The 45,187-nt window shown below is 75.6% G+C and carries 42 protein-coding genes, 1 other RNA gene and 2 pseudogenes; 24 read left to right on the forward strand and 21 right to left on the reverse strand.

Annotation, left to right across the window (positions count from 1 at the left end; all coding sequences use genetic code 11):
- Positions 1-315: 315 nt before the first annotated feature.
- From ACFWEG_RS11665 to rnpB, 4 genes are all read right to left on the reverse strand, one after another.
- A complete protein-coding gene (locus ACFWEG_RS11665) occupies positions 316-1,278 on the reverse strand; it encodes a DMT family transporter (protein ID WP_387212465.1) in 963 nt (320 codons plus the stop codon).
- A 19-nt stretch (positions 1,279-1,297) separates the two neighbouring features.
- Positions 1,298-2,128 carry an AraC family transcriptional regulator gene (locus ACFWEG_RS11670; RefSeq protein ID WP_387212468.1) on the reverse strand — a complete coding sequence of 277 codons (831 nt, stop codon included), beginning with the start codon at positions 2,126-2,128 and terminating at the stop codon, positions 1,298-1,300.
- A gap of 49 nt (positions 2,129-2,177) precedes the next feature.
- Positions 2,178-2,705: a DUF1990 family protein gene (locus ACFWEG_RS11675; protein ID WP_387212471.1), complete on the reverse strand. Its 528-nt coding sequence runs from the start codon at positions 2,703-2,705 to the stop codon at positions 2,178-2,180.
- A 37-nt stretch (positions 2,706-2,742) separates the two neighbouring features.
- Positions 2,743-3,145: RNase P RNA component class A (gene rnpB / locus ACFWEG_RS11680), an RNA gene on the reverse strand.
- A gap of 175 nt (positions 3,146-3,320) precedes the next feature.
- On the opposite strand from rnpB, the gene ACFWEG_RS11685 reads away from it, so the two are divergent.
- The 3 genes from ACFWEG_RS11685 to ACFWEG_RS11695 are packed head-to-tail and all read left to right on the forward strand — an operon-like array spanning position 3,321 to position 6,443.
- Positions 3,321-5,054 carry an FUSC family protein gene (locus ACFWEG_RS11685; protein WP_387212474.1) on the forward strand — a complete coding sequence of 578 codons (1,734 nt, stop codon included), beginning with the start codon at positions 3,321-3,323 and terminating at the stop codon, positions 5,052-5,054.
- 22 nt (positions 5,055-5,076) lie between these two features.
- Entirely contained in the window at positions 5,077-5,805 is a 729-nt protein-coding gene (locus tag ACFWEG_RS11690) for a MerR family transcriptional regulator (RefSeq protein WP_387212476.1), read from the forward strand.
- Positions 5,802-6,443, forward strand: a complete 642-nt coding sequence (locus ACFWEG_RS11695) for a hypothetical protein (protein WP_387212479.1) — start codon at positions 5,802-5,804, stop codon at positions 6,441-6,443. The genes ACFWEG_RS11690 and ACFWEG_RS11695 overlap by 4 nt, the downstream gene beginning before the upstream one ends.
- On the opposite strand, the gene ACFWEG_RS11700 is transcribed toward ACFWEG_RS11695, so the two are convergent.
- Complete coding sequence (locus tag ACFWEG_RS11700) at positions 6,403-7,836, reverse strand: RNB domain-containing ribonuclease (RefSeq protein ID WP_387212482.1); 1,434 nt, start codon at positions 7,834-7,836, stop codon at positions 6,403-6,405. The genes ACFWEG_RS11695 and ACFWEG_RS11700 overlap by 41 nt on opposite strands.
- 88 nt (positions 7,837-7,924) lie before the next feature.
- On the opposite strand from ACFWEG_RS11700, the gene yaaA reads away from it, so the two are divergent.
- Entirely contained in the window at positions 7,925-8,692 is a 768-nt protein-coding gene (yaaA, locus tag ACFWEG_RS11705; protein ID WP_387212485.1) for a peroxide stress protein YaaA, read from the forward strand.
- Positions 8,693-8,850: 158 nt separating this feature from the next.
- Positions 8,851-9,492, forward strand: a complete 642-nt coding sequence (gene eda / locus ACFWEG_RS11710; RefSeq protein WP_387212488.1) for a bifunctional 4-hydroxy-2-oxoglutarate aldolase/2-dehydro-3-deoxy-phosphogluconate aldolase — start codon at positions 8,851-8,853, stop codon at positions 9,490-9,492.
- A 57-nt stretch (positions 9,493-9,549) separates the two neighbouring features.
- Here the strand turns inward: eda and ACFWEG_RS11715 are convergent, their stop codons facing one another.
- The 4 genes from ACFWEG_RS11715 to ACFWEG_RS11730 form a co-directional block, all read right to left on the reverse strand.
- Positions 9,550-10,158 (reverse strand): hypothetical protein, encoded by a 609-nt coding sequence (locus tag ACFWEG_RS11715; protein WP_387212491.1) that lies wholly within the window; start codon positions 10,156-10,158, stop codon positions 9,550-9,552.
- Positions 10,159-10,232: 74 nt separating this feature from the next.
- Positions 10,233-11,534: a bifunctional RNase H/acid phosphatase gene (locus tag ACFWEG_RS11720; protein WP_387212494.1), complete on the reverse strand. Its 1,302-nt coding sequence runs from the start codon at positions 11,532-11,534 to the stop codon at positions 10,233-10,235.
- 34 nt (positions 11,535-11,568) lie between these two features.
- Entirely contained in the window at positions 11,569-12,312 is a 744-nt protein-coding gene (locus tag ACFWEG_RS11725) for a zinc ribbon domain-containing protein (RefSeq protein ID WP_387212572.1), read from the reverse strand.
- Positions 12,309-13,139, reverse strand: coding sequence for a Nif3-like dinuclear metal center hexameric protein (locus tag ACFWEG_RS11730; RefSeq protein WP_387212575.1), 831 nt, complete (start codon positions 13,137-13,139; stop codon positions 12,309-12,311). Before ACFWEG_RS11730 ends, ACFWEG_RS11725 begins: the two co-directional genes overlap by 4 nt.
- Positions 13,140-13,443: 304 nt before the next feature.
- On the opposite strand from ACFWEG_RS11730, the gene ACFWEG_RS11735 reads away from it, so the two are divergent.
- From ACFWEG_RS11735 to ACFWEG_RS11755, 5 genes are all read left to right on the forward strand, one after another.
- Positions 13,444-15,042 carry a hypothetical protein gene (locus ACFWEG_RS11735; RefSeq protein WP_387212497.1) on the forward strand — a complete coding sequence of 533 codons (1,599 nt, stop codon included), beginning with the start codon at positions 13,444-13,446 and terminating at the stop codon, positions 15,040-15,042.
- A gap of 134 nt (positions 15,043-15,176) precedes the next feature.
- Positions 15,177-16,172, forward strand: a complete 996-nt coding sequence (locus ACFWEG_RS11740) for an ABC transporter ATP-binding protein (protein ID WP_387212500.1) — start codon at positions 15,177-15,179, stop codon at positions 16,170-16,172.
- Positions 16,169-16,897 (forward strand): ABC transporter permease, encoded by a 729-nt coding sequence (locus ACFWEG_RS11745; protein ID WP_387212503.1) that lies wholly within the window; start codon positions 16,169-16,171, stop codon positions 16,895-16,897. The genes ACFWEG_RS11740 and ACFWEG_RS11745 overlap by 4 nt, the downstream gene beginning before the upstream one ends.
- An 8-nt stretch (positions 16,898-16,905) precedes the next feature.
- Positions 16,906-18,198, forward strand: a complete 1,293-nt coding sequence (locus ACFWEG_RS11750) for a sensor histidine kinase (protein ID WP_387212506.1) — start codon at positions 16,906-16,908, stop codon at positions 18,196-18,198.
- Positions 18,195-18,800 (forward strand): response regulator transcription factor, encoded by a 606-nt coding sequence (locus ACFWEG_RS11755; protein ID WP_387212509.1) that lies wholly within the window; start codon positions 18,195-18,197, stop codon positions 18,798-18,800. The genes ACFWEG_RS11750 and ACFWEG_RS11755 overlap by 4 nt, the downstream gene beginning before the upstream one ends.
- A gap of 15 nt (positions 18,801-18,815) precedes the next feature.
- Here ACFWEG_RS11755 and ACFWEG_RS11760 read toward each other — a convergent pair whose 3' ends face one another.
- A complete protein-coding gene (locus ACFWEG_RS11760) occupies positions 18,816-20,285 on the reverse strand; it encodes an MFS transporter (protein ID WP_387212512.1) in 1,470 nt (489 codons plus the stop codon).
- 246 nt (positions 20,286-20,531) lie between these two features.
- Here ACFWEG_RS11760 and ACFWEG_RS11765 point away from each other — a divergent pair, with 246 nt between their 5' ends.
- The 3 genes from ACFWEG_RS11765 to ACFWEG_RS11775 all read left to right on the forward strand — a co-directional run bounded on the left by ACFWEG_RS11765 (position 20,532) and on the right by ACFWEG_RS11775 (position 23,333).
- A complete protein-coding gene (locus tag ACFWEG_RS11765; RefSeq protein WP_387212578.1) occupies positions 20,532-21,173 on the forward strand; it encodes a class I SAM-dependent methyltransferase in 642 nt (213 codons plus the stop codon).
- A gap of 88 nt (positions 21,174-21,261) precedes the next feature.
- Positions 21,262-22,290 (forward strand): N-acetylmuramoyl-L-alanine amidase, encoded by a 1,029-nt coding sequence (locus ACFWEG_RS11770; RefSeq protein ID WP_387212515.1) that lies wholly within the window; start codon positions 21,262-21,264, stop codon positions 22,288-22,290.
- Positions 22,291-22,397: 107 nt separating this feature from the next.
- Complete coding sequence (locus ACFWEG_RS11775; protein WP_387212517.1) at positions 22,398-23,333, forward strand: hypothetical protein; 936 nt, start codon at positions 22,398-22,400, stop codon at positions 23,331-23,333.
- An 89-nt stretch (positions 23,334-23,422) separates the two neighbouring features.
- Here ACFWEG_RS11775 and ACFWEG_RS11780 read toward each other — a convergent pair whose 3' ends face one another.
- Both ACFWEG_RS11780 and ACFWEG_RS11785 read right to left on the reverse strand, forming a co-directional pair.
- Complete coding sequence (locus tag ACFWEG_RS11780) at positions 23,423-24,220, reverse strand: maleylpyruvate isomerase family mycothiol-dependent enzyme (RefSeq protein WP_387212519.1); 798 nt, start codon at positions 24,218-24,220, stop codon at positions 23,423-23,425.
- Between the two features lie 45 nt (positions 24,221-24,265).
- A complete protein-coding gene (locus ACFWEG_RS11785) occupies positions 24,266-24,787 on the reverse strand; it encodes a hypothetical protein (RefSeq protein ID WP_387212581.1) in 522 nt (173 codons plus the stop codon).
- Between the two features lie 262 nt (positions 24,788-25,049).
- Here ACFWEG_RS11785 and ACFWEG_RS11790 point away from each other — a divergent pair, with 262 nt between their 5' ends.
- Positions 25,050-25,340: a hypothetical protein gene (locus ACFWEG_RS11790; protein ID WP_387212522.1), complete on the forward strand. Its 291-nt coding sequence runs from the start codon at positions 25,050-25,052 to the stop codon at positions 25,338-25,340.
- Between the two features lie 48 nt (positions 25,341-25,388).
- On the opposite strand, the gene ACFWEG_RS11795 is transcribed toward ACFWEG_RS11790, so the two are convergent.
- The 3 genes from ACFWEG_RS11795 to ACFWEG_RS11805 are packed head-to-tail and all read right to left on the reverse strand — an operon-like array spanning position 25,389 to position 28,662.
- Complete coding sequence (locus ACFWEG_RS11795; protein ID WP_387212524.1) at positions 25,389-26,459, reverse strand: prenyltransferase; 1,071 nt, start codon at positions 26,457-26,459, stop codon at positions 25,389-25,391.
- Positions 26,456-27,244, reverse strand: coding sequence for a class I SAM-dependent methyltransferase (locus ACFWEG_RS11800; RefSeq protein ID WP_387212527.1), 789 nt, complete (start codon positions 27,242-27,244; stop codon positions 26,456-26,458). The genes ACFWEG_RS11795 and ACFWEG_RS11800 overlap by 4 nt, the downstream gene beginning before the upstream one ends.
- The gene (locus tag ACFWEG_RS11805; RefSeq protein ID WP_387212584.1) at positions 27,244-28,662 is read right to left on the reverse strand and encodes a glycosyltransferase family 4 protein; all 1,419 of its coding nucleotides are present in this window, start codon (positions 28,660-28,662) and stop codon (positions 27,244-27,246) included. Before ACFWEG_RS11805 ends, ACFWEG_RS11800 begins: the two co-directional genes overlap by 1 nt.
- A gap of 585 nt (positions 28,663-29,247) precedes the next feature.
- Between ACFWEG_RS11805 and ACFWEG_RS11810 the strand changes: the two genes are divergently transcribed.
- The 5 genes from ACFWEG_RS11810 (at position 29,248) to ACFWEG_RS11830 (ending at position 35,191) form a co-directional block, all read left to right on the forward strand.
- Entirely contained in the window at positions 29,248-30,522 is a 1,275-nt protein-coding gene (locus ACFWEG_RS11810; RefSeq protein WP_387212530.1) for a prenyltransferase/squalene oxidase repeat-containing protein, read from the forward strand.
- On the forward strand, positions 30,522-31,208 hold the full coding sequence (locus tag ACFWEG_RS11815; protein WP_387212533.1) for an SCO2322 family protein: 687 nt from the start codon (positions 30,522-30,524) through the stop codon (positions 31,206-31,208). Before ACFWEG_RS11810 ends, ACFWEG_RS11815 begins: the two co-directional genes overlap by 1 nt.
- Before the next feature lie 64 nt (positions 31,209-31,272).
- On the forward strand, positions 31,273-32,646 hold the full coding sequence (locus ACFWEG_RS11820; RefSeq protein WP_387212536.1) for an energy-coupling factor transporter transmembrane component T: 1,374 nt from the start codon (positions 31,273-31,275) through the stop codon (positions 32,644-32,646).
- Positions 32,643-34,391: an ABC transporter ATP-binding protein gene (locus tag ACFWEG_RS11825; RefSeq protein ID WP_387212539.1), complete on the forward strand. Its 1,749-nt coding sequence runs from the start codon at positions 32,643-32,645 to the stop codon at positions 34,389-34,391. Before ACFWEG_RS11820 ends, ACFWEG_RS11825 begins: the two co-directional genes overlap by 4 nt.
- On the forward strand, positions 34,388-35,191 hold the full coding sequence (locus ACFWEG_RS11830) for an ECF transporter S component (RefSeq protein WP_387212542.1): 804 nt from the start codon (positions 34,388-34,390) through the stop codon (positions 35,189-35,191). Before ACFWEG_RS11825 ends, ACFWEG_RS11830 begins: the two co-directional genes overlap by 4 nt.
- On the opposite strand, the gene ACFWEG_RS11835 is transcribed toward ACFWEG_RS11830, so the two are convergent.
- Entirely contained in the window at positions 35,188-37,317 is a 2,130-nt protein-coding gene (locus ACFWEG_RS11835; RefSeq protein ID WP_387212545.1) for a bifunctional glycosyltransferase 87/phosphatase PAP2 family protein, read from the reverse strand. The two genes, ACFWEG_RS11830 and ACFWEG_RS11835, sit on opposite strands and share 4 nt — an antisense overlap.
- 212 nt (positions 37,318-37,529) lie before the next feature.
- On the opposite strand from ACFWEG_RS11835, the gene ACFWEG_RS11840 reads away from it, so the two are divergent.
- The gene (locus tag ACFWEG_RS11840) at positions 37,530-38,192 is read left to right on the forward strand and encodes an O-methyltransferase (RefSeq protein ID WP_387212548.1); all 663 of its coding nucleotides are present in this window, start codon (positions 37,530-37,532) and stop codon (positions 38,190-38,192) included.
- Between the two features lie 13 nt (positions 38,193-38,205).
- Here the strand turns inward: ACFWEG_RS11840 and ACFWEG_RS11845 are convergent, their stop codons facing one another.
- Positions 38,206-38,598 carry a hypothetical protein gene (locus ACFWEG_RS11845; protein WP_387212551.1) on the reverse strand — a complete coding sequence of 131 codons (393 nt, stop codon included), beginning with the start codon at positions 38,596-38,598 and terminating at the stop codon, positions 38,206-38,208.
- A gap of 108 nt (positions 38,599-38,706) precedes the next feature.
- On the opposite strand from ACFWEG_RS11845, the gene ACFWEG_RS11850 reads away from it, so the two are divergent.
- Both ACFWEG_RS11850 and ACFWEG_RS11855 read left to right on the forward strand, forming a co-directional pair.
- Positions 38,707-39,120 carry a DUF1992 domain-containing protein gene (locus ACFWEG_RS11850; RefSeq protein ID WP_387212554.1) on the forward strand — a complete coding sequence of 138 codons (414 nt, stop codon included), beginning with the start codon at positions 38,707-38,709 and terminating at the stop codon, positions 39,118-39,120.
- A gap of 5 nt (positions 39,121-39,125) precedes the next feature.
- Positions 39,126-39,455: pseudogene (locus ACFWEG_RS11855) on the forward strand (antibiotic biosynthesis monooxygenase family protein).
- Between the two features lie 61 nt (positions 39,456-39,516).
- Here the strand turns inward: ACFWEG_RS11855 and ACFWEG_RS11860 are convergent.
- The 3 genes from ACFWEG_RS11860 to ACFWEG_RS11870 form a co-directional block, all read right to left on the reverse strand.
- Positions 39,517-40,035: a tetratricopeptide repeat protein gene (locus ACFWEG_RS11860; protein WP_387212557.1), complete on the reverse strand. Its 519-nt coding sequence runs from the start codon at positions 40,033-40,035 to the stop codon at positions 39,517-39,519.
- 151 nt (positions 40,036-40,186) lie between these two features.
- Positions 40,187-41,059: a hypothetical protein gene (locus ACFWEG_RS11865; RefSeq protein WP_387212560.1), complete on the reverse strand. Its 873-nt coding sequence runs from the start codon at positions 41,057-41,059 to the stop codon at positions 40,187-40,189.
- Positions 41,056-41,724, reverse strand: coding sequence for a hypothetical protein (locus ACFWEG_RS11870; protein ID WP_387212563.1), 669 nt, complete (start codon positions 41,722-41,724; stop codon positions 41,056-41,058). The genes ACFWEG_RS11865 and ACFWEG_RS11870 overlap by 4 nt, the downstream gene beginning before the upstream one ends.
- An 88-nt stretch (positions 41,725-41,812) precedes the next feature.
- Here ACFWEG_RS11870 and ACFWEG_RS11875 point away from each other — a divergent pair, with 88 nt between their 5' ends.
- Positions 41,813-42,307 carry a GNAT family N-acetyltransferase gene (locus ACFWEG_RS11875; protein WP_387212566.1) on the forward strand — a complete coding sequence of 165 codons (495 nt, stop codon included), beginning with the start codon at positions 41,813-41,815 and terminating at the stop codon, positions 42,305-42,307.
- Between the two features lie 21 nt (positions 42,308-42,328).
- Here the strand turns inward: ACFWEG_RS11875 and ACFWEG_RS11880 are convergent, their stop codons facing one another.
- A complete protein-coding gene (locus ACFWEG_RS11880) occupies positions 42,329-44,353 on the reverse strand; it encodes a DHA2 family efflux MFS transporter permease subunit (RefSeq protein WP_387212569.1) in 2,025 nt (674 codons plus the stop codon).
- 270 nt (positions 44,354-44,623) lie between these two features.
- On the opposite strand from ACFWEG_RS11880, the pseudogene ACFWEG_RS11885 reads away from it, so the two are divergent.
- Positions 44,624-45,187, forward strand: a pseudogene (locus tag ACFWEG_RS11885) (hypothetical protein); the annotation flags it as partial.

Genomic DNA, 45,187 nt, shown 5'->3' on the forward strand with positions numbered 1-45,187 from the left:
GAACGGACGCTTCCTTCGTACTCACCCTCTCGGGCTTTCCTCCGGGCTTTTCCCTTCGGTCTTGCGTCTCCGACTCTACCAGACTCTTTCGGGCCTGATTCCCAGTCAGCGGGAGTTGTCTTTGCGGCTGTTGAGCCGTTCCGACGTCTCAAACTCTAGCGCTTCATTCCCGCGACTCATAATCGAGCCGTGTGGAATTGAATTCGGGCACGCCGAATTCGATCCCGGAGGGAGATCGTGCTGGAGGTGAGGTGCCGCCTCAGCGGCGAGTGGCCGTCACAGAACCGTACCGGCCCCGTGACAACTCGCAGGAACTTACGCCCCTCGCGCCGCGTCGTCAACTCGAACCTCCGAGGGTGCCCCGACCGCCTCGATCGAAACCGGAGCGGCGTCTCCGCCGGCGCGGTCCGCATGCGCCCCGCCGAGCGTGGCGAGGACCGATCCGCCGAGGATCAGCGCGAAGGCGAGGCCGATGGTGGCGGTGAGCGGCTCGTCGAGGAAGGTGACGCCCGCGGCGACGGCGACGGCGGGGTTGACGTAGGTGATGACCGAGGCGCGGGAGGGGCCGACCTCGCGGATGAGCTCCAGGAACCCGACGAAGGCCAGGGCGGTGCAGAGGATGCCGAGGCCGGCCAGGGCGAGGAGGACCTCACCGCCGGGCAGCTCTCCGGGGAGCCCGGCGATACCGGCCGGCGCGTGCACCAGGGCGGCGAGGAGGAGGCAGGGGGTGACGAGCTGGAGCGTGGGAACGGCGGCCTTGAGGTGCCGGGCCGCGATGAGCGGGGCGAGCGCGTATCCGAACGCGGAGAGGAGCAGCTCGGTGATCGACCAGGCGTCGCCGCCGGAGAGGTGGGGGACGGTGAGGACGGCGACCCCGCCGAGGGCGAGCGCGAGTCCGAGGGCACGGCGCGGGGTGACGCGTTCGCTGTCGCCGAGGGCGAGGAGCCGGGCCAGGATGACGCCGAAGATCGGGACGGCGGCGATGAGGAACCCGGCCATCGAGCTGGAGAGGTGCTGCTCGGCGTCCGTGAGCGTCCACCAGGGGCCGATGATCTCGATCGCGGCGAAGGCCGGCATCGGCTTCCAGTGGCTCCGTACGGTCCTGGCGAGCCGTCCGCCGCGCAGGGCGAACGGCAGCAGGAGTGCCGCGCCGAGGGCGCAGCGGACGAAGACGACGGTGGAGGGCGGGAGGTCGCCGACCGCGACCTTGATCATCAGGTAGGGGATGCCCCAGAGGACGCCCATCAGGGAGAAGAGGAACCAGCCGCGTGCGCTCATGCGCCCACCCTGGCCGTCGTCACCTGCTCCGGTCTTGAACGCTGTTGCGGTACGCGGCCGGGGTGGAGCCGGTGACCCGCCGGAACCAGCGGGTGAGGTGGGCCTGGTCCGCGAAGCCGGCGAGTGCGGCGGCCTCGGCGGGCCGGTGGCCCGTGTCGAGGAGCGCGCGGGCGCGCAGGACGCGGTACTGGGCGAGCCAGGCGTAGGGCGGCATGCCGTAGGTGTCGCGGAAGGCGCGCAGCAGCTGGTAGCGCGACAGGCCCAGTTCGGCGGCCAGGGCGGCGAGGGACGGCGGCGCGGTCAGCTCGTCGGCGAGCCGGTCCCGTACGGCCTCGGCGACGGTGCGGGCGCCGGGGACGCGGTCACGGGTCGTGCGGACACCGGTGCCGTGGCGGCGGGCGAGGGCGGTGAGCAGCCAGGGGAGGCGGGACTCGGCCTCCAGGCGGTCGGGGCGGATGCTGAGCGCGGTGTGGGCGCGGGTGAGGGCGGCGGCGAGTCCGGGGTCGTGGACCACCGGGTCGCGGAAGAACGGCAGGGCGGTGGTGCCCTCGGTGAGCAGCGCGGACCGGGGGTACATCGAGCGGTAGGCGTATCCCTCGCAGCCGGTGGCCGGGCGGCCGGTGTGGGCCTCCTGCGGCATGAGTACGACGATCGACCCGGGGTCCGAGCGCACCCGGTCGCCCCGGTAGTCGATGATCTCGGAGCCGCCGAGGGTGACGCCGCCGGTCAGCTCCTCGTGGGCGTGCGGGGCCAGGTGGTGGGTGTCGAAGCAGGCGTCGAGCAGGTGCAGGGAGTCGCCTGCCCCCATGTCGACGCGCGCCCAGTCGGCGCGCTCGCGGCTGCCGGTCACTTCAGCCTCCCCCCGTCGGCCCGGCGCCCATTCTGCGCTCCCGGTGGTGCTACCCGCGAGCGATCCGGCGCAGGACCCGGGCGCACCGCCGGGCGTAGGCGTGCTGGAGGAGGGGGACGAGCGGGCCGGCGAGGCGAACGTATCGGGCGGCGGGGAGGCTGAAGGCGGTGACAGTGCACCAGACGGTCCCGTCGTGGTCGAGTTCGACGAGGAACGCCTCCTCGCCGTGCTCGGGGTGGCCCGGCAACGTGCCGTAGGCGAACCCGAGCCGGTCGGGCTCGTCGGAGGTCCAGACGACGACGCACGGCGCGCTGATCAGGCGGGTGATGGTGACCAGTACCTCCGCTCCGACCTCGGCCCGCGGCACGGGTGCGGTGAGTCGCAGGATGCCCGGCACGAGCGCGTTGTGCATCCGCCACTCGTTCACCGCCGCCCCGGCCGCCTCGAACGCGGCCCGCCCGTGTCCGATCCGGGCGCGGTGGCGCAGGTGCCGGTAGCCGGCGGGCAGCGGTGTGCGGGCGGTGGCGCCGGCCTCCGGGTAGGTGAGGCCTTGCGGGACGGGTCGGACGTGCTCCATGGCGGGGCCTCCGGGCCGAAGTCGCCGGGGGGGGCGACGGACGAGTCGGGCTGTACGCCGGGTTCTGTGCCTCGGGACCTCGCGGTCGTCGAGGTGACGGCCATCCATCTAGGACCGGCATTGCTGCCGGCCTCGTGCGGTCTACCCGCGGACTCGGGCGGGCAGCCCTCGATCGTCCGCGCAAGGCGCTCTTGCGAGTGCCTCTCTTGACCTTGCTCCTGGTGGGGTTTACCTAGCCGCCTGAGTCACCTCAGGCGCTGGTGGTCTCTTACACCACCGTTTCACCCTTACCCGGTGCCGGAGCGCCGGGCGGTCTGTTTTCTGTGGCACTGTCCCGCGGGTCACCCCGGGTGGCCGTTAGCCACCACCTTGCCCTGTGGAGCCCGGACGTTCCTCGGGGAGCCCCCGAAGGGTCTCCACGCGGCCGCCCGCCCGGCTCGTCCGCCGTGCGGAACAGTCTACGGGCCGGTCCGGGCAGGTCGACACCGCACGCGACCCCGCGCCCCCGCGCCCCCGCGCCCCCGCGAAAGATCACCGCGTGGAAACACGGACGTCACGGAATGTCCGGTCCGGCCCCGTACGTTCCGGGGCAGGACGATCGATTGGCGGTGCCCGATGGCGACCGACGCCCCCTGGCTGACCCACCCCGTGCGCGGGCTGCGCGGGCCCGTGCCGTGGGCGGCGGTGCTGCGCGCGGGGTGCGGGGTGGGGCCTGTGGTGGCCGGCGCGGTGGCGGCGGACGTGGTCGCGGTGGGGGTGATGGCGGGGCTCGGCGCGATGTTCGCGACGATCAACGACCGGCCGGGGAGGCAGGGGGCGCGCGGGGTGCGGGTGGGGGTGCCGGCGCTCGGCGGGGCCCTCGGGGCGGTGGCGGGCGCGCTGGTCGCGGCGTATCTGCCGGGGTGGTGGGCGGTCCCCGCGCTGGCCGCGACGGGGGTGGTCGCGGGGGCGGTGAGCGCGGTCGGCCCGGTGGCGTCGGCGACGGGGATGCAGCTGATGGTGCTGGCGGTGGTCGGCGCGGGGATGCACCTGGAGCTGCCGCCGCTCGCGCGCGGGGCGGCGCTGCTCGGCGGGGCGGGCTGGGTGGTCGCCGTCGGCGCGCTGCTGCCCCGGCCGCTGCGGTCCGCGGCGGACGGCCGGGAGGTGGTCGCGGCGGTGTACGACGCGCTCGGCGCGCTGCTCGCCGCGGTCGGGCGGGGCCCGGAGGCGGCGGAGGCGGCGCGCCGTCGGCTGACCGCCGCGTACGACGGCGCGTACCAGGCGCTCTACGCCCACCGCGGGACGCGGCCGCCGGCCGCGCTGCGGGCGCGGCTGGATGTGGCGGGGGCGCTGAGCGAGGCGGCGGTGACGCTGATGTGGGAGGCGCGGCACGGGGCGCCCGGCCCCGCTCTGGACGCGCGGGTCGTCGGGATGCCGGGGCGGCTGGCGTCGGCGGTTCGCCGCGGCGGGCCGGCGGGGCCGCTGGCGGCGCCCGCCCCGGACACCGCGGGCCGGGCCGCGCTGCACCGTGCGGCGCTGCTGGCCGCGGGGGTGTTCGACGGGGACGCGGCGCCGCCGGTCGGCGCGGTCGGGCCGGGGGCCGGTGACTACCTGCGGCGGGCGGCCGGGCCGGCGGGCCGGGAGTACGGGGCGCGGGTCGCGGTGACCGTCGCGGCGGCGTCGGCGGTGGCGCTGTGGATCGGCGCGGACCACTGGTACTGGCTGCCGGCGACCGCGGCGTTCCTGGTGAAGCCGGACATGGGGCCGCTGTTCTCGCGGGCGGTGACCCGGGCGTTCGGGACGCTGGCCGGGGTGCTGGTGTTCGCCGCGCTCTCCGCGGTGGCGGTGGGCGACCGCGCGGTGCTCGTGGCCGCCGGCGCGGCCGCGCTGATCCCGGTGGCGCAGCGGAACTTCGCGCTGCAGACCGCCGCGGTCACCCCGCTGCTGCTGGCCCTCCTCCAGCTCGGCGGGCAGCCGTCGGCCACCTGGGCCCGGCTCACCGACACCCTGCTGGCCTGCGCGGTCGTCCTCGCCGTCGGCCTCGTGCCCGGTCTCGGCGGGCCGCGGGCGCAGGTCTCCGTACGGATGGCGCTCGCGGAGCGGTCCGTCCGCGCGTACGGGGCGCGGACGCGGGCGGGCGAGGCGGAGTTCGCCGTCCGGCTGCGGCTGCGGCGCGAGGCGTACCGCGCGTTGGCCGACGCGCGGCGGACGGTGGAGACGGCGAGCGCGGAGCATCCGCCGTTCGGGCGGGACAGCGCCGGTCTGCTGCCGGTGGTGACGGAGCTGGAGCGGGCCGTCGACGCGGCGACGGCGGCGGTGGTGCGCCGCGAGCAGGGCACGACGGGCCGGAGGAGCTTGACCCTGACGTAGCGGCAACGTTTCTACTGGCCCCATGCGTATCGGAGAGATCGCCGCGCTCGCCGGGGTCACCTCGCGGGCGGTGCGGCACTACCACCACCTCGGGCTGCTCCCGGAGCCCGCCCGGCGGAGCAACGGCTACCGGCAGTACGCGCTGCGGGACGCCGTGCTGCTCAGCCGGATCAGGCGGCTGACGGAGCTGGGGCTCGCCCTGGACGAGGTGCGCGACGTGCTCGCGGACGACGCCGGGCGCGACCTCGAGGAGATCCTGCGCGAGCTCGACGCGGACCTCGCGCGCCAGGAGGCGGCGATCCGCGCCCGCCGCGAACGGCTCGCGGTCCTCCTCGCGGAGGGCGTCGGGGAGGAGGGCCCGGTCTCCCCCGCGCTGGCGGAGCTGCTGCGGAGGGTGCCGCCGGGCGACTCGCCGATGGCCGCGCGGGACCGGGAGATCCTCCCGCTGCTCGACCATCACGAGGGCGCGCCGGAGCTGTACGCGGCGCTCGGCGCGATGGAGCCGATGGACGAGCTCTACGCCCGTCTCGACGCGCTCGCCGACGCGGACGCCGACGACCCGCGCGTCGGACCGCTGGCGGCGGAGCTGGCGGCCGGGATCCCCGAGGAGCTGGTGCGCGGCGGCACGGGCGGTTCCGAGGCGTCCCACTTCGCCGACGCGCTGCTGGCCGGGCTGTCCCCCGCCCAGGCGGAGGTCGTGCGCCAGGTCATCGCCCGGCTGGGCGAGCGCGCGGCGGAGGGGGCGTCGTGAGCGGGGTGGCGGCGGGCGCGCCGCGACCGGCCCTCCTGCCGCTCGTGCGGCGGGTGGTCGCGCACGAGGCGCGCGTCTTGGCCGGGCTCGCCCGGTGGGTGCTGCGGCGGCGGGACGACGGGGGCGGGTCCGCTGAGGCCTTCGGGCACGCCCGGGACCAGGCCGCGATGATGTACGGGATGGCGTTCGTCTGCGTGGTCGAGACCGTCGCGCTGTCGTTCCTGCTGGCACCGTGGCCCGTGGTGCACGCCTTCGTGCTGTACCTGGACGTCTACACCGTGCTGATGGTCCTCGGGCTGCACGCGTGCTCCGTCACCCGCCCGCACCTGCTGACCGGTGGGCCGGACGGGGTGCTGCGGCTGCGGCAGAGCGCCTGGTTCGACCTGGCGGTGCCGCTCGCGGCGATCGACACGGTCGGCTGTGAACTGCGGGCCCCCGACCGGTCGACGAGGGTGGACGGCGTGCTCGACCTGCCGGTCGGCGGGCAGACGTCGGTGACGCTGAGGCTCACCGAGCCCGTCGAGGTGACGGGGTTCCTGGGGCGGACGCGGCGGGTGGAGGTGGTCCGGTTCCATGCGGACGCGCCGCGGGAGCTGGTCACGCGGGTGCGAAGAGCACGGTCGGGTCGGTGCGGGTGAGGCGGACGCGGAGTGGTTCGCCGAGGGGCAGGTCGGTGGTGTCGGACTCGACGCGGGCGACGATCGCGGGGTCGGTGAGGTGGACGGTCCCGACGCGCGGCCTGCCCTCCTTGACGTCGACGACCGCCGCGTCGAACGTCTCGCCGAGCCGGTCCCGTAGGAGCAGCGACTCGACGAGGTCGACGCTCGCGCGCTCGACGGCGTTGGCGCGGCGGCTGCCGTCGGCCATCTCCTGCGGGAGGGCGGGGAGGGCGTCCAGGACCCAGGAGGGCGGCTGTGCTCCCCCGGCCGCGGCGAGGCATATCTCGCCGGCGTAGCGGTCGACGAGGCGCCGCAGTGGGGCGGTGACGTGCGCGTAGGGCGCGGCGACGGCGGCGTGGGTCGCGGGTTCGGGCAGCTCGCCGCCGGTGAAGGGGGTGTAGCCGGCGCCGCGCAGGAGCGAGGTGCACTCCTGGAGGAACGCCGCGACGTGCGGGTCGCCGGTCGGGTCGAGCGAGCGGACCAGGGCCGCGTACGAGGTGTGGTGCGGCCAGTCGACGCCGAGCGCCTTCGCGACGCGGTGCAGCCGCCCGACGGCGCCGTCGGGGGCGGTGGGCAGGGTGCGCAGGATGCCCGTCCCCGAGGCGAGCATGAGGTCGGCGGCCGCCATGCCGGTGAGCAGGGAGACCTGCGCGTTCCATCCTTCGGCCGGCAGCGGGGCGCGGAAGCCGAGCGCGTAGCCGCCGCCGTCCTGCTCGACGACCTCCTGCTCGGGGACGTTCAGGGAGATGCCGCCGCGGGCCGCCTCTTGGGCCTCGCGCAGCTCGCCGATGGTCTTCAGAAGGGCCAGCGGGGCGTCGGCGGTGCCTGCGTCGATCTGCTGCTGGACGCCCGCGTAGTCCAGCTTCGCGCGGCTGCGGACGAGGGCGCGGCGGACGTCGGCCGCCGTGACGGCGCCGTCGGCGTCGAGGTCGATCCGCCAGAGCAGGGCGAGCGCCGTCTGCCCGGGGAGCAGGCTGGCGACGCCCTCGGAGAGGACCGGTGGGTGCAGCGGCACCTTCGCGCCCGGCAGGTAGTAGGTGTTCACCCGGCGGTGCGCCTCGGCGTCCAGGACGCCGCCCGGGGTGACGTAGGCGGTGACGTCGGCGATCGCGTAGGTGACCCGGTAGCCGCCGCGGGTGCGTTCGAGGTGCATCGCCTGGTCGAGGTCGGTCGACGTGGGCGGGTCGATCGTGAACAGCGGGACGCCGGTGGCGTCGTAGGGCGACGGAGGGAGCCGCGGGTCCTTGGCCGCGCGTTCGGCCTCGGCGAGGACGTCGGGCGGGAAGTCGCCGGGGACGTCGAGCTCGTGGCGCAGCGCGGCGAGGGCGGCGGGCAGGTCGGCACCGGAGACGTGGAGCTGGCGGCGGGGCATGGCACGAGCGTAGGGGGCGGGGGGTGGGGAGGCACCCCGTACGCTGGATCGGGGCTTTTTCGCCCCGGTCGAGCGTGAGGAGATCGCTGTGCAGGTGCTGCTGCCGCCGTCCGAGGGGAAGGCCGCGTCCGGTCGGGGGGCCGCCCTGGACCTCGGTTCGCTGTCCCTGCCGGGGCTGACGGAGGCGCGGGCGGCCGTGCTCGCGGAGCTGGTCGAGCTGTGCGCGGCCGACGAGGAGAAGGCCCGGGAGGTCCTCGGCCTGAGCGAGGGCCTGCGTGGGGAGGTCGCGAAGAACGCGGGCCTCCTGGAAGCCGGGACCCGGCGGGCCGGCGAGATCTACACGGGGGTCCTGTACGACGCCCTGGGGCTCGCGACGCTCGACACCGCGGCCCGGCGGCGGGCGGGGCGCTCGCTGCTCGTGTTCTCCGGGCTGTGGGGCGCGGTGCGGATCGGCGACCGCATCCCCTCCTACCGCTGCTCCATGGGCGTCAAGCTGCCCGGGACGGGGCCGCTGGGCGCGTACTGGCGGACGGCCATGGCGCCGGTGCTGCCGGAGGTCGTGGGCGAAGGACTCGTGCTCGACCTGCGGTCGGCGGCGTACGCGGCGGCCTGGAAGCCCAAGGGCGCGACCGCCGAGCGGACCGCGACGGTCCGGGTGCTGCACGCGCCGACGCGGAAGGTGGTCAGCCACTTCAACAAGGCGACCAAGGGGCGGATCGTGCGGAGTCTGCTGACGGCCGGGGCGGACCCGAGGTCCGTCGGCGAGCTGGCGAAGACGCTCCGGGAGCTGGGGTACGTGGTCGAGGAGGGGCGCGGGCACGGTGCGCTGGACGTCCTCGTCGACGAGGTGCACTGAGCGGTCGTCGTCCCGGGGGATATCGCGTCCCTTAGGAGGCGCGGTGGAAATCGCGTCCCTTAGGGGACGGTGAGTTATCGCGCGCCTATGGACGGGCCGTGTTGCGCATCGTGCAACGTTCGTTGCGTCGGGCGCTGCGATTGCGGAGGATGCGGGGCATGACCTCCTCCGTGCCCGGCACCCCTGCCGCCTCCGTGCTCGATCTCGCCCCCGTCGTCCCCGTCGTCGTCCTGGAGGACGCCGCCGACGCCGTTCCGCTCGCCCGGGCGCTGGTCGCGGGCGGGCTGCCGGCGATCGAGGTGACGTTGCGGACGCCGGCCGCGATGGACGCGATCCGGGCGATCGCGGCGGAGGTGCCTAACGCGGTCGTCGGCGCGGGCACGGTCATCACGCCGGGCGGGGTCGCGGACGCGGTCGCGGCGGGGGCCCGTTTCCTGGTCAGCCCGGGGTGGACGGACGCGCTCCTGGACGCGATGGCGGCGTCCGGGGTGCCGTTCCTGCCGGGCGTCTCGACGACCTCCGAGGTCGTCGCGCTCCTGGAGCGGGGGGTGCGCGAGATGAAGTTCTTCCCCGCGGAGGCGGCGGGCGGTGTGCCCTACCTGAAGTCCCTCGCCGGCCCGCTCCCCCAGGCCCGCTTCTGCCCGACGGGCGGGGTCGGTCCGGCGAACGCCCCGGCCTACCTCGCGCTGCCGAACGTCGGCTGTGTCGGCGGGACGTGGATGCTGCCGGGGGACGCGGTGGCGACGAAGGACTGGACGCGGGTGGAGAAGCTGGCGCGGGAGGCGGCGGGGCTGCGCTGAGTCGGCGAAGGGGCCGCCCGGGTGTCCGGGGCGGCCCCTTCGGGCGTGGCAGAGGGCTCAGTCGCCGAAGTGCCCGGAGGCGGCACGGGACGGTTCGGTAGATGCCGGGGCGGCTCCACTAGTCGCCGTGGCCTCCGTGTGCGCCCCGCGCAGCTGCTGCCTGACGCCCTCGAACCGCTTGATGTTGCGGCGCCGCAACAGGAACAGCACGCCGCAGAAGGCCGTTCCACCGACGATGAAGAGCAGTCCGGTCAGAGCTTCGCCGTTGACGATCGCCAGGATGCCGACGGCGACGTCCATGGCGATGAGCACGCCGAACGCCCAGTAGAACCTCCGCGCGGACATCTGTTCCAGCCTCCGCGTGACGAGCCGGTCCATGGCCTCGCGCTCGCGCGGGTCGTCGGGGATGTCTCCGCGCCTGATCCGTCGGTCGAGTGCGGGAACGTCGTCGGTCTCCGTTCCGGAGATCGTGCCGTCCTTGCGCTGCCGCATGCGGAAGAACGCCGCGTAGGCCCCCCCGACCAACCCGCCTCCGATCACGGCCGACAACCACTCGTCCATACCGCCGAACAGCAGCCGTACGGCGACGGACGCCACGACGAACCACAGGGCCATCGCCCACCAGCTCTCGTACCACCGCCGCTGCGCCCGCATCGACTCGGCCATCCCGGCCCACCTCCCCGCCCCGGGACGCGCCTCCCGCGTCCCCTTGGGCCGCGTGTGCCCCGTGCGGGGGCCTCTCAGGCCAGGTGGGACGTGTCGTTCAGGCGGCGGACGCTCGCGTTGCCGTCGGCGTAGTACGCGACCTCGGAGAACGACGCCGCGGACAGCTCCATGCGGAAGAGGGACTCCGGCGGGGCCCCGAGGGCCAGCCGCACCAGGGTCTTGATCGGCGTCACGTGGGTGACGAGCAGGACCGTGCGGCCCGCGTACCGCGCCGCAAGCTCCGTACGCGCCGCCGCCACCCGCTCGGCGACGTGCGCGAAGCTCTCGCCGCCGCCGGTGGGCGTCGCGTCGGGGGACGCGAGCCAGGCGGTGAGGTCGTCGGGGTACCGCTCGCGGACCTCGCCGAAGGTGAGGCCCTCCCACGCGCCGAAGTCGGTCTCGCGCAGGCCGTCCTCGACGGCGACGTCGAGACCGAGCCGCGCGGAGACCGCCGCGGCCGTCTCGCGGCAGCGCAGGAGGGGGGAGCTGACGATCGCCTGGACCGTGCCCCGCGCGGCCAGCGCCTCTCCGGCGCGCTCGGCCTGGGCGCGGCCCACCGCGGAGAGCATGGGATCGCCGCCGCCGCTGCCGGAGAAACGCTTCTCAGGGGTGAGTGCGGTCTCGCCGTGGCGGAGCAGGAGGAAGGTGGCGGGCGCGCCGAGGTCGGCGGGGGCCCACCCGGGGGCCGCGGCGGGAGTCGTCCCTGCGGAGCCGGGTGGTCCGGCGATGTCGAACAGCGTCGCACCGCCGGCCCGCGCGGACCCCGCCTCCGGGCCCGTAGGACCGCCGGCACCCGTCGGCCGCGCGCGGCCCGCGAGCGCGGCGCGGGCCTTCGCCAGGCCCGCCGCCTGGTCGCCGACGGGGCTGTCCGCCTCGCGCGCGGGCGCGTCCAGGGCCGCCGTCGACCGGGACGGCGACCACTGCTCGCCGCGCCTGCCCGCGTCCATCGCCTCGTTCGCGAGCCGGTCCGCGTGCTTGTTCTGCGCGCGCGGGATCCACTCGTAGGTGACCCGGTCGCGGGGGAAGACGGCCGCGGCCTCGGCGGCGAGCGGCTTCATGGCGGGGTGCTTGATCTGCCAGCGGCCCGACATCTGCTCGACGACGAGCTTGGAGTCCATCCGGACGTGGACCGTGGACTCGGGGTCCAGGGCATGCGCGGCCCTGAGCCCGGCGACCAGCCCGCGGTACTCGGCGACGTTGTTCGTCGCGACCCCGATGTACTCCGCGGCCTCGGCGACGACCTCGCCGGAGGCGGAGTCGACGACGACCGCGCCGTAGCCGGCGGGCCCCGGGTTGCCCCGGGAGCCGCCGTCGGCCTCGACCACGAAGGTGTTCACGCTGCGCTGCTCCGACGCGTATCGGGAGGGGTGCCTACAGGCCGGACTCGGAGGTGCGGACGAGGATGCGGCGGCAGTTCTCGCAGCGCAGGACCTCGTCGGCGGGGGCGGCCTTCACCTCGTTGACCTCGGTGATGTTGAGCTCCAGGCGGCAGCCCTCGCAGCGGCGCTGGTACAGGCGCGCCGCGCCGACGCCGCCCTCCCGGGCGCGGATCTTCTCGTACAGCGCGACCAGCGTCTCGGGCACGGAGCCGACGACGACCTCGCGCTCCTTGGTGAGCTTGCCGGCCTCGGCGTCGATCTCGGCGAGCGCGGCGTCCCGGCGGGCGGTGGCGTCGCCGACCTTGGCCTCGACGGCGGTGACCCGCTCGGACAGCTCGCCGATCCGCTCCTGGGCGGCCTCGCGGCGCTCCATGATCTCCAGGACGATGTCCTCCAGGTCGCCCTGGCGCTTGGCGAGCGAGACGATCTCGTGCTGGAGGTTCTCCAGGTCGCGCGGCGAGTTGACGCTGCCGGAGTCGAGCCGCTGCTGGTTGCGGACGGTCCGCTGGCGGACCTGGTAGACGTCCTGCTCGGCGCGGTTCTGCTCGCGGGTGGTGTCGCCCTCCTCGGTCTGAGCGGCGACGAGCAGGTCGCGGAGCTGGGCCAGGTCGCTGGTCAGCGTGTCGAGCTCGGCGTGCTCGGGCAGGTTGGCGCGCCGGTGGGCGAGCTGCGAGAGCTTGACGTCGAGGGCCTGGACGTCGAGGAGGCGGATCTGGTCGGCGGGCGCGGCGTTCAGTTGGGGGCTCCAGGGGAAGAGGTGTGGACGGTCCAGGGGTCGGTGGCCGTCTTCGAGACGTGGACCCGCAGGTTCCAGCCGTGACGGTCGGAGATCTCGTCGAGCTGGGCGGCCGCCTGCTCGCACCAGGGCCACTCGGTGGCCCAGTGCGCGGCGTCCAGGAGGGCGAGATCGGAGGTGTACGAGGCCTCGGACACGGGGTGGTGGCGCAGGTCCGCGGTGAGGAAGGCGTCGGCGCCCGAGGCGCGGACGGCGTCGAAGAGGCTGTCGCCGGAGCCGCCGCTGACCGCGACGGTGCGGATCGGGCGGGCCGGGTCGCCGGCCGCGCGGATGCCCTGCGCGGTGGCGGGGAGCCGGGCGGCGGCCAGCTCGGTGAGCTCGGCCAGGGTGAGCGGGGCGTCGAGCTCGCAGAGCCGTCCGAGGCCGCGGCGGCCCGCGGGGTCGGTGGCGTCGGGCACCAGGGGGCCGAGGACCCGCAGGCCGAGCGCGCCGGCGAGCGCGTCGGAGACGCCGGGGTCGGCGGTGTCGGCGTTGGTGTGCGCGACGTGGAGCGCGATGTCGTGCTTGATCAGGGTGTGCACCGCGCGGCCCTTGAAGGTGTCGGCGGCGACGGTCGTGGTGCCGCGCAGGTACAGCGGGTGGTGCGTGACCAGCAGGTCCGCGCCCAGCGCGACGGCCTCCTCGACGATCTCGCGGACCGGGTCGACCGCGAACAGCACCCGGTTCACGGGTGCGTCGGGGTCGCCGCAGACGGTGCCGACCGCGTCCCAGGACTCCGCCCGCTCGGCGGGCCACAGGGCGTCGAGCGCGGCGACGACGTCCCGCAGCCGGGCCGGGCGTGCGGTCTTCTCTGCGCGGCGGGCGGCCGGCTCCGCGTCGGGGACGTCGGAGGAGGTGCGGGCCGCGGGGGCGTCGGTGGAGGGCTGACGGGACACGCTGCAAGGCTACCTGCCCCGCCTCCGTGCCCGGGCGGTCGTCCGGGGAGACCGGGGGCCGCCCAGCACACCCGTCCTCTCGCGCTCAGTGGAACCCCGCCCGCCTCACACGTTCGTGTGATGCCCGGGCCGCTCCCCGGCTGCGCGCGGAGGCGCGAAAACTAGCTTCGGGCGGGACAGGAGGTGACGGCTCGCCATGACGGTCTTGGCCATCGAGTCCGCCGGGGACGGCGGGGACACAGTGGACGTGCGGGACGAACTGGAGGGAGGCCGACTGCCGGAGACGGAGGGGTGGCCGGAGCTGTCGGAGCCGGCGAGCAGCGCGGCGGACGGGGGCGCGGGGCGTGCGGAGGGGTTCGCCGACGGTCCGCCCGCGGCGACGCCGGAGGCGGCCCCGAGGTCGGAGGCGGCCTCGATGCCCGGGCTCGCCCCTATGCCCGGGCTCGCCCCGATGCCCGAGGCGGCGTCGACCTGGGAGAGCGCCCTGACGCCGGACGCGGCACCGGCGCCGGACGCCGTCCCGGCGTACCACCCGTTCCCCGGCCCGGTCCCGCCGATGCCGAGCACGGCCCCGCCGCGCCCCCCGGCAACCGTTCGCGGCCCCGACCCCGTCGCGTCCGCGGCGCTGACCGTCGCCGCCGACGGCTCGTACGCCGCGCGGCTGGTGCAGCGCGCGGAGGGCGCCTGGTGCCCCGAGCGGTGGACGCTCGCCGGTCCCGAGGCGTACGCGGTGGCGCTGCCGCTCGACCAGCCCGAGGAGCCGGACTCCGGGGTGCTCCCGCTCGTCGACGGCCGGGTGCTCATCCACCGCCGGATCGACGGCCGGCACCACTTCTCGCTGCTCTATCCGACGGGGCCGAGCCCGAGCACCGGCCAACTCCCGCTCGGCGCGGTCGAGGCGGACCACTTGGAGCTGCTGCCGCCGTGCCCGCGCGGGGACGGCGCGTACGCCCTGTCCGTCGGCGAGACGTCCACGACGCTCTGGCAGGTGGCCGGCGGGGCCTTCGGGCCCGAGCGGATCGCCGAGGTGCCGGGGCGGTGCGCGAGCGGGGTCTGGCTGGACGGCGAGGGCCGGATGCTCGCGCTCAACCGGTCCCTGGAGGACGGCGGGCCGGTCAAGGCGGTGGCGCTCGACCTGGCCGGGGGCGGCGCGGTCACCCCGCTGCTGCAGATCGCCGACGGCAGCGACGACCGGGTGCTGCTGGCCGATCCGGACAGCGGTCTGCTGCTCATCGGTTCCGACGCGCCGGGGCGGCCGCTGCTTGGCTGGGGGGTGTTGGGCAGTACCCGGCCGGTGCGCTTCCCGGAGTGCCTGCGCCCGCCGGGGGTGACGCTGACCCCCTTCGCGGTGCAGCCGGGGCAGGTGCTGACGCCGGAGAGCTGCGCGGTGGCGTTCCGGGTGGAGGACGACGGCGGCGCGCAGGGAGGTTCGGGCGGAGGCGCGGAGCGCTCGGGTGGGGAAGGGAGCTGGGTGGCGCTGTGGCGGCCGGCCCAGCGCACGGTCCGGCAGATCCCGGCGCCGCGCGGGTGGTTGGCGGGGGCGGGGCGCTGGTCGCGGGAGGGGTCCCTGCACCTGCCGTACGCGACGGCGGAGACGCCGTGCGGGATCGCGACGCTGCGGGCGAGCGATCCGAACGGGCTCGACCCGGTCGGGGCCGAGCCGCAGCCGGGCGGGGATCGCAACGAGGGGCGGCCCGCGGAGGCGCCCGGCGGCGCGGACGCCGACGAGGCGGCCGTCCCACGACCGGTGCCGCTGCACCAGGCCGCCCGGAGCGGGCGGATCGCCGCGCAGTGACTCCGGGTGGAGGCTGCCCGCCCGCTCGGTGGCGGACGCATGACGGGTGTCAGCAGCGCTGATGACATTTGTACCGCTCGATTGATGACATCCGTGTCTGTCGCGGTTCGTTCACGCTCCGTAACGTCGTAGGCATGGAGAAGACGACAGCGACGGACACCCTCGCGGTGCGGTTCAGCGGGGTGGAGAAGAACTTCGGGGCCGTACGGGCCGTGGCCGGCGTCGAGCTGGCCCTCGGCCGCGGCGAGACGGTCGCCCTGCTGGGGCGGAACGGGGCGGGCAAGTCCACCACGATCTCGCTGCTGCTCGGGCTCGACGCCCCGGACCGCGGCGAGGTAAGGCTCTTCGGCCGCACCGCGGAGCAGGCCGTGCGGGCCGGGCTGGTCGGGGCGATGCTCCAGGAGGGCAGCCCGATACCGAAGGTGACGGTGCGTGAGCTGGTCGCGTTCGTCGGCAGCACGTACCCGGACCCGCTCCCGGTCGCCGAGGCGCTGGCGCTCGCCGGGTTGAGCGAGCAGGCGCACCGCCGGATCGACAAGCTCTCGGGCGGCCAGGTCCAGCGGGCCAGGTTCGCCGTCGCGCTGGCCGGCCGCCCCATGCTGCTCGTCCTGGACGAACCGACGGCCGCGCTGGACGTGGAGGCCCGGCGGGCGTTCTGGGCCTCGATGCGGGCGTACGCGGACCGCGGCAACACCGTCCTGTTCTCCACCCACTACCTGGAGGAGGCCGACGGCAACGCCGACCGGATCGTGGTCCTCGACCGCGGCCGGATCGTCGCCGACGGCAGCGGCGAGCAGCTCAGGCGGGCCGGGGGCGACACCCTCGTCTCCGTCGCCACCGCCCCCGGCGGGCTCGACAGGGACGCCTTCGGCGCGCTGCCGGGCGTCACCTCGGTCAAGCTGCGCGAGGGCCGGGCGCGGCTGCGGTCCGCCGACGCGGACGCCACCGTCCTGGCCCTGGCCGAGCGGGGGGCGATCCGCGGTCTGGAGGTCGTCCCGGCGACGCTGGAGGACGCGTTCCTGGCCCTGACCGCCGCTCCCGACCGCCCCGCCGTCGCCGCGCCCGCCCCCGTTGGCCCCGTCACCGTCCCGACCCCGCGCACCGCGACCGAGTGGGAGACCGTCCGATGACCGAGTACGTGAAGCTCGAGGTGCGCCGCACGCTGCGCGACCCCGGATACGTCGTCTTCGGGATCGGGATGCCGGTCCTGATGTACCTGCTGTTCACCAACCTCGGCGCCGCGGACGACGCGGACGGGGCCGCGTGGCGGACCAGCGCGATGGTCGGCATGGCCGCCTACGGGGCGCTCGGCGCCGCCACCTCCGTCGGCACGGGGGTGGCGGCGGACAAGGCGCTCGGCTGGCTGCGCCAGTTGCGGGTCACCCCGCTCACCCCGCGGGCCGTGGTGCTCGGCCGGGCGCTGAGCGGATCGGTGACCGTGCTGCCCGCGATCGGCGCGGTGCTCCTGGCCGGAGCGCTGGTCAACGGGGTGCGGCTGGCGGCGTGGCAGTGGGCCGCGCTGGTCGGGCTGCTGTGGGCGGGCGCGCTGCCCTTCACCCTGCTCGGCATCGGCAACGGCTACCGGCTCACCGCCCAGGCGGCCGGCATGGTCAACATGATGGCGCTGATGGTGCTCTCGGTCATCGGCGGGCTGTGGTTCCCGACCGAGGTCTTCCCCGGCTGGCTGCGTGCCCTCGCCGAGTTCACCCCGGCCAACCGGTTCGCCGACCTCGGCTGGTCCACCGTGCAGGGGCACGCCCCCGGGCTGCTCACCCTCACCGTGCTGACCGGCTGGCTGCTGCTCTTCGGGGCGTACGCCGCCACCTCTTACCGGCGGTCTGCGAGGACGGCATGATCGTCGCCATGGACCAGGAGAGCAGGGGCGGCTCGGGTGCGACCGCCGGCGGGCGGCGGACGTGGCGACAGCAACTGTGCCCGCCGGGGCTGCGCCACCTGGAGCTCCGGCCGCCGGGGCCGCCGACCGGGTACACGATGCTGCCGTGGCTCCTCTTCGGCCTCGGGGGGCTGGCGAACCTGGTCCAGGGGAAGACGCCCGACCCGTGGCTGGGCGCGGCGGGGCTGCTCACCTTCAACTCCCTCTACATCTTCGTGGTGTTCCACGCCTTCGAGGAGCGGTTGCGCCGCCGGGTGTCGGTGAAGCTGGCCCTGGTGGGGATGACGGCCGTGACCGTCGTACTCGCCGACGCCTACGGAGGCGCCTGGCGGCTGTTCTTCCCCCTGCTCGCCCTGACCTACGGGGTCGCGCTGCGCGGCCGGACGCTGGCCGCGGGGCTCGGCGCGATCTCCGGCGCGGCGGGCTTCCTGGCCGGCGGCGACGGCGGCCATGTCTGGGACTCGGCGGCGGTGGGCTACGGCACCTTCCTCTCCGGCATGGTGACCGCGACGATCCTGTCGCTGTCCCGGACCGTGAAGGAGCTACGTGCGACTCGCGAGGAGCTGGCGCACGCGGCGGTGGAGCGGGAACGGCTGCGCTTCTCGCGGGACCTGCACGACCTGCTCGGACACACCCTGTCGGTGATCGTGGTGAAGTCCGAGGCGGCCCGGCGGCTCGCGCCGCGGGACCTCGACGCGGCGCTCGGCCAGGTGGCCGACATCGAGTCGGTCGGCCGGCAGGCGCTCACGGAGATACGCGAGGCGGTGAGCGGTTACCGGGACGGGAGCCTCGCCGCGGAGCTGGACGGGGCGCGCGACGTCCTGGCCAGCGCCCGCATCGAGGCGGTCGTCCGGCGCACCGGGCCGCCGCTCTCCGCGCAGACGGAGGCGCTGCTCGGCTGGGTGGTGCGGGAGGCGGTCACCAACGTCGTACGGCACAGCGGGGCGAGCCGGTGCGAGATGTCCGTCGACAGCTCCGGGGAGCGGGTCCGGCTGGAGGTGCGGGACGACGGGCGCGGGGCGGCGGCGGAGCCCCGGCCGGGGGGCGGCGGCACCGGGTTGCGCGGCCTGGGCGAGCGGTTGGCGGCCGCCGGTGGGACGCTCGACGCGGGCCCGACCGGCCGGGAGGGCTTCCTGGTGAGCGCGGAACTGCCCCCGGGCACCGACACCGCCGAGCACGACCGCACACCCGCCGAGCACGGCGGCCACGACAGCCCGCCCGCCGGCCACGGCGGCGACCCCGAACTGGAGCACACCCGATGATCAGAGTCCTGCTGGCCGAGGACCAGGGCATGATGCGCGGCGCCCTCGCCCTGCTGCTCGGCCTGGAGCCGGACATGGAGGTGGTGTCGCAGGTCGGCAAGGGCGACGAGATCGTGTCCGCGGCGCTCACCGCCCGGCCGGACGTGGCGCTGCTCGACATCGAGCTGCCCGGTCGCAGCGGTCTGGACGCCGCCGCCGACCTGCGGAAGGAGATCCCGGACTGCCGGGTGCTGATCCTCACCACCTTCGGCCGGCCCGGCTACCTGCGGCGGGCGATGGAGGCGGGCGCGCGCGGGTTCCTGGTGAAGGACGGGCCGGTGGAGGAGCTGGCGGACGCGATCCGCCGGGTCCTGGCCGGCGAGACGGTCGTCGATCCGGCGCTCGCTGCGGCCGCGCTGGGGGCGGGGCCGAGCCCGCTCACCGAACGCGAGCGGGACGCCTTGAACGCGGCGGTCGACGGGGCCACGATCGCCGACATCGCGGGGAAACTGCACCTGTCGGAGTCGACCGTGCGGAACTACCTGTCCGCCGCGATCGGCAAGACGGGCACCCGCAACCGGATGGAGGCGGCCCGCGCGGCCCGGCGGCAGGGCTGGCTCTGACCGGCCGGGCCGGTTCTAGCCCCGCGGGGCCGCCCCCGGGCGGACCGCGCGCTCCCGGGGCAGCCAGATCCGCAGCATCAGCGCGCAGCCGGCCAGGACCCACGCGCCGACGGCGAAGGCGGCCGCGTAGCCGTCGGTGAGGGCCTCGGGGGTGGGTGACCCGCCGGTGGCGGCCGCGGCGACGGTGGAGAGGGTGGCGAGCCCGAGCGCGCCGCCCATGGTGCGGGAGGTGTTGACCAGGCCGGAGACGAGGCCCGCCTCACCGGGGCCGGCGCTCGCCGTGGCGAGGTGGGCGAGCGGGGTGGTGGCGAGCCCGGCGCCGGTGAGCATCAGGATGCCGGGGCCCAGGATGCCGCTGAGGTAGGGGCTGTCGGGGGTCATCGCCGACTGCCAGGCCATGCCGGCCGCAGCGGTCAGCGCCCCCAGGACCGCGGTGGTGCGGGCGCCGATCCGCTGCATCAGGACCGGGGCCAGCTTCGCCCCCAGGACGACGCTGAGCGAACTGGGGATCAGGGCGAGCCCCGCGCCCAGCGGGGTGTAGTCGAGGACGTTCTGCGCGTACACCGTCATGAAGAACCAGGTGCAGAACATCGCCGACCCGGCGACGAACATCCCGGCGTTGGCGGCGGAGACGGTCCGGGTGCGGAAGACGCGCAGGGGCATCAGCGGCTCGGCGGTGCGGGCCTCGACGAGGAGGAACGCGCCGAGCAGGGCGAGGCCGGCGAGGAGCGGGACGAGGGTCGCGGCCGCCGCCCAGCCCGCCGACTCGGTCTGCACGATGCCGAACGCGAGGACGGCCAGGCCGCCGGTGACCAGGAGCGCGCCGGCGAGGTCGAGCCGGTGGCGCGCCCCGGCCTTGTGCTCGGCCAGCCACAGCACCGCCGCGACCAGGACGACGGCACCGATCGGCACGTTGATCAGCAGCGTCCAGCGCCAGGACAGCGCGTCGGTGAGCACCCCGCCGATCAGCCCGCCGGCCGCGCCGCCGCCCGCCCCGACCGCGGCCCAGGTGCCGATCGCCCGGGTCCTGGCCGGGCCCGCCGGGACCGCCGAGGTGAGCAGGGTGAGGGTGGCCGGGGAGAGGACGGCCGCGCCGAGCCCTTGGAGGGCGCGGGCGGCGAGCAGCTGCCAGCCCTCCTGGGCCAGGCCGCCGGCCAGCGAGGCGGCGGTGAAGACGCCGAGGCCGAGCAGGAACATCCGCTTGGACCCGAAGATGTCCCCCGCCCGCCCGCCGAGCAGCATGAACCCGGCGAACGCGATGGAGTAGGCGTTGAGCACCCACTGCAGCCCGAACGCGCTGAGCCCGAGGTCGGTGCGCATCGAGGGCAGCGCGACGTTGACGACCGAGACGTCGAGGACGACCAGGAACTGCCCCGCGCACGCCACCAGGAGAACGGCCCAGGCGGGCGGGACGCGGTCCCGGCGGGAGGTGGTGGGATCGGTCAGCAGCGGGGTGGGGGTGGGTGCGTCGGCCATGACGGTCATGGTCGCAGGCGGTCAGTGGCCCGTACACCGGGACTTCGGTCCTGGGTCTGACGGTCCCAGGGCGGACGGTCCCAGGGCGGACGGCCCCGGGACTGACGGCCCCGGGTCGCGGGCCGGGCCGGCCGGGCGCACGGACCCGTTCGCCCGGGGTCCGTACCGGAGGGCCGCGCCCCGGATGGCACGATGGCCGCCGCGCGCACCCGCACCACCCCCGTCCACGTTCCCACCGCCCCGGAGGCCCCGCCCATGACCGCGCCCGCTCCCGACTCCCTCGCCGCCTTCGAGAAGGCCAAGGGCTTCATGCCGGTCCACGAGGGCCTGGCGTTCCACCGCGCCGCCGTCGAGGCCGCCGCGCTCGGACTGCCGCTGCTTGAGGTCGGGACGTACTGCGGGCGCTCCACGATCCTGCTCGCGGACGCCGCGCGCGGGGCCGGGGTGACGGCGCTGACCGTCGACCACCACCGGGGCAGCGAGGAGCAGCAGCCGGGCTGGGAGTACCACGACCCGTCGGTGGTGGACCCCGAGGTCGGTCTGATGGACACGCTGCCGACGTTCCGCCGCACCCTGCACGCGGCGGGCCTGGAGGAGCACGTGGTCGCGCTCGTCGGCCGGTCCCCGCAGGTCGCGCGGGTCTGGGGCGGGCCGCTCGGCCTCGTCTTCATCGACGGCGGCCACACCGACGAGCACGCCACGGCCGACTACGAGGGCTGGGTGCCGCATCTCGCGCAGGGCGGTCTGCTCGTCATCCACGACGTGTTCCCCGACCCGGCCGACGGCGGCCAGGCCCCGTACCGGATCTACCGGCGGGCGGTGGAGTCGGGCGCGTTCACCGAGCTGGTGCCGACCGACTCGCTGCGGGTGCTGCGCCGCACCGGTCCGGGGATCTGACCCGCGCGACCGCCGGAGCGCCACCCGGACGGGTGCCGCCTCCCCGGTTCCGGACCCGGAGCGGCGGACACGCACTAGCATCGCGGGGATGTCGTACGACGAACCGCCGCCGCCCACCCGACGCCGTCTGCGCGGCCCCGTCGCCGTGACGGCGGCCGCGCTGGTCCCGACCGCGCTGGCGGGCTGGCTCGTCTGGCAGACGCTGGACGGGGCGGGCGACGACAGCGCCCCGCAGAAGGTGCTGCCCCTGCCGAGCGCGGTGGGCACGACGACCGGCACGGCGGACGCGGACCGCGGACCCGACGCGGACCGCGGCCCCGACGCCAAGGGCGGCCCCCGCTCCCCCGCCCCGACGGGCGCCACCGCCGAGGGCCCCTCGCCGGCAGGCAGCACCCCCGCGCGCACCCCGGCCGCCAGCGCCCCCGGCCCGGTGACCGGCACCGGCCCCCTGGCCGGCAAGGTCGTCGTCATCGACCCCGGCCACAACACGAACAACCGGAACCACACCGCCGAGATCAACCGACTGGTCGACGTCGGCACCCACCGCAAGGAGTGCGACACCACCGGCACGTCGACCGTCGCCGGCTACGCGGAGGCCGAGTTCACCCTCGACCTCGCCCACCGGCTCCGCGACCGGCTGCGCGCGCAGGGCGCGACGGTGAGGCTGACGCACGACGGCGACCGCCCGTACGGCCCCTGCGTCGACGAGCGCGCCCGGATCGGCAACCGGGCCGGCGCGGACACGGTGCTCTCCCTGCACGCCGACGGCTCGGGCGCGGGCAACCGCGGCTTCCACGTGATCCTGCCCGCGCGGGTGGACGCCGGGGCGGCCGACACCCGCGCGATCACGGGCCCTTCGCGCGAGCTGGGCGAGCGGGTGGTGGGCAAATTCACGCAGTACACGGGGATGTCCCCGGCCAACTACCTCGGCGGCGGCACCGGGATCGACGTCCGGGGCGACCTCGGCGGCCTCAACCTCTCCACCGTGCCGAAGGTGTTCGTCGAGTGCGGCAACATGCGCGACGCCCGCGACGCCTCTCTGCTCACCGACCCGAAGTGGCGCGAGAAGGCGGCGCGAGGGCTCGCGGAAGGCGTCGCGTCGTACCTGCGGGGGTAGTGCGGACACCGAGGCCGGGGGTACTCCGGGGCAGCGGGCGAGGCACACACATGCGCGATAGTGTCAGGCGACGTGCACACGACGAGACGACTGACGAAGGACCTGAAGTGAATATCCGCTCCCTCACACGAGGCGACGGCGTGGTCATCGGAGCAGCGGTGTTGCTCTTCATCGCCTCCTTCCTCGACACATACAACTGCGACGGCGACCTCTGCGGGGGATTTACGAACCCGAACGCCTGGCAGGACGTCGCGCTTCTGATGGGTCTCTACATCATTGGCATCCTCGGCGCCGCGCTCATCGTCGTCTCCCGTGCGCTGAAGCCGCAGAACGGGCAGCCACGCCGCGTTGGTGGCCTCGAACTCGGCCAGCTCGGCATCACCCTGACGCTGTTCTCGGCCTGGATCGCCTTCTGGACGATCATTGATCCGCTGGGAGGAAGTGACGACGCCGCCGCCGCGGTGCTCGGAGCGGGCGGCGGCCTCATCCTCGGTCTAATCGCCGCTCTGATTCTGGCCGCCGCAGCGCTCGCTAGCTCGCTGGTCCCCGCGCTCAAGGCCCCGCTCCTCCCGGCCTCCCGTCCGCAGGGCCCGCAGAGCGGCCCGCTCGGCACGCCGTACGGAGGCCAGCCCGGCCAGCAGCACGGGTACGGCTACCCCGGGCAGCAGGGCCAACAGGGCCAACAGCAGGGCCCGTACGGCGGTCAGCCGCAGGGGACGCAGGGCTACGGCTACCCGGGCCAGCAGGGCCAGCCCGGCGCGCACGGCCCCGAGCAGCACGGGCAGCAGGGGCACCAGCAAGCCCCCGCCCAGGCCCCGGCGGAGCAGCACGCCGCCCCGGCCGCCGACTTCTCGCCGTTCTGGTTCGCCGTCCCGGTCGCCCGCCCGCTCTACGGCGAGGACGGCGCCCCGACGCCGATCGCCGAACTCGCCCCCGGCACCTGGTACCTGGCGGTGGAGCAGCGCGGTCCGGCCCTGATCGCGCAGACGCAGGACGGCCGCCGCGGCGTCCTGCAGGACACCACCGGCATCCAGCGCGGCTGACCGCTCGTCCGGCCGCACGCACCTCGGCCCCGTTCCCGCCCGACGGCGTGGGAACGGGGCCGATGCCGTACGCGCGGGACCCGGCGGGCTCAGGAGAACTTGGCCCGCTCCAGCCAGAAGTCGAGCAGCTCGCGGTCGCCGAGCACCTCCAGGGCGGGGTCGTCCGGGGAGAGCCGCCGGTTGAAGGCCAGCATCAGGTCCTTGACCGTCCCCCGCAGCGCCACCGTCGCCTTCTCGTGGCCGCGCCGCCAGCCGAATCCGTCCTCGTCGAACTCGATCAGCCACTCGGCGTCGGGGGCGTCGGTCGCGTGCAGGTGCAACGACCGTCCCTCGCCCCGGAGTTCGACCGCCTCGGGGTCGCCCTCGGCGGCGGCGTACTCGACGATGCGCAGCCACTCGTCGACGGTGTCGGCGGCGACGTCCGCCTCGACCTCGTAGGTGACGCCTGCGGCGAGGGCCGCGTCGGCGCGGTGGACGACCGTCTCGTGGGTCATCCGGCGGGCCCAGAAGGCGGGGCTGCGGTCCCAGGCCCAGCTCCACACCTCGGTGTCGGGGCCCGCGTCGCGCAGGGCGGTGACCAGGAGCTGCGCGCCCTCCTCCAGCCAGGTGTCGAGCCCGGCGCGGTCGGCGTCGCCGGGCCCGGGCACCCCCGGGACCCGGTCCTCGTCGACCTCGTCCGAGGCCCGGGTGCGGACGATGTGCTCGACCCAGCGGTGGGCGGCGCCGACGTGGCGGGCGAGCTGCCCGAGCGTCCAGTCGGGGCAGCTGGGCACGGTGGCGGAGAGGTCGGCGTCGACGAGGTGGGCGCGGAGCTGGTCGGTCTGCTTGACGATCTCGGCGAGGTGGCGGTCGAAGCCGAGGCCGGGCGGTGCGGTGTTCTGACTCATGGGGTCGGACCCTACTGACCGGCGACCGCCTCTGACCAGGGAGGATCAACTCGCGGTCAGCTGGGACGTGGAGGGGACCCTGTCCTCGACCTTCGCCCCGGCCTCGCCCGCCGCGCTCTTCACCTTGTCGATGACACCGCCGAAGGTGGCGGAGATGTCGCCGGCGCCCTCGCCCTTGCGGAGTTTGGCGGGGAGGTCCTTGAGGGAGTCGACGCCGCTCTGCAGCGGGGCGAGCGCCTTGGAGAGGGTGGGGTCGCCCTCGGCGTTCTTGAGCGCAGCCTGCAGCCGGTTGTAGGTGAAGGCCCCGGCCAGGCCCGCCTTCACCAGGGCGAACCGCCGGCCGTCGGCACCCTCCTTGAACTTGCCGTCGCGGTACGGCTTCACGATCCACTGGTAGGCGGCCCCGGCGGCCAGTCCCGCGTTGGCGACGAACCGGGTCTTGGCGAGCTTCTGCCGCTCGGCCGTGGACGTCGCCGTCGCCGTCGCGGAGGGGTCGCGCGGCGAACTGCTGGTGGTGGGTTTCGTGTTGACCGCGTTGTCACTGTCCCCGCACCCGGTGGCCCCCATGAGCAGGCCTCCGCACAGGAGGAGGGCGACGGCGAGGCGGCCGGCGGTCGGGAGGCGCGACGAAGTGGGCACGGGGAAACCTCCGCTGACGGCTGGGAGCTCGACGCCTGGTCGGGGAGCCGGACCCGGTCAAGGCCGGAAGGGCGCGGCTCCCCGTGCCCGTCAGCCTCGCCCGGACCCCCCGGGCACGCCACCGGACGGCACCCGAACGGGTTTCGAACGGGGCGGGTTTCACGAACGCGCGAGCGGCAACACGGCGTCCATGGCGACAAGAACCCGAACCGGGAACCCGGCCGCGACACTCATAGTGATCATCGCGGACATCATGGCGCTCATCATCGGCGCATGGATTCTGATGTACCTGCTCGACGCGAACCGCGCCAACGACCTGGTCCAGTGGGTCCACGACGCCGCACGGTTCCTGGCGGGCTGGTCCCACGACCTGTTCACCTTCGACGAGGAGTGGGCACGGGTGGTGTGCGGCTACGGCCTCGCCGCCGTCGTGTACCTCCTCATCGGACACGCCATCGCGGGCGCGGCCCGCAGGCGCTGACCCGCCACCGGGGCCGGTCGCGGACCGGCCCCCACGGCGTACCGGGGATCAGCAGCAGCCGGGCTCCAGGCCCCGCGGCAGCCGGTCCCCGCCGAAGACCGCGGTGGTCGCCTCGTCCCCCCCGAGCGCGGCCACCGCGAGCAGCAGGGAGCCGGCGGTCCACGCGGTGAGTTCGCGCGGCCAGACCGCGTCGTCGTCGAAGACGTAGCCGGTCCAGTACAGGCCGGTCTCCGGATCGCGCAGGTGCTGGACGGACTGCAGGATCTCCAGCGCGCGGTCGGACTCGCCGGTCACCCACAGGGCGAGGGCCAGTTCGGCGCTCTCGCCGCCGGTGACCCACGGGTTGGGGTCGACGCAGCGGACGCCGAGGCCGGGCACGACGAACCGGTCCCAGTCGGCCTCCAGGCGGGCCTTGGCCTCGGGGCCGCTCACCGCGCCGCCGAGGACGGGGTAGTACCAGTCCATCGAGTAGCGGTTCTTGTCGAGGAACCGCTCGGGGTGCCGGCGCAGCGCGTGGCCGAGGGCTCCGGCCGCCAACTCCCAGTCGGGCTGCGGTTCGGCCCGCTCGTCGGCGATGGCGAGCGCGCAGCGCAGCGCCTGGTAGATCGACGAACTCCCGGTCAGCAGGGCGTCGTCGACCGCCGTCCCGTCCGCCTCCCGCTTCCAGCCGATCTGCCCGCCGGGCTGCTGGAGCGCGAGCACGTACTCGATCGCGGCGAGGACGGCCGGCCACGTCCGGTCGAGGAAGCCCTCGTCGCCGGTGGCCAGGTAGTGGTGCCAGACGCCGACGGCGATGTAGGCGACGAAGTTGGTCTCCGCGCCCCGGTCGGTGGGCCGCGTGGAGTCCCCGTCGTGGTAGGCCGCGTACCAGGAGCCGTCCGGGTTCTGGTGGCGGACCAGCCACTCGTAGGCCCGGGTCGCGGCCTCGTGCTCGCCGGCCGCGTCGAGCGCCATGGCGGCCTCGGTGTGGTCCCACGGGTCGAGGTGGTGGCCGCGGAACCAGGGGATGGCCCCGTCGGCGCGCTGGACGGCGAGGATGCCGGCCACCGTGTGCGCGGCCTGCGAGGCCGTCAGGACGCCGGGCAGGACGAGGTGTTCGGTGCGCTCGGGACTCGTCACGCGTCGGTCTTCGCGGAGGAGCCGGAGGAGTCGGCGGAGGCGTCGGTCTGCGCGGCCGCGTCGGCCTTCGGCAGGTGCGGCTTGGTCGCGTAGGCGACGAAGCTCTTGCCGACCACCGGGTTGAGCAGCCCCTCGGCGACCCGGGTCAGGGCGGGCTTCTTCATGATGTCCCAGACCAGCAGCTTGTGGTACGCCCGCACGGGCAGCGCGCGGTCGTTGTCGACGCCGAAGGCGCACTTGAGCCACCAGTACGGCGAGTGCAGCGCGTGCGCGTGGTGCGTGCCGTACGGTCGCAGGCCCGCCTCGCGGATCTTCGCCAGGAGCTCGTCGGCCTTGTAGATGCGGATGTGGCCGCCCTCGACCTCGTGGTAGGCGTCGGACAGCGACCAGCAGACCTTCTCCGGGCCGTAGCGCGGGACGGTGATCGCGATCCGGCCGCCGGGCTTGAGGACCCGGACCATCTCGGCGAGGACGCCCTTGTCGTCCGGGATGTGCTCCATGACCTCGGAGATGATCACGACGTCGAAGGAGGCGTCGGGGAAGGGCAGGTTGAGCGCGTCGCCCTCCATCGCGGTGGCGCTCGCGCCGGCCGGGGCCTCGCCGGCCTCCTTCATCGCGGCGAACCAGGTCGCCACCTCGCGGATCTCCTCGGCGTTCCGGTCGAGGGCGACCACCCGCGCGCCGCGCCGGTAGCACTCGAAGGCGTGCCGCCCGGCCCCGCAGCCCAGGTCGAGCACCCGGTCGCCGGGGGCGAGCGGGAAGCGGGTGAAGTCGACGGTCAGCATCAGCGATGGCTCCCCAGTGGAGTTCCCGTGGCGGGCGTGGTGACGGGTGGGACGTCGGGGCGGGCGGCGCGGGCGTCCGGTCCGGCGGCCGGTCGCGGGGCGGTGTCCCCGCCGGGTCGGCGCGCGGCGATCGCGGCCCGGTAGTGGGCGACGGTGCCGAGGGCGGCCTGCCGCCAGGTGAAGCGGGCGAGCACCCGCTCGCGGCCGGCCGCTCCGAGCCGGGCGCGCAGCCCGGGGTCGCCGAGCAGCCGGGTGAGGCAGCCGGCGAGCGCGTCGGCGTCGCCGGGCGGGACGGCGAGGCAGGTCTCGCCGTCGGGGCCCGCGACCTCGGGGATCGCACCGCCGGTGGTGGCGACCAGCGGGGTGCCGGTGGCCATCGCCTCGGCGGCGGGCAGCGAGAAGCCCTCGTAGAGGGAGGGGACGCAGGCGACCTGCGCGCCGCGCACGAGGTCGACGAGCTCCTCGTCGCTGACGCCCTTGACGAAGCGGACCGCGTCCTCCAGGCCGTGCTTGGCGACGGCGCGGGCGACGGGCCCCCGCTCGGGCCGCTTGCCGACGACGACGAGGTGCGCGTGCGGGACCTCGACGCGCAGCTTGGCGAGCGCATCCACGAGGTGGACCAGGCCCTTCAACGGCACGTCCGCGCTGGAGGTGGTGACGATCCGGCCGGGCACCTCGGGCACGGACGGGTCGGGCGACCACAGGTCGGTGTCGGCGCCGATGTGCACCACGGAGACCCGCTCGTCGCGCACCCCGAGGTCGTCGACGATCTCCTGCTTGGAGGAGCCGGAGACGGTGAGGACGGCCGGCAGCCGGCGGGCGACCCGCTTCTGCATGCGCGTGAAGCCGTACCAGCGGCGGACGGACAGGCGCCGGCGGCGGGTGGTCGCGGCGGCCAGGTCGAGCCGGCGGTCGACGGTGATCGGATGGTGGATCGTGGTGACCAGCGGGGCGCCGAGCGCGGACGGGCCGCCGAGCAGCCCGTAGCCGAGGGTCTGGTTGTCGTGGACGACGTCGAACTCGCCGCGGCGGGCGGCCAGGTGGCGCCGGGCGCGGAGCGAGAAGGTCAGCGGCTCGGGGAAGCCGCCGGTCCACATGGTGCCGACCTCGACGGCGTCGATCCAGTCGCGGTACTCGCCGGCCTTCGGGGTGCGGAAGGGGTCCGGGGAGCGGTAGAGGTCGAGGCTCGGCAGCTCGGTGAGGGTGATGCCGTGGCCCTCGTCGATGACGGGGTAGGGCTGGGCGCCGATGACCTCGACGTGGTGGCCGAGGCGGGCCAGCTCGCGGGAGAGGTGGCGGACGTAGACGCCCTGGCCGCCGCAGTACGGGTTGCCCTTGTAGGTGAGGAGCGCGATGCGCAGCGGGCCTCCGTCGGCGGCGCCGGCGGGGCCGGACGCGGTCCGGGGGTCCTCCGCCATGGGCTCTGCGCTCACTCCACGGCCCCCTTAAGGTCCCTGCCTCGTCTTCTGCCGCCGGAGCGTAACCGCTGGGTCGGCCGGTGCACCAATTCCGGTGCGCGCGGCGGGCGGACACCTCGCGGTGGTACGGCGGGCAGGTGGTAAGGCAGCCGCCCGGCCCTGCTGCGGCCCGGTGGTGATCTCCGGACGGGTCGAATCTACCGGCCGGTAGGTACGGGTCGAAGGGCGGGGCCGCGTGATTCACGCCACCCCCGCGCAGGCCCGTCCGCGGCCCTCCTGATCAGGCCCGGGGCAGGGCGGCCCGCTACAGTGGCGGGGTCGTCATCACGTTCGCTCGGGGAAAGCCGGTGGGAAGTCCGGCGCTGACCCGCAACCGTGTGCCGGCCGGCCGGACCCCTGCACGGGCCCGTCCGGGCGGTGAGCCGGAGCACCCGTTCGGACCGTGAGAGGCTCCCCGCCGCCGGGCCGACCGGTGGCAGGCACCGTCGAGGAATACGGAGCCCGAGCCCGGTGCCGCCGCCTCGCGCCCGTGCGGGGTCGTGGGCAGCGGTGTGCGGTCTCCCCACAGGAGAGGCACCACCGATCGTGAACCTTCGCCGTCAGGCCGCCGCGCTCGCGTCCGCCGCCGTGCTCTGCGCGGTCGCCGCGCCCGTGGCCGCCGCCGACGAGACCGCGTCGCCGTCCCCCTCCGCCCCGGCGCTGCCCGACGGCCTCTACGGCAAGGGCGACCCGACCTACAGCGGCGTGTGGCGGCAGTCGTACGCGCTGCTCGCGCTCGACACCGTCGGGGTGAGGCCCGCGGAGTCGGCCGTCTCCTGGCTGACCGGCCAGCAGTGCGCGGACGGCGGCTTCGCCTCCTACCGCGCCGACACCGCGAAGGCGTGCGACGCGAAGACCGAGGACACCAACGCGACCGCCATCGCCGTTCAGGCGCTCAGCGCGCTCGGCGGGCAGGACGCGGCGGTGAAGAAGGCGACCGACTGGCTGAAGTCGGTGCAGAACGCGGACGGCGGCTGGTCGTACAACCCGGGCGGCGCGTCCGACGCCAACTCCACGGGCGTCGTGGCGGGCGCGTTCGACGCGGCCGGCACGGACGCGGAGGACGTGGCGAAGGGGGGGAAGTCGGCGGCCGACGCGCTGCTCGGCTTCCAGCTGGACTGCAAGGCGAAGGAGGCGGACCGGGGCGCGTTCGCCTACCAGCCCACCGACGGCAAGCTGACCGCCGACGCGAAGGCGACGACGGGGGCGGTGCTCGGCCTGGAGGGCGACGGGTTCGTGCTCGACGCGCCCGACGCCGGGGAGAAGGGCGAGGCCCCGAAGGCCCTGGCCTGCCCCGCCTCCTCCGCCGGCCCGGACGACGACGCGTCCGCCGACGCGGGCTCCGCCTGGCTGGCCGCGCGACTGGCCGCCGGCGACCACCACTTCACCGCAGCGACGCCCGGCTCCGACGAGAAGAAGCCCGACTTCGGCACCACCGCCGACGCGGTCATCGCACTGGCCGCCGGCGACCACCTGGACGCGGCGAAGTCGTCGTACGGCTGGCTGACGGAGAACGCGGGCGACTGGGCGTCGAGCGACCCGTCGGCCGCCGCGCAGCTCGTCCTCGGCGCGCACGCGACCGGTCAGGACCCGCGGAAGGCCGGCGGCACGGACTACGTGGCGCTGCTGACCGACATGGGCCCGGCCCCCGCGGCCGCCGCACCCTCGAAGTCGGCCGCCGAGCGGGCCGCGAACGGCAAGGACGACCAGCAGCAGAGCGACGGCGACTCGCTGTCCGTCTGGTGGATCATCGGCGTCGGCCTGGTCGCGGGCATCGGCATCGGCTTCCTGATCAGCGCGCGCAAGAAGTCGCAGGGCTGATGACGCGCCGCCTGCTCGCCCCCCTCGCGCTCGGCGCCGCGACCGCGGTGCTCGGCGCGGGGTTCGCCGCCGCGCCCGCCGAGGCGGCCGGCTACCGGTACTGGTCGTTCTGGAACGCGAAGGACGGCGCGTGGGCGTACGCCTCGCAGGGGCCCGGGGTGAGCGTGCCCGGCGACGGGTCGACGGTCGGGTTCCGGTTCGCGGTCAGCGCGGACTCCGCCGACGCGTCGAAGCCGCGCGGGGCGGCGGACTTCGCCGCGGTCTGCGCGGACACCGCCGCCCGCGACGGTGAGAAGCGGGTCGCCGTCGTCGTCGACCCCGGGACGCCCGAGGACGCCCCCGAGGGCGAGCGTCCGACGGCCGCGAGGACCGGCTGCGCGCGCCTCGACGAGGACGCGACCGCCGCGGAGGCGCTCGCGCAGGTCGCGCCGCCGCTGCGGTACGACGACTCCGGCATGATCTGCGCGATCGCCGGCTACCCGCGGACGGGCTGCGGCGAGCAGGTCTCCGGCGAGGACACCGCCACCGCGGGCCCCGCCCCGTCCGCCGCCGCCCCCTCCGCCGCCCCGTCCGAGCCGGCCGCGGCCGACGACGGCGGCCCGTCCGTCGGCGTCCTGGCCGGGATGGCCGCGATCGTCGCCCTCGGCGCGGCCGGGATATGGCAGGCCCGGCGCCGGCGTGGCTGACGGGGCACCGGGGGGCACGGACGGCAGGGCGGCCACCCGCGCGGGCCGCGGGGGGACGCGTCAGGTGCCGGGCCCGGCCCGCGACGACTCCGCGGGCCGGGCGTCCGGCGCCGCCCGCCGCCTCCTCGCCCCCGTCGCCGCGCGGCACAACGCCGTGCACGCCGGGGCGTGGTGGCTGTGGGCGCTGGGGCTCGCGACGGCGGCCTCGCGGACGACGAACCCGCTGCTGCTCCTGCTCCTGATCGCCGTGAGCGGCTACGTCGTCGCCGCGCGGCGGACGGACGCGCCGTGGGCGCGGGCGTACGGGGTGTTCCTGCGGCTCGCGCTGTTCGTGCTGGCGATCCGGGTCCTTTTCGTCGTGCTGCTCGGCTCGCCGGTGGCGGGCGCGCACGAGCTGTTCACACTGCCGCGGGTGCCGCTGCCGGGCTGGTTCCAGGGGATCAGGCTCGGCGGCACGGTCACCGCGGAGGGGGTGCTCCACGCGCTCTACGAGGCGCTGAAGCTCGCCACCCTGCTGATCTGCGTCGGCGCGGCGAACGCGCTCGCCAACCCCGCCCGGCTGCTCAAGTCGCTGCCGGGCGCGCTGTACGAGGCCGGGGTGGCCGTCGTCGTCGCGCTGACCTTCGCCCCGCACCTGGTCGCGGACGTGGCCCGGCTGCGGGCGGCCCGGCGGCTGCGCGGCCGGGGCGACACCGGGGTGCGGGCGCTGCTCCAGGTCGGCATGCCGGTCCTGGAGGGCGCGCTGGAGCGCTCGGTGGCGCTGGCCGCGGCGATGGACGCGCGCGGGTACGGGCGGCAGGCCGAGGTGCCGGCCGCGGTCCGCCGGACGACCGCCGCGCTCACCCTCGGCGGACTGCTCGGCGTCTGCGCGGGCACCTACGGGCTGCTCGCCGCGGCCGGCGGCGTGTACGGCCTGCCCCTGCTGCTCGCGGGGGTCGCGCTCGCGGTGGCCGGCCTGTGGCTCGGCGGCCGGCGCGCGGTCCGCACCCGCTACCGCCCCGACCGCTGGGGCGCGCGCTCCTGGCTGGTCGCCGGCTCCGGCGTCGCCGTCGCCGCGCTGATGATCCGCTTCTCCACCACCGAGGCGCTCGCCCTCGCTCCCCCGGCGATCCCCCTCACCGCGCCGACGCTGCCGCTGTGGCCGGCCGCCGCGATCCTGCTGGGCCTGCTCCCGGCCCTCGCCGCTCCCGTGCCCGCGCGGTCGGGCGGCGGGACCGCAGGGCCCGAGCCCGCCGTGCGGCGCACGGGGCCGGGCGACGGCCGCGGCAGCGGCGGGCCGAAGGCCCCGGCCGATCGCCGTCGCCGCGCCGGCGGCGGCTCGGACGGCGAAGCCGGCGGGCCGCGGCCCGGCCCCGTGCCCCACGCGCCCCACGCGCTTCCAGCCGCCCCGCCCCATTCCGACACCGTCGCCCGTACCGCCGAGGAGCCCCGATCGTGATCCGGTTCGAGAACGTGTCGGTCACGTACGCGGGGGCGGAGGGCCCCGCGATCGCCGGGGTCGACCTGGAGGTGCCGGAGGGGGAGCTGGTGCTGCTCGTCGGGCCTTCGGGGGTGGGCAAGTCGACGCTGCTGAACGCGGTGTGCGGGCTGGTGCCGCACTTCACCGGCGGCACGCTGAGCGGGCGGGTGACGGTCGCCGGGCGGGACACCCGTACGCACAAGCCGCGCGAACTGGCCGACGTGGTGGGCACGGTGGGCCAGGACCCGCTGTCGCACTTCGTCACCGACACCGTCGAGGACGAGCTGGCGTACGGGATGGAGTCGCTGGGCCTGCCCGCGGACACCATGCGGCGGCGCGTCGAGGAGACCCTCGACCTGCTCGGCCTCGCCGAGCTGCGCGAGCGGCCGCTCGCCGGCCTGTCCGGCGGCCAGCAGCAGCGGGTCGCGATCGGCTCGGTGCTCACCACCCATCCGCGGGTGCTGGTGCTCGACGAGCCCACCTCCGCGCTCGACCCGGGCGCGGCGGAGGAGGTCCTCGCGGTCCTCCAGCGGCTCGTCCACGACCTCGGGACGACCGTCCTGATGGCCGAGCACCGCCTCGAACGGGTCGTGCAGTACGCCGACCGGGTCGTCCTCCTCGGCGAGCGCGGCACCCCGCCGGTCCTCGGCGACCCGGCCGCGATCATGGCCCGCTCCCCCGTCGTCCCCCCGGTCGTCGCCCTCGGCCGGCTCGCCGGCTGGACCCCCCTCCCCCTCACCGTCCGCGACGCCCGCCGCCGCGCGGGGTCTCTGCGCGAGCGCCTGGCGGGCGTCACCCCGCCGCCCCCCGGCGGCCCGGCCATCGGCGGCGCCGGTGCGCCGGAGTCCGCGCCGGGCCGCGCGCCCCGCCGCGGGCTGCCGCTGCTGCGGCGGTCGGCACGGCGACCCGGGCACGCGGCTCGACGTGACGGCGGCGCGGGGGACCGTGCCCGCGACGCCGCCGCACCCGTCGCCGAGGTCGCCGGGCTCGGTGTCCGGCGCGAGCGCGTCGAGGCGCTGAAGCGGGTCACCCTGGACTTCGGGCCCGGCGAGACCGTCGCGCTGATGGGCCGCAACGGGGCCGGCAAGTCGACGCTGCTGAACACCCTGGTCGGGCTGGTCGGGCCGACCTCAGGATCGGTGCGGGTCGGCGGCGCGGAGCCGCACCGCAGCGCACCCGCGGAGATGGTGCGGCGGGTCGGGCTCGTCCCGCAGGAGCCCCGCGACCTGCTGTACGCGGACACCGTCGCCGCGGAGTGCGCCGCGGCGGACCGCGACGCGGGCGCGGAGCCGGGGACCTGCCGCGCGCTGGTGTCGCGGCTGCTGCCCGGCGTCCCCGACGCCCTGCACCCGCGCGACCTCTCCGAGGGCCAGCGCCTCACCCTCGCGCTCGCCGTCGTCCTCACCGCCCGCCCGCCCCTGCTGCTGCTCGACGAGCCGACCCGCGGCCTGGACTACGCCGCGAAGGTCCGCCTCGTCGCCCTGCTGCGCGAGCTGGCCGCGGACGGCCACGCGATCGTGCTCGCCACCCACGACGTGGAGCTGGCCGCCGAACTGGCCCACCGCGTGGTGGTCCTCGCCGACGGCGAGATCGTCGCGGACGGCCCGACGGCCGAGGTCGTCGTCTCCTCCCCCGCCTTCGCCCCGCAGGTCGCGAAGATCCTCGCCCCCCAGGAGTGGCTGACGGTCCCGCAGGTCGCGGCCGCCCTGGAGGCCGTGCGATGAGCACCCCGCCGGTCCGCTTCGGGCCCCGCTCGGTCGCCGCCGTGCTCCTGGTGAGCGCGGTCGGCGCGATGGGCTTCCTCTGGCCGCTGTTCGCCGCGCCAGGCGCGCAGGTCGTCGCGCACAGCAAGGACGCCCCCTGGCTGTTCGCGCTGCTCCTGCCACTGCTGCTCGGCGTGGTCCTCGCCTCGCTCGCCGACACCGGGCTCGGCGCGAAGGCCGTCGCCATGCTCGGCGTCCTCGCCGCCGTCGGCGCGGCGCTGCGGCCGCTCGGCGCGGGCACGGCCGGCATCGAGCCGATGTTCTTCCTGATGGTCCTCGCGGGCCGCGTCCTCGGCCCCGGCTTCGGCTTCGCCCTCGGCTCGCTGACGATGTTCGCCTCCGCGCTGCTGACCGGCGGGGTGGGCCCGTGGATGCCGTTCCAGATGCTCTGCATGGGCTGGACGGCGATGGGCGCGGGCCTGCTGCCCCGGCTCACCGGCCGGGCGGAGCTGTGGCTGCTCGCCGGATACGGGGCGGTCACGGGGTTCGCGTACGGGTTCGTGATGAACATGTGGGGCTGGCCGGTCGTGACCGGTCAGGTCACAGGGCTCAGCTACGTCCCCGGCGACCCCGTCGCCGACAACCTGGCCCGGTTCGTCGCCTACTACCTGGCCACGTCCCTCGGCTGGGACTTCGTGCGCGCCACCGTCACCGCCGCGCTGATCCTGCTGATCGGCCGCCCGGTGCTCGCCGCGCTGCGGCGGGCGACCAGGCGGGCGGCGTTCGACGCGTCGCCGGTGTTCGAGACGCCCGGCCGCTAGGACCGGGCGCCGGCCCGTTCCCCGGCGGACGGCCCCGCCGTGCCCACGACCGGCGGCCCGTCCCCCTCCCCCTCGCCCGACGCCGACCGTCTGCGCCACAGCCGCGCCAGCGGCCCGCCCTCCACGGCGACCGCCGGCCGCGGCCCCGAGAGCAGCCGCGTCAGCGCGAACCCGCCCACCACCACCGCCGCGCCGCCCGCCGCGTCGAGCGTCCAGTGGTTCGCGGTGCCGACGATCGACACCAGCGTCGTCGCCGGGTGCGCGAACGCGACCACCCGGACCCACGCCCACGGCGCGAGCATCGCGACCACCAGCGCGCACCACAGCGACCAGCCGAAGTGCAGCGACGGCATGGCCGCGTACTGGTTGGAGACGGCCGTCAGCGCCCCGTAGTCGGGCGCGTCGAAGTCCTGCGGCCCGTGGATGGTGTCGACGTAGCCGAGCCCCGGCATCAGGCGGGGCGGGGCGAGCGGGTAGAGCCAGAAGCCGACCAGGCCGAGCAGGGTGGTCAGGGCGAGCGCGGTGCGCGCCCAGCGGTAGTGGACGGGGCTGCTGAGGTAGAGGACGCCGAGCAGGGTGAGCGGGAAGGTGAAGTGGAACGAGGTGTAGTAGAAGTTCAGCACCCCCTCCAGCCAGGCGTTCTCGGTGAGCAGCCGGTTCGCCCCGTGCTCCAGGTCGAGGCCGAGCGCCTGCTCCAGGCCGAGGATCTGGTGCCCGTGCGCCTCCGCCCGCTCCGGACCGCCGTTCGCCGCGCCGCGCACGATCGAGTAGGCGGAGTACCCGATCCGGATCGCGAGCAGTTCGAGCAGCAGGTGCGGCGGGGTGAGCGCCCGCCGCCACAGCCCGCGCGCCGTCCCCTTCTCGTACGGGGTGGGGATCGGCGCGGCCCAGTGCGGCGAGGCGCGGAGCTGGAACGGCACGATCACGGCGGCGGCGAGCGCGATCAGGAGCAGCGCGTTGTCCCGCACCGGGTCCATGACGTCCATGTTCGGCAGCAGCATCGAGCCGGGCAGCGTCATCACGATGACGACGGCCGCCGGCCACACCAGCCGGTCCGCGGCCCGCTTCCCGGTCCGGCCGACGACGGCGAGCAGCAGCCACAGGAGCTGGTGCTGCCAGGCGGTGGGCGAGACGGCGACGCTCACGCAGCCGGTGAGGGCGACGGCCAGCAGCGGCTGCCCGTCCCGGGCGTAGCGCACGGCCCGGCGCAGGCCGAGGAAGGTGACGGCCGCCGCGAGGACCAGGAACAGGGCGATCTCCAGCGGCCCCGTCAGGCCGAACCGGAGCAGCGCCCCGTGCAGGGACTGGTTGCCGAGCGCGTCGGGCGCGGCGCCCAGTCCCGCCCCGGCGAGGTGGTGCACCCAGTACGCCCAGGAGTCGCCCGGCAGGGCGGCCCAGGCGAACGCGGTCCCGGCGGCGAAGGTGCCGGCCGCGGTGAGCGCGCTCGTGCGGCGGCCGGTGAACCACAGCAGTGGGGCGAAGAGCAGGGCCGTCGGCTGGAGCGCGGCGGCGACCCCGACCAGGACCCCGGCCGCCCGCCCGCCGCGCACCGCCAGGCAGCCGAGCAGCACGAGGAGCACCGGGAGCACGCTGGTCTGGCCGAGCGTGAAGGTGTTCCTGACCGGCAGCGACACCATCAGCAGGATGATCGCGACGGGCGCGGCGAGCCGGGCCGTCCGCGCCGGGACCGGTCCGGGCAGGGCGCGGGGCGCGGCGAGCCGGGCCGTCCGCGCCGGGACCGGTCCGGGCAGGGCGCGGGCCGCGACCAGGCCGACGGCGGCGACGAGCAGCAGGGTGCCGAACGTCCAGACGACGCCGAGTCCGTCCTCGGCGGCGCGGGTCAGCGGCTTGAGGACCAGGCCGGCGAACGGTGTGCCGGTGAACCGCCCGCCGTCGTAGAGCGGGCCGCCGACGTGCAGGACGCCCTGCGGGCCGATCCAGGTGCCGAGGTCGGTGAGGCGTTCGGCGGGCGGCAGGCGCAGCACGGCGGCGGCCTGCCGGACGGCGAGGACGGCGGCGACCGCCCACAGGCCCCAGAGCACGAGCCGCGCTCTCGCCGCGTCGCCCGGCCGTTCGCCGCCGCCCGGGACCGCCGCCGTCGCCACCCGCTGTTCCGCGTTCACCACTACGCGTCCGCCCTCACCCGTCCGTCGCCGGGATGCTCGACCCGGCGGCCATCTCTCCGTTGGACGCCGGAACCCCCCGGTTCACCTGACCGCCCCCGGGCCGACCCTAGATCGTCGGCCCGCCGCCCGGAACCGGATTCGCGATGTGTCGGGGCCGTAGTCGGGTGTAGGTTCGTTAGCGGGGCTAACGAGATGTGCTACGGGAGGTCTTCGTGTCACAGCAGCAGTGGACCGAGGTGGACGCCTACTTCGCCGACCGGCTGGTCGGCGCGGACGAGGCGCTGGAGGCCGCACTCCGGGAGACCGAGGCGGCCGGCATGCCGGAGATCAGCGTGTCCGCGACGCAGGGCAAGCTGCTCCGGCTCCTTGCGCGGGCGCAGGGCGCCCGCCGCATCCTGGAGATCGGCACCCTCGGCGGGTACAGCACCATCCAGCTCGCCCGGGCGCTGCCCGCGGGCGGCCTGCTGGTCACCCTGGAGTACAGCGCGGAGCACGCCGAGGTCGCCCGGCGCAACATCGCACGGGCGGGTCTCGCGGAGGTGGTGGAGATCCGGGTCGGGGCCGCCCTCGACACGCTGCCCGGGCTGGCCTCCGAGGAGCCGTTCGACTTCTTCTTCATCGACGCCGACAAGGTCAACAACCGGGCCTACGTCGACTGGGCGGTCAAGCTCTCCCGGCCGGGCTCGCTGATCGTCGTGGACAACGTGGTGCGCGGCGGCGCGGTCGCGGACGCCGGCTCCACCGACCCGTCGGTGACCGGCACCCGCGAGCTCTTCGAGCACCTCGCCGGCCACCCCGGCCTCGACGCGACGGCCGTGCAGACCGTCGGGGACAAGGGGTGGGACGGGTTCGCGCTGGTCCGGGTCGCGGACTGAGGCCGGCCGGGGCTCAGCCCTCGTGGTACCAGCCGATGTTGACGCTCCGCGGCGCCATCCGGTCCTGGATGACGACCTCGCCCGCCCCGCCGCGCGGCAGGGCCGCCGTCGAGCCGTACGGCAGCGGGCCGGTCCAGCCGCCCTGCGCGAGGCGGACCTCGCCGGCCGGGTCGTCCTGCGAGCCGCGGTGCCAGGTGACGGTCCAGGACGCGTCGGGCAGGCAGCGGAACTCCAGGTGGGCGCGGGAGACGAAGAGCCAGTCGGCCGGCGTCGCGAGACGGCACTGCTCGCGGTCGCGGCCGACCCACACCACCATCCCGGGGTTGCTGCGCACGGTGACCATGACCATGCCGGCCGTCGAACCGGCCTCCTGGGCCGTCACCGCGGCCATCGTGAGCTCGAGCATCGGTGCCCTCCTCCGGTCGGCCGCGCCCGCTCCCGGGCCCGGTCGCGGCGCGGCAGTGGCGCCGCCGCATGATAGTCACATCGCCGCCGCAATCGGGAGGACGCACAGATGACCGAACGCAAGCCGCCGGGCGTCGACTTCGAGAGTTGGGTGGACAAGCAGATCAGGGACGCGGAGGCCCGCGGCGAGTTCGCCGCGGCGACCGGCCGCGACAAGCCGCTGGAGGGTCTGGAGAAGCCGTACGACGAGCTGTGGTGGATCCGGCAGAAGGCCGCGCGCGAGGGCCTCTCAAGCCTTCCGCCCACGCTCGCCCTGCGCAAGGAGGCCGAGGACTTCGAGGCCGCGCTGCCCGCGGTCCGCAGCGAGAGCGAGGTGCGGCGGCTGGTGGCGGACCTCAACGCGCGGATCCTGCCGGTCATGCTGCGGCCCCCGCCGGGCCCGCCGCTCGGCCGCAAGCCGTTCGACGTGGAGGAGGTCGTCCGCACCTGGCGGGCCGCGCGGCGGCCGGGTGCGGCAGGATAGCCGCTATGAGCATCGTCAAGATCAACGTGTTGACCGTCCCGGAGGAGCAGCGGGAGGTCCTGGAGAAGCGCTTCGGCGCGCGGGCCGGGTCCGTGGAGAGCTCCGACGGTTTCGAGTGGTTCGAGCTGCTGCGGCCGGTGGAGGGCACCGACCAGTACCTCGTCTACACCCGGTAGAAGGACGAGGCGTCGTTCCAGGCGTGGATGGAGGGGCCGATGAAGTCCGCCCACCAGGGCCCGCCCGCGGGCGCGAGCGAGCAGACCCGGCCGGCCGCGACGGGGTCGACGGTGTGGTCGTTCGAGGTCGTGCAGCAGGCGGCGCCGAAGCAGGGCTGAACGCTCCTCGCGGCACCGGGGGCGGGCCGGTCGACGGCCCGCCCCCTTCTCGCGCGCCCGCTCAGCCCTCGTCCGGCTCGACGAGCAGCCGGGCGTAGTTCGCCATCGAGCGCTGGTACCTCGGCAGGTGCGGGGCGAGCGCGCGGACGGCGACGGAGACGGCCTCGCGCTCGCGGCCGAGCGCGGTGAGCCCGAGGGCGAGGACGGCGGCGAGCGCGTCGTCGAGGTGGTCGGAGGTCCGTTCCCGCTCCTCCTCCAGGAGCCGCACACTCTCCTCGGGGTGGCCCGAGGCCCGCAGCGAGCTGGCCAGTTGGATGACGGCCCGGCGGCGGCGCTCCCCGGGCAGGTACCCCTTGAGCGCCTCCCGGTACAGCGGCACCGCCCGGTCGGTGTACCCGACCGAGTCGCACGACGCGGCCCGTTCGAACAGCGCCACCGGGTGCCCGTCGGGCAGCTCCGCGGTGAGCTCCTCCATCCGCGCCACGAACGCGTCCCGCCCGAGCCCGTCCAACTCCGCCCACAGCGCGGCGTTCCGGCGCTCCCACGCCTCCCACTCCGCCGTCGGTCCGGTGATCGTCATGCCCGCTCCCCTGGTCGTCCTTCGGTGCGCCGCGCTCGACGGCCATCCTGGCACCGTCCCCGCACGCGAAGGCCGCCGCCCCCGGACGGTGGTCGTCCGGGGGCGGCGGCCTTCGTGCGTGCGCTCCCGCGGCTCCGGGAGCCCGCGCGGCTCAGAGCGCGAGCAGGCGCTCGGCCATGTCGCGGTACTGGCGCAGGGCGAGGCGGAGCTGCTCGGTGTCCTCGCCCTTGACCGCGCTGCGCAGGGCGGTGCGGCGCTCGTCGATGGCGCGGGTGAGGTGGTTCAGCGCCTCGTCGAGGACGTCCTCGGCCTCGGTGACCGACTCGTTCGGCGAGTCGACGAAGTTGCCCAGCGCGTGCTGGAGCCGGCCGCCGAGCCGGTCGTGGGCCTCGCTGGGGACGAGGGCGCCCTCGTGGCGGGCGTCGGAGCCCGGCGTGGGGCCCTTGGTGTCGCTGGTGTCCCTCTTCGCCACGTCGGCGGCGGCCGACCCCGGCGCGCGGTGCGCGTCCCGGTCGGGGGCGTGGTGGTGGTCGCCGTCGGTGAACGGGGTCTTCTCGCCGTCCCTCAGGCCCTGGCCCGGCGTCGCGCTCTCGCCGGGCGCACCGGGCGCGTGGCCGGGCGCGGGCGGCGTGGTCGTGCCGGTGCGGGTGCCGAGGACGGTGGTCCGGGCGTCGTCGCGGTCGGAGCCGGCGGGCGCGGAGCCCGGGGCGGTCGTCCGCGGGTCCGGGGTCGTGTCGGCGGGGTCCGGGCGACGGCCGGGGACCGGGTCGGTGCCGGCGGACGGCGTGCGGGCCGCCGTCGGGCCGGCTTCGAGACCGGACCCGGGGGTCGCCGGGGCGCGGTCCGGGGCGCCGTCGCGTTCCTGGTCGACGGCCTGGCCGGGCCGGCCCGCCCGGCCGGACCGGTCCTGGTCGCCCGCGGCCTCGTGGATCGCCCGGGCCTCGCGGGCCTCACGCGTCTCGCGGTCGGAGTCGCCCGGCTGACCGGGGACCTCGGTGAGGCCGTGCCTCTCGTTGGTGGTCATCGTGCTTCTCCCTTCTTCTGGAACGCGCCCGGCAGGTGGTTCCCGCGGGCGTGCCCGGTGTCGCCGCCCTCGACGGCGCGCGTGTCGTGGTGCGTCTGCTTGTCGGCGGGCGTCGCGGTGACCAGCTCGTCGAAGAGCTCGCGCGCCTCGAGCATCGCGTGGCGCAGCTCCTCGGTGTTGGTCATGCCGGCGAGGCCGGTGTGCATCCGGCGGTAGCCGTGCACGTGGTGGGCGTGGTGCACGCTGAGCGCGGCGATCTGCTCGTTCGGCTGCTTGCTGTCGCCGTAGCCCCGGTCCTGCGCGAGCTCGGAGAGCAGCGCGTCCGCCTCCGCGGCGGCCTGCTGGGGCGACTCGACGAACCGCTCCTGCACGACGGCCCAGCGGCCGACGTAGTTCTCGCGCGTCTCGGCGGAGAGCGGCTTGGGCTCGATGTGACCGTGGCGGTCGACGAGTTCCTTCAGTTCCCGCTCGGTGGCCGCCTTGTCGCCGTGGTGACGTTCGAGGGTCCGGTCGTACTCGGGACCGAAGCGGCGCTTGAGCGAACCGCCGCCCGCCCCGCCCGACCGCTTCTTGGCCACGAAGCCGATCGCCGCGATCACGATGACGGCGATGACTACGAGGGTGATGATCGCGCCGATGGACATGGCCCTCTCGACCTCCTTCATGGCGTGGAGTTGACGTGGCATCTGGTTGCCCGGTTGCCCGGTGCGAAACCGAATGCGCGCGAATTGGCGGGCCGCGACAATGACGGGCATGCCGTCCTGGTCCGTGGTCCCCGCCGCCCCCGACTCCCCCGAGGCCCTCGCCCTCTGGCGCGCCTACTACACGGAGGTCAGCGACCGCTGGTTCCTCCTCCACGAGGGCCGCACCACCCCGCCCGACGAGCTCGCCCGCGAGCTGGTCGCCGCCGACGACGGCTCGGAACTGCTCCCGCCCAAGGGCGAGTTGCTCGTCGCGCGCTGGGGCGGCGCCCCCGCCGGCACCGCCGGCCTGCGCATGCTGGACGTCACCACCGGCGAGCTCACCCGCGTCTTCCTGGCCAGGGGGTTCCGCGGCCGCGGCGGCGCCCGGGTCCTCCTCGACGCGATCGAGGGCGCCGCCCGCGCTCTCGGCGCCGCCCGGCTCGTCCTCGACACCCGCGCCGACCTCGTCGAGGCCCGGGCCCTGTACGCGCGCCACGGCTACGTCGAGACCCCGCCGGGCCGGCCGAAGCGGTACGCGGACCACTGGTTCGAGAAGGTGCTCTGACCGCGCCCCTCCCCGGTCCCGTCAGTACCGCGGCTGCTCCTGGCGCGAGCCCGCGAGCTCCTCGTTCAGTTCGGAGACGAGCTGGACGAGGTCGGTGGGGCGGTCCGGGCCCCACCAGTCGCCGAGCAGCGCGCAGAGCGTGCGTTCGCGGGCGGCGGCGAGGGTGGTGGCGAGCTGCGCGCCCTCGTCGGTGAGGACGAGCTGGACGCCCTCGCGGCGGGCGTAGCCGCGCTCCTCGACCTGGCGGCCCGCGTCGAGGATGACGTCGAGCGGGACGGGGGCGCGTTCGGCGAGCTCGCCGGGGGTGACGGTGCCGTGGCGGCGGATGCGCAGCAGCAGCCAGCTGGCGGCCGGCAGCAGGTCGAGACCGGCGTCGCGGTTGATGTCGACGTAGACCTGGCGGCGGCCCTCGCGGGTGCCGAGCCAGGACAGCGCGCGCAGCACCTCGTCGCGGGAGGAGCGCGCGGTGGGGTTGGTGCCGACGGTCTCGCTCATGTCGGGCACGGTGACGGCGGTGCGGACCGGGATCTCCTTGAGGAAGAGGGCGACGACGAAGCCGAGGAGCGCGACGGGCACGGACCAGATGAACACGTCGGTGATGGAGACGGAGTAGGCGTCGAGGATCGACTCCCTGAGCGCGGCCGGGAGGTCGGCGATGCGCTGCGGGTCGGCCTCGACGGCCGCCGGGTCGAAGCCGGGCGGGAGGGTCTGCTCGGCGAGGTTCTCCGCCAGGTGGGTCTCCAGACGCGCGTTGAAGATCGAACCGAAGACCGCGACGCCGACGCACGCGCCGATCGAGCGGAAGAACGTCACCCCGGACGTCGCGACGCCGAGGTCCTCGTAGCCGACCGCGTTCTGCACGGCGAGGGTGATGATCGGCATCACCAGGCCGAGCCCGAAGCCGAACACGAGGAAGTAGACGCTCGCCAGCGCCGTCGCGGTGTCCGGGTGCAGCTGGTGGAGCAGGAGCAGGCCGAGGGCGGTGATCGCGGTGCCGAGGACGGGGAAGATCTTGTAGTGCCCGGTCTGGGTCACGAGCCGGCCGCAGCCGATCGACGCGATCAGCATGCCGAGCACCATCGGCAGCATGTGCAGGCCGGACATCGTCGGCGTGATGCCCTGCACGACCTGCAGGAAAAGCGGCAGGTACGTCATCGCGCCGAACATCGCGAAGCCGATGATGAACCCGATCAGCGCGCAGACCCGGAAGACGGGGTCGGCGAACAGCTTCAGCGGCATGACCGGCTCCGCGGCCCTGCGCTCCACCGGCACGAACAGCGCCACGCACACCACGGTCAGCACGCACAGCGCGATGATCTGCCACGACCCCCACGCCCAGGTGACCCCGCCGAGGGACGTCACCAGGACCACCCCGGCCGCGCTCGCGGCGAGCAGGGTGATGCCCGCGTAGTCGATGCGGTGCGGGGTGGAGCGGACCGGGATGTGCAGGACGGCGGCGATCACCACGAGGGCGACGATCCCGATCGGCAGGTTGATGTAGAAGACCCAGCGCCAGGACAGGTGCTCGGTGAAGAACCCGCCGAGCAGCGGCCCGAGCACGCTGGAGACACCGAAGACCGACCCGAACAGACCCTGGTAGCGGCCGCGTTCGCGGGGCGGCACCAGGTCGCCGACGATCGCGAGCGAGAGCACCATCAGTCCGCCGCCGCCGAGCCCCTGGAGCGCGCGGAAGGCGATCAGCTCGGTCATGTTCTGTGCGACGCCGCTGAGCGCGGAGCCGATCAGAAAGATGACGATGACGGTCTGGAAGACCTTCTTCCGGCCGTACATGTCGCCGAGCTTGCCCCACAGCGGCGTCGACGCCGTCGCGGCCAGCATGTACGCGGTGACCACCCACGACAGGTGGTCGGCGCCGCCCAGCTCGCTGACGATGGTCGGCAGCGCGGTGGCGACGATCGTCTGGTCGAGCGCCGCGAGCAGCATGCCCAGCAGCAGGGCGCCCATCGATACCAGGATGCGGCGCCGCTCCTCACCGCTCGGTCCATCCCGTTCGGACGTGTCCGCCGTCGTCTCGCTCGCACCCATGGACGTCCTCCGTCGGTCCGTCCCCCCTTGCCACCTCCCATCGTGGTCCTTGCGGGCCCGTCCGGCCTGCGGAGAAGGCCGATCGGTGCGGGGTGCCCGTGCGGAACGGGACGGATCGGGCGGCCCGGGCCCGTACGGCGGCGCGCCGGGACGTGCCAGGCATAATCGCCTCGGTCAGACCGACCGGCACCGAGCGCGCCCCGCGCCGCTCCCCCGCGCGCACCGCCGCCGAAGGGCCGGCGGTCGGTCGCGAGGGAGGGGAGCCCGGACGTGGGCGACATGCATCAGGAGCCGTGCCGTACGTGCGGCGCGGACGGGGCGGGCGGCGCGTACGCCTGCGCGCACCGGGAACGGGCGCACGCGGAGGAGGTCGCCGCGGCGGAGGACTTCGACCCGCTGCGGATACGCCCTTACGTGACGTTGCGGGAGCCTGCGGCGGCGCAGAAGGCGGCCGTGGAGCCGCAGCCGGACGCGGACCGGCCGACGACCGTGCTGCCGGTGGTCCGGCCGGGTGCGGGGTCGGCCCCCGCGGCGCCGGCCTCCGCGCCGCTGCCTCCCGCACGGGAGGTGACCGCCGACGCGGACGGCGGCGGGGCCGGCGTCCGCGCGACGGACGCGCGACCGGCCCGCTCCCGCAGGCCGCTGCTGCTCGCCGCGGCGGTGGCCGTCCTCGCGGTGCTCGGCGTCGCGGGCGCGGTGGGCGGGGTGTTCACCCCGGAGAGCGACGCGGCCGAGCAGACCGCCGCGGCCGCCGCCGGCCCCTCGGCCGACGACGCCGCCTCCGGCGGGGCGGGCCCGTCGGCGTCCGCGTCGGGTTCGGCGTCGGCCTCGCCG

This window comes from Streptomyces sp. NPDC060194 (assembly GCF_042728285.1).
GTDB lineage: Bacteria > Actinomycetota > Actinomycetes > Streptomycetales > Streptomycetaceae > Streptomyces.

Bases quoted from the DNA above. Each gene is read 5' to 3' on its own strand.
- ACFWEG_RS11815 (WP_387212533.1), top strand. From the start codon at position 30,522: ATGACGCGCCGCCTGCTCGCCCCCCTCGCGCTCGGCGCCGCGACCGCG.
- ACFWEG_RS11800 (WP_387212527.1), bottom strand. From the start codon at position 27,244: ATGCTGACCGTCGACTTCACCCGCTTCCCGCTCGCCCCCGGCGACCGG.
- ACFWEG_RS11860 (WP_387212557.1), bottom strand. From the start codon at position 40,035: ATGACGATCACCGGACCGACGGCGGAGTGGGAGGCGTGGGAGCGCCGG.
- ACFWEG_RS11755 (WP_387212509.1), top strand. From the start codon at position 18,195: ATGATCAGAGTCCTGCTGGCCGAGGACCAGGGCATGATGCGCGGCGCC.
- ACFWEG_RS11740 (WP_387212500.1), top strand. From the start codon at position 15,177: ATGGAGAAGACGACAGCGACGGACACCCTCGCGGTGCGGTTCAGCGGG.
- eda (WP_387212488.1), top strand. From the start codon at position 8,851: ATGACCTCCTCCGTGCCCGGCACCCCTGCCGCCTCCGTGCTCGATCTC.
- ACFWEG_RS11700 (WP_387212482.1), bottom strand. From the start codon at position 7,836: ATGCCCCGCCGCCAGCTCCACGTCTCCGGTGCCGACCTGCCCGCCGCC.
- ACFWEG_RS11780 (WP_387212519.1), bottom strand. From the start codon at position 24,220: ATGAGTCAGAACACCGCACCGCCCGGCCTCGGCTTCGACCGCCACCTC.
- ACFWEG_RS11675 (WP_387212471.1), bottom strand. From the start codon at position 2,705: ATGGAGCACGTCCGACCCGTCCCGCAAGGCCTCACCTACCCGGAGGCC.
- ACFWEG_RS11685 (WP_387212474.1), top strand. From the start codon at position 3,321: ATGGCGACCGACGCCCCCTGGCTGACCCACCCCGTGCGCGGGCTGCGC.
- ACFWEG_RS11865 (WP_387212560.1), bottom strand. From the start codon at position 41,059: ATGACCACCAACGAGAGGCACGGCCTCACCGAGGTCCCCGGTCAGCCG.
- ACFWEG_RS11665 (WP_387212465.1), bottom strand. From the start codon at position 1,278: ATGAGCGCACGCGGCTGGTTCCTCTTCTCCCTGATGGGCGTCCTCTGG.
- ACFWEG_RS11745 (WP_387212503.1), top strand. From the start codon at position 16,169: ATGACCGAGTACGTGAAGCTCGAGGTGCGCCGCACGCTGCGCGACCCC.
- ACFWEG_RS11875 (WP_387212566.1), top strand. From the start codon at position 41,813: ATGCCGTCCTGGTCCGTGGTCCCCGCCGCCCCCGACTCCCCCGAGGCC.
- ACFWEG_RS11785 (WP_387212581.1), bottom strand. From the start codon at position 24,787: ATGGGGGCCACCGGGTGCGGGGACAGTGACAACGCGGTCAACACGAAA.
- ACFWEG_RS11870 (WP_387212563.1), bottom strand. From the start codon at position 41,724: ATGAAGGAGGTCGAGAGGGCCATGTCCATCGGCGCGATCATCACCCTC.
- ACFWEG_RS11715 (WP_387212491.1), bottom strand. From the start codon at position 10,158: ATGGCCGAGTCGATGCGGGCGCAGCGGCGGTGGTACGAGAGCTGGTGG.
- ACFWEG_RS11880 (WP_387212569.1), bottom strand. From the start codon at position 44,353: ATGGGTGCGAGCGAGACGACGGCGGACACGTCCGAACGGGATGGACCG.
- ACFWEG_RS11850 (WP_387212554.1), top strand. From the start codon at position 38,707: ATGACCGAACGCAAGCCGCCGGGCGTCGACTTCGAGAGTTGGGTGGAC.
- ACFWEG_RS11760 (WP_387212512.1), bottom strand. From the start codon at position 20,285: ATGACCGTCATGGCCGACGCACCCACCCCCACCCCGCTGCTGACCGAT.
- ACFWEG_RS11750 (WP_387212506.1), top strand. From the start codon at position 16,906: ATGGACCAGGAGAGCAGGGGCGGCTCGGGTGCGACCGCCGGCGGGCGG.
- ACFWEG_RS11690 (WP_387212476.1), top strand. From the start codon at position 5,077: ATGCGTATCGGAGAGATCGCCGCGCTCGCCGGGGTCACCTCGCGGGCG.
- ACFWEG_RS11765 (WP_387212578.1), top strand. From the start codon at position 20,532: ATGACCGCGCCCGCTCCCGACTCCCTCGCCGCCTTCGAGAAGGCCAAG.
- ACFWEG_RS11790 (WP_387212522.1), top strand. From the start codon at position 25,050: ATGGCGACAAGAACCCGAACCGGGAACCCGGCCGCGACACTCATAGTG.
- ACFWEG_RS11830 (WP_387212542.1), top strand. From the start codon at position 34,388: ATGAGCACCCCGCCGGTCCGCTTCGGGCCCCGCTCGGTCGCCGCCGTG.
- ACFWEG_RS11770 (WP_387212515.1), top strand. From the start codon at position 21,262: ATGTCGTACGACGAACCGCCGCCGCCCACCCGACGCCGTCTGCGCGGC.
- ACFWEG_RS11845 (WP_387212551.1), bottom strand. From the start codon at position 38,598: ATGCTCGAGCTCACGATGGCCGCGGTGACGGCCCAGGAGGCCGGTTCG.
- ACFWEG_RS11735 (WP_387212497.1), top strand. From the start codon at position 13,444: ATGACGGTCTTGGCCATCGAGTCCGCCGGGGACGGCGGGGACACAGTG.
- ACFWEG_RS11805 (WP_387212584.1), bottom strand. From the start codon at position 28,662: ATGGCGGAGGACCCCCGGACCGCGTCCGGCCCCGCCGGCGCCGCCGAC.